The organism is Providencia sp. Marseille-Q8014 (genome assembly GCF_965112055.1).
Genome location: NZ_CBCOPT010000001.1, coordinates 807,400 through 865,070, shown reverse-complemented (window position 1 = coordinate 865,070; position 57,671 = coordinate 807,400). Strand labels below are relative to the sequence as shown.

Here is a 57,671-nt window from a genome sequence, read left to right as displayed (position 1 = left end):
GATTTAGCTTTTAATGCTTAAACAATAGTGCAATGTTTATTCATAAAAATTTGTAGCGCCCTATAAATAATGGTCGAGCTATCCCATTCGTCGCCAAAATGAATAATCCATAACTTACACTTGTATTATGAATATCATTTTTAGTTGTATATAAGACTAAAAAATAATAAGGGATAAATGGAAGAAAGATAAGTGAACGGCTTATGATTGGGTGGGAGCCCTGCCAGCGACATCCCGGCACACACATCCCCTGCCATGGCTGCTTCCTTCCGGACCTGACCTAGTTAACAAGTTAGCGTTGCGGGAGAACCAACAGAGCCCCCATTGATTGCTTCTTAAAAAGCAGGTGGCATTATGCTTGATGATGACTAAAATAGCAAGGAAAGTGCTGTTAAGTGCTGGTTTATTACACAATAGCAAATCACTATTAAGCTTGATAAAAATAGACTCAATTATTTCGTAGGCTCAAGTACTAATTGAATATTATTTGTGACGCCATCATTCATCACTATACTTTCAGCCTTTGAAACAAACCATAAATCACCATCAACAGACACCGTAGCTCTTAGCGCAAGATGTGCATTCTGACGTACTTCATCCTTTTGGTAGCTCAGTTCAAAAGGAAAGACAAATTGCTTCTCTTTTACTTGATAATATTTTTGCGCCAAAATCAAATCAGGTAACTCAGCGATAGAAATATCAGCTAAGGTCACCGTAATTAATGCATTTCCAGGCAATACCGTTTGTTGCGGGATAACCATTTGCCCCTTGATAACCTTCGCATCCACACTCTTTTTCGTTGGATGACTGTGATGACCTAACTTTGTCTCATTCGCTTTATTATTATTACCTTCACACCCCCCTAAAAAAGCCAACGCGATAAAGCTAATGATAAATAGGTTTAATTTCATAATAATTGCCTAAAAAACAATTTGTTATCAGAGGATATTTACATTATTTCATTTTAGTTGTAATTTTTAACCACCAAAGATCAGATTATAGCCAAAAATAACCATCAATAAAATACTATCTCAAAATGTAACTGCGCATATCAAGATATAAATTTCATAAAAAAGTCATATTCAGCCTAGGCAATAAGGTGTTTCAAGTCGCAAGCCGCTATCCTCATCACTTTGCGACGTAAAATCGATAACACAAAAACAGTCTACCTATTTTTATGTATTAATGGGAAAATACAATCATCTGATATTTATTAATCAATATTCAAGGTTGCTATGAGTCCAGAATTACAAAATTTAATCAGCCTATTAGAATTGGAAAAGATTGAAGAAGGTATTTTTCGTGGTCAAAGTGAAGATCTCGGACTACCTCAAGTTTTCGGTGGGCAAGTCGTTGGCCAAGCCATGTATGCGGCAGAACAAACCATTCCTGAAGATCGCTTAATTAATTCATTCCATAGCTACTTCTTACGCCCAGGTGATAGCCAGCGCCCAATTGTTTATGATGTAGAGATATTAAGAGATGGCGGCAGTTTTAGCACACGACGAGTCAGTGCAATACAACATGGTAAGCCTATCTTTTTTATGACGGCATCTTTCCAATCCCAAGAGGATGGATTTAACCATCAAAATTTAATGCCTGAAGTCCCATCACCAGAAACATTAATCTCTCAAGATGACATCATCCAGCGTTTGGCTGCTCAGTTACCCGAATCTGTTAAAAAGTATGCTTTGCGCCCAAACCCTTTTGAGTTTCGCCCAATCGAGTTTTATAGTCCTTTCGACACTCCCCCACAGGAACCGTTTCGCTATATTTGGTTTAAAGCGAAAGGGCAATTGCCTGATATTCCATCATTACATAATTATTTATTGGGCTATGCGTCTGACTATAATTTTCTCCCCGCAACGCTCCAACCACATGGCCGTGGCTTTATGGAGAGAGACTTACAGGTTGCCACAATTGACCATTCTATGTGGTACCACCGCCCCTTTAAAATTGATGACTGGCTACTCTATGCTATAGAGAGTCCTTCAGCCTCTGGAGGCCGTGGGTTTGTTAAAGGACAAATTTATAACCAAAGTGGGGAGCTAGTAGCAACAGCGGTCCAAGAAGGGGTGATCCGTAAAAGAAAGCCGCGTTAATTGACAAGTAAACCAACGCAAGTACTCACTAACTAAATAGGGTAAGATAGAAGGCTCACCTCTTATCTTATCCTTTTATATTAAAACTCTATTCGTTCATGCGTCACAGCCCTTCATTATTATTGTGAGAAGAGTATTTTCCATGTTTGAATGGCAGAATCTATTGATCTGCCATTCTTATTGGGTATATATAATGTGAGTACTAACTAACATCATATAAATACAAGTTAATTATAAGCACTCTCACCATGATAGGTAATATCGAGTCCCTCTCTTTCTTGTTCAACCTCAACACGTAAACCTGTTAGTTTATCCGCTATCAAAAATGCCAAATAAGCGACAATTGCAGTCCAAATCACACAGATTAGTATGCTAAATGCCTGAACACCAACTTGTTTAAGCATTGTCACTCCCTCGGCATAACCTAACCCTCCTAATGTTGCAGAGGTAAATACGCCTGTTAATAAGCAACCAACTACGCCACAAACACCGTGTACGCCAAAAACATCACATACATCGTCGACTTTTAACCAACGTTTTAAAACGACCACCCCCCATAATCCAGCAACCCCAGATATTAGGCCTATTACCAATGCGCCAGCAATTCCAACCGTACCGGCTGCCGGTGTGATGCCGACTAATCCAGCTAAACAGCCAGAACAAGCCCCCAATAATGACGGTTTATCTCTAAACACCCACTCCGCAAGTACCCAAGATAAAATTGCGCCGGATGCCGCTACAACGGTATTAATAAAGGCCAAAGCTGCAATAGAATTCGCACTTCCAGCAGACCCAGCATTGAAACCGAACCAACCAATAAATAAGATCGCGGTTCCCATAAATACCATCGGCAAATTATGGGGTTTTATGGCTTCTTTTCCGAAACCCGTTCTTTTTCCAAGTAAGTAAGCACCAACAAGCCCAGCGACTGCTGCATTAATATGAACAACCGTTCCCCCCGCAAAATCCAGTGCGCCATCTTGGGCAAGTAATCCCCCGCCCCATACCATATGAGCCATAGGTAAATAAGCAAAAGTTGTCCAAATAAAAGCAAATATCAGTATGGCTGAAAATTTAATCCTTTCGCCTAAAGCACCAACCACCAGCGCAACCGTTAAACTGGCAAAAGCCCCTTGGAATGCCACATGAACAAATTGTGGGATCGTTGCTGCTAAGCTTTCGACGCTAATTCCTTTAAGCATAAATTGGCTTAATCCACCGAAAAAATCATTTCCTTCACTAAAGGACAAGCTATAACCATATATCACCCAAATGACCGAAACGAGAGCAAAAATAACCATCGTTTGAGCCATAAGTGACAATACGTTTTTGCTTCTCAGTAATCCGCCATAAAATAAAGCGATACCAGGAATGATCATAAATAAGACCAATGCAGTACAAACCATCATAAATGCATTGTCGGCTTTATCTACACCGTCCTCAGCAGCAAACACATTCACAGGAAAACTCGCTATAAATAACCAACATAAAACCTGAAACAATTTACTCATCGCTGTTCTCCTATAGTGCATCGTCTTGTTTCTCACTCGTGCGGATACGTATGGCTTGCTCAAGGTCGAATACAAATATCTTCCCATCGCCAACCTGGCCTGTATTCGCCGCTTTTTCTATCGATTCAATGACCTGTTCTGAAAATTCATCTGAAACAGCGACTTCGAGTCGCACCTTAGGTAAGAAATCCACCGTATATTCTGCGCCACGATACAGCTCAGAATGCCCCTTTTGACGACCAAAACCACGGACTTCAGTAATAGTCAGACCTTGTATACCTATATCTGAAAGCGCTTCTCTTACTTCATCCAACTTAAAAGGCTTAATGATTGCGATGATATATTTCATTTTCCCTCCGGATAATATGATCCCCTGCCGATTCAGCTAAAGGTGCGCGATAGCAACATCACTGATTGCAAAAACCTTAAGGCAAATAACATGCCAAAATTAATTAGGCTTATAATTCAAACAGTAATGGCAAAAAAAAAAGCCACTCTCTCGAGTGGCTTTTTTCTTATGCATTAAAAGTGTGCAAAATAATCAGTTCAATATTGTTTCAGGCTCAACATCATCATGTAAATTGAGCGATTCACCAACCTGCTGAAGTTGATACATTTGGTAATAGCGCCCTTTTTGTTGCAGTAATTGAGTGTGCTTTCCTTTTTCAACAATTGCACCACGATGAAGCACAACAATTTGATCGGCATCGACTATCGTGGATAATCGATGGGCAATAACAACTAGCGTAGTTGTCTGACGAATAATACGCAGTGCTTTTTGGATCGACTGCTCCGTTCCTGAATCAATATTCGCTGTTGCCTCATCAAGGATCAGTATTTTCGGTGTTACCACTAATACTCGCGCCATGGCTAACAGCTGTCTTTGCCCAACTGACAGTGTATTTCCTTGTTCACCCAATAATGAATCCAAGCCATTAGGAAGTAAACGAACGTGCTCAGCTAGCTGTACAGTTTCTAATACTTGCCAAACTTTTTCTTGTGTTACATCACGCCCTAACGCAACATTATCAAAGAAGGAAGCCGCGAGTACGACCGGATCTTGTTGCACCATTGCGATGCCATTACGTAAAACTTGGTGAGATAGAGAGTGTAACGGTCTACCATCGAGTAGGATTTCACCTTGTTGCCAAGGGTAATACCCCATAATTAGGTTTGCGATGGTACTTTTACCGCTTCCTGTATGCCCAACAAGCGCAACAAAGCTATTCTCAGGCACATGAAGATTAATATCTGTTAAGACTTTTTTATCTTCGCGGTAAGCAAATGATAAATCTTGAATATCGATAGCCCCTCCCTGTAATGGCTGTACATTCTCGCCATAACCTTGTTTCGGGCTATCCATTAACTCAAATACGCGTTCCCCTGAGACCACAGCTTGCTGCAACATCGATTGCTGGGAAGTCAGCTCAATTAATGGCTCATTTAAGCGGCCAAGGTAGTTGATAAAGGCATAGAGCACCCCCACCCCAATGGTCGCTGTACCATCAAAACCGAATAAAAGTAGCAATCCGCAAAGCACTGACGCGGAAATTAAACTTAATAGGGGACGCAATAACACCCCATCGAGTTTTAATGCTTTCATTCTCGCGAGATAGTGATCTTGGCTTGCTTCAAGCATTTTCTCACCAAATCGAGCTTGTTGGCGAAATTGCTGAATAACCGTCATGCCATTAATCACTTCATTAAATCCATTATTAATATCGGCAAGATAAGAACGCACTCGACGGACAATGGGTGTACTCAATTTTTGATAGATAAGCATCACGACCACTACCGCAGGAAAGATCATAATGGCAACCAAAGCCATACGCCATTCCAGAGTAAACATAGCAACTAACATGGCACAAATTAGCGCTAAGCTACGAAACACAGTGGGTACGACGGTCACAAATAGATCTTTAATGACCTCTGTGTCATTAGTCACGCGAGAAATAATTTGTCCTACAGGCTGTTTATCAAAAGCACTCAACGGTTGTCTTAACGCCGAATTCATAACATCGGTACGTAAAGTCTGTACAACACCTACCGCTGATTTATTGAATAAGATAGTTTGATAATAATGAAGAAGTGCTGCAATAACCTGCAATAGCACAAAGCCAACTGCTAGATATATTGTGAGTGGCATAATGATTTGTTTCTTGGCAACCATGTTGTCAATGAAATAACTAATCAACAAAGGTCCACTCACTTCGGCGGCCGCAGCAACCCATAGCATGATAATAGCCAATGTCATCGTACTACGATGCGCTTTTCCATAGCTTAGTAGACGTTTTAAGGCTGGCCATAGTGGTTTTTTCTGACTCATAAATCACCATCCAAAGCCGCTTCAATTTGTTGATAATGATACATATCTTTATACCAACCCGGTTGAACAGTGAGTGTTGAGTGAATACCTTCAGACACAATACTTCCTTGGGACAAGACTAAAATATTATCAGCCTCAACTAATGCAGATAGGCGATGTGCAGTAATAATCAATGTCTTGCCTTCACGCCAACGGCTCAAGTTTTGTAAAATAGCATGTTCCGTCTGCCCATCAACAGCCGAGAGAGCATCATCTAAAATTAAAATTTCTGCATTTTGCAAAATAGCTCGTGCAATCGAGAGCCGCTGTTTTTGTCCCCCAGACAACATAACGCCTCGCTCACCAACCTGTGTTTGGTAACCTTCCGGTAACCTCAGGATATCATCATGCACGCAAGCAATACGTGCCGCTTCCTCAATTTGCTCTATTGTTGCTTGTGGGCTACCTAATGCGATATTCCCTGCCACAGTATCAGAAAATAAAAAAGGAGATTGATTCACAACAGCTAATCGACTTCGCCATTCATTTAAGCGAATCTCAGGCAGCGGCTTACCTTGGTAGTGGATTTCCCCTTCAGTCACATCGAATTGACGCTGAATTAATGCAAGTAGTGTTGATTTGCCTGAACCTGTTGGTCCGCAAATTCCCAAAAACTGACCGGGTGGGAGTGTGAAATGAATATCATGAAGCGCGACCCGTTCTGCTTCTGGATAACAAAACGCCTTAATATGCGCCTGTAATTCTCCTCTTTCGCCTAGAAGAGATTGCTGACCATCTTCAATGTCTATAGGTTCATCCAGTAAAGCACGGATACGGCTATAGGCTGCGCTACCACGTTCAACGATGTTAAACATCCATGCCAACGCTAGCATAGGCCAAATCATTAATCCCAAATACATGACAAAGCTAGTGAGTTCTCCGAGAGTCAGCGTGTCATGCAGCACCATCCAACTCCCCCCAGCGATAGCCAAGAGGTTTGCCATACCGATAGCAATAAAAATCGTCGGGTCAAAACGGGCATCAACTCTAGCGACATGCATATTGCGTCGACCCGCCTCAGTCGCGACTTGTTCGAACTGATTTGATTGATGATCCTCAAGGCCAAAAGCCTTTATCATGCGAATGCTGGTTAAGCTCTCTTGTGCATGATTATTTAATGAAGAGAATGCACCTTGAGCATGTTTAAATCGATGATGTAATTGATCACCATAACGTTTAATCACTAACGCCATAATAGGCATTGGAATCAATGCTAATAATGTTAGTTGCCAACTAATTTCCACGCTCATCATGACCAATACAGCACAGCCCATAACTAATGAGTCAACAAATGTGAGCACTCCTTCACCCGCAGCAAATACCACTCGGTCAACATCATTAGTGGTTCGAGCAATCAAATCTCCTGTTCGGTATCTTTGATAGAAAGATTGATTTTGTAGACTTAATTGACGGTAAAATTTTTGTCGTAATTGCACCGCTAGCTTATAAGACGCACCAAATAACCAAATACGCCAGACATAACGAAGACCGTATACAACAACAGCAATGAATAACATCAATGCCACATACGACACTAACTGAGTTGTAGCCATGGTTTGATTGCTAATCCCATCCACAACGATCCCCACAAGTCGCGGTGGAACAAGCTGTAAGATAGCTATAATGATTAAAAAGCAAACCGCACCAACATAGCGTCGCCATTCACTCAAAAAATACCAGCCAAGTTGTGAAAATAATCGCACTGAATTACTGCCTTGAATAAGATTTAATATTTGCCATGGTGTGGCATCCTAATGGTGCAAATGCTTAAGAAAAATAGGCGTAATACCATTAATCAGGGATAGGTAACACCGTAGTATACTTGATTTTTTCCATTGCAAAACTAGAGGTTACATCAATAAGCCCATGAACACCATTAACTAACTTTTTATAAAATAAGTCATAGGATTTCATATCTTTGACTTCAACTTGCATAAGATAGTCATACTCCCCAGCCATGCGATAAAACATAAGTACCTCTGGAAGCTGACTAACAAAAGAAACAAATTGCTCATACCACTCGCTGTTGTGATGCTGAGTTTTGATCATCACGATAACGGTTAAGCCCAAGCCTAACTTTTCGCCGTCGAGTAACGTGACTTTACTCCGAATATATCCCTCATCTTCTAAGCGTTTTAGCCTTTTCCAACAAGGTGTTGATGTTAAATTCACCGCTTCTGCAAGTGCATTCAAAGATAGACTGCTGTCATTTTGCAGCAAGCGAAGTAACTTTTTATCTATCTTATCTAACATATTTGCTCTCTTAATATTTATAAAAAAATGTCACGGTTACGGCTATATAATAGAATTATTTTACCTAAATAGACTGACAACAGCATAAATAATTTATCAATCTGTGTTAAAAGACAAAAATACCGCTATCCATCAAAGGCTAGCACCATTAACATGGCGCTATAGCAACCTGTATATTCATTTTTGTTGGAGTAAGAGGAATATTTATGAAACGCGCTGTTGTTGTCTTCAGTGGTGGTCAAGACTCGACGACTTGCCTCATCCAAGCGTTAAAAACTTATGATGAAGTCCATTGTGTCACTTTTGATTATGGGCAACGTCATCGCTTTGAGATTGAAGTGGCCCAAAAGCTCAGCCATTCACTTGGAGCAACTGCACACAAGGTGCTTGACGTTACTCTCCTCAATGAACTCGCAGTGAGCAGTCTAACTCGTGATAATATTCCAGTGCCTGACTATCAAGAAAGTGAGTCTAGCGGATTACCCAGTACATTTGTTCCGGGGCGAAATATTCTTTTTTTAACGCTAGCTGCCATCTATGCCTACCAAGTGCAAGCGGAAGCCGTTATCACCGGGGTTTGTGAAACGGACTTCTCGGGCTACCCTGACTGTCGAGATGAATTTGTCACCGCACTTAATCATGCCGTCAATCTAGGACTGGCGAAAGACATTCGTTTTGAAACACCGTTGATGTGGCTAAATAAAGCGCAAACTTGGGCTTTAGCTGATTTTTATGGTCATTTAGACACAATACGACAAGAAACTCTGACTTGCTATAACGGCATACAAGGAGACGGCTGTGGAGAGTGCGCTGCATGCCATCTTCGCAGTAAGGGCTTAAACGACTACTTGAGCGATAAAGAAACTGTGTTATCTTCACTCAAAAAAATGACTAAACTCATCTAGTTACCTGAATATAAGGGGGCTAGAAAAGAGAACTCTTTCCGGCCCCCTTGAATGCGTTAAGCGTCAACAAACGCTTCAGCGTTAGCTTGTGACAACAATTCAAGTTTTTCGAGTAACTCACCATCAATACTAATGGCTTTATTTAACGATAAATCAATAAATACAAAAGTCACCATTGCATCAGAAACAACCTCTTTCTTTCCTTGTCGTTCACGAATTATTTGTTGATAACATACCGCACTTCTAGCACCAATTTTCTCAATACGTGTAGTCACGACTAATTCATCACCAATGACTGCACCATGAAAATAGTTCACATTGATATTAACCGCAGCCATTGTCAGCTTTTTCTTCAGGGCCCATCCAATGAAATCATGTTGCTCCATCCAAGCCCAACGATCTGACTCATAGAACTCAAGATAGCGTGCATTATTAACATGCTGGAAAACATCAATGTGGTAACCTCTAACTTTAATTTGCGTTGCCATAACTACTCCGACCAGTTGTCTCTGTTTACAAAAACATAACAAATAATTATGACTCTTGCTGAAATAATCTATTTTATGTGATACGCATCAAATTATTTATTTAACAAAATATGAGTAATACAAAAAGAGCCTGTTCATAAACATGATTCATATCACCCATTTCACGGTATGAAGTGCTCACATATTAATGTGAGCACCCCACTTGTTATAAGGTCAATTTACTTCGGTTTTTTTCTAAAAATGCAGGCCCTATTCCACGCACCTCTAAAATATTTTCAATAGTATTAAATGCCCCATATGTATTTCTATACTCAACAATTGCCTTTGCCTTTTGTATACCAATACCATGAAGCTTTTTTGCTAATTCTTCTGCACTAGCCTGATTAATATTAACTTGGGCGATGTTATCGACACCCGCTGGTAATGTTTTTTCTTCTTGAAAATGTTTGTTTGTCATCGTCTTATCAGGCTCGATTTTTTTAGCTAATACGGCGTGTGAACACATCAACATCGAGGAAATGACGACGATACTCCCTAGTGACTGCTTTATAGATTTCATCCATGTCATTGGCTTTCTCCTGTTTTAAATTGAGATAGCACAATGCCAAAATCAAAAGACAAACGCTGTTTTCGCTTAACAGAAATAAGAAAGGCCACCCAAAGGTGGCCTTAAGATAGATTCAATTACAATTGTAATTGCGAACAGCGTCTCAAATTACTCGAGGTTCAATACTTCAACTTTGGCTTTCTCACGCAAGTTAAGCATCAACGCTTCATTTACCGCACTGCCCATCATACCTTGGTACTCTTTGGTCAGTTGGGCTAGCTCTTCATCAGACGCTTTACCTGGGATCACTTTATCAAGCTGAATAATGACTAAGTTATCTTGTGCATCTCGAGCCGTCGTATAAGTCACCTTACCTTCGCTTGGTTTCGCCATCGCCATTGCTGCACCAATAATTGGTGTTTGAGGCATCATACGAGAAACGGTTTCAGGAGCAGTAAACTTAACATTAGCAGCGCTCAATGCAGCCTCGCCTTTACCTTCTTTCAGTGCAGCGACTAATTTATCGCCTTCTGCTTTCAGCTCAGCATCTGCTTTTTTACGTTTAACTAATGCTTCGATTTGAGATTTAACGGTTTCGAATGATTCAGTTTGTTCCGGCTTATATTGGGTAACACGGACGACAAACGCACGGTCACCTTCAACATTAATCACATCCGAGTTAATCCCCGTTGAACCATTTTTATCCACTAAACGCTCACTAAATATTTCGTTAATGACTTTAGGGAAGTTTAAAGCGGCCGGTGGATTATTTTTATCAAACCAGTCGGTGGTTACCACTTTTAAGCCTGATACCTCTTCTACTGACGCTAAAGACTCATTGTCATTCGTCGCTGCTTCACTGACTTTTTGTTGCAAGTCATAAAACTGTTTAACATTTTTATCTTGCGTTAACGTCGTCTTAATCGAGTCTTTGACTTCATCGAAAGGTTTCGTGCTTTCAGGCTTAATATCATCTAAACGGAAGATAACAAAGTTTGAGCCAGACTTGATCGGCGCAGAAAGTTGCCCTTTCTCAGTTAATTTCGCATTCGCAATTTCAGCGGGTGTTGAGGCTTCTTCCATCCACCCGATCACACCTTTATTGCCGGCACTAAACTTATCCGTTGATTTCTCAGAGGCTAACACGTCGAATTGCGCCCCCGCTTTTAGCTGATCAAGGATTTCATTCGCTTCTTTCTCTGAAGCAACCTGAATCATACTGTAGTGGTTTTGCTGAGCCTGAGTATAATTTTTCAGATTTTGATCATAATAAGTTTTTATTTCTGCATCAGAAACGGTCAGTTCAGGTAGAGAAGCGGCATCAATCTCAACATAGCTGACCTGAACTTTTTCAGGAGAGATAAAACTGTTCTGATTCGCATTGTAGTAATCTTTTAATTCATCTTCAGTCGCAGTCTGTTTAGCTTCAATATCAGCTAATGACAGGGTCGCTGTACGAATTTCACGTTCTTGCAAAAATAATTCAGCGTAATTTTTCACTTCTGAAGGTAAAGCAAAGTCACTACCAGTAAATGCCTTAGCCAATTGAGCACGCACTAAATCAGTACGAATTTGCGCCGCGAAATTATCCGCATTGACATTGTACTGGCTTAAAATATTACGGTATTTTTCACTATCAAATTTCCCATTCGTTTGGAAAATCGACATAGCAAAAATGGCTCTTTCTATCTGAGCATCACTCGCTGACAGATTTAACTCATTAGCGTACTGATTGATTAATTCGTTATTAATCAAGTTATCCAAAGCTTGTCGGCGTAATAATTTCATGCTTTCTTCATTACCCGCAACTTCAGAAAACTTATCTCCCAAATATTCTTGTAAAGATTGACGCTCTTGTGCGAAAGCCTGTTGTAGTTGCTCCCTGCTAATTGGCTGCCCATTTACTTCAGCAGCATCATTACTTGTACCGCCAATCATGTAACCAGCAACCCCTGTCAGCACGAATGACAGGATAATGATAGCCAGTATCAGTTTGATAAAAGGACTGTTCACCTTCGTGCGTAGATTGTCCATCATAAAAAGGCTTAACTCCGCTTTGTTAAATTCAATTTCCTAATAATACGCTAATCTTAACTCAGATTGAAAAAAAAGCGCACCATTTCCATGATGCGCCTCTATATTAGCTGATTAATAATTTTCAGTCAGTGAGTGTTTTGAAAAAAAATAAAACAATCCCAAAATAAAACTGAATTAGCTATTAACTGCGTCTTTTAAACCTTTACCCGGACGGAAAGCAGGTACTTTCGCCGCAGCGATCTTAATCTCTTTACCTGTTTGTGGGTTACGTCCTGTGCGAGCGGCACGTTCACGAACGGTGAATGTACCAAAGCCAACTAAAGCAACATCATCACCTTTGCTCAGTGAACTAGTGACTGATGCAACAAACGCATCAACAACACGGCCAGCTGCAGCTTTAGAAATATTCGCTTCAGAAGCGATTTGATCAATCAGTTGAGACTTATTCACTCTTATCATCCCCATATTAGTTTTGACTATGATCTTAATTAGGCTATTAAGCTAATTAATGATGCAGCCGTTATATCAATCCTGAATGCCAATGGCAAGAGAACAGATTACATCCAAATAATTATCAGAATCATCGTTAAATTAGCGACGAAAAAAAAGGCTGACAACCCCTAAATAGGTTATCAGCCATACTTTTATGCAAACTTCTTGATTCAGCTCACTCTTTTTGACTTATTTTTTACGATTTCCACACCAAATGGCGGGTTCGCTAATGCCAAAGAGAGGACTTCCTCAATAGTTTTAACAGGGTGAATTTCCAAATCAGCAATCACATTTTCTGGAATTTCTTCCAAATCACGTTTGTTCTCAAATGGAATTAATACCGTTTTAATACCACCACGATGTGCTGCAAGTAATTTTTCTTTCAGTCCACCAATTGGTAATACAAGACCTCTTAGCGTAATTTCACCTGTCATTGCGACATCCGCTTTAACAGGATTACCTGTTAAGCAGGAAACTAAGGCCGTTGACATAGCAATACCTGCACTTGGGCCATCTTTCGGTGTCGCACCTTCAGGTACGTGAACATGAATATCGCGTTTCTCATAGAAATCGCTATTGATGCCCAGTTTTTCTGCTCGAGCTCGAACAACAGTCAACGCAGCTTGAATAGATTCTTGCATCACTTCACCTAATGAACCAGTATAAGTGAGCTTACCTTTACCAGGTACACAAGCTGTCTCAATCGTTAACAAGTCACCGCCGACCTCGGTCCACGCCAATCCGGTGACTTGACCTACACGGTTTTCCGTATCGGCTTGACCATAATCAAACTTACGAACACCTAAGAAATCCTTCAGGTTATCAGCATTAATTTCGATATGTTTCAGCTTCTTATCCATTAATAAGGACTTAACCGCTTTACGACACAGTTTCGAAATTTCACGCTCTAAACCACGGACACCTGCTTCACGAGTGTAGTAACGGATAATGCCAATGAGTGCACTATCATCAATCGTTAGCTCATTCTTTTTCAATGCGTTGCGTTGGATTTGCTTCGGCAGCAAATGCTGCTTAGCGATATTTAGTTTCTCATCTTCTGTATAGCCAGACAGACGAATAACTTCCATACGATCGAGCAATGGCGCAGGAATATTCATCGAGTTAGACGTAGCCACAAACATCACATCAGAAAGATCGTAATCAACTTCCAAATAATGATCGTTAAATGCGACGTTTTGCTCAGGATCTAACACCTCGAGTAATGCAGAAGCAGGATCACCTCGCATGTCAGAAGACATTTTATCAATCTCATCTAACAGGAACAGCGGGTTTTTCACTCCAACTTTTGCCATTTTCTGGATCAGTTTACCCGGCATAGAACCGATATAGGTACGACGGTGACCACGAATTTCCGCTTCATCACGTACACCACCTAATGCCATACGAGTGTACTGACGGCCTGTTGCTTTTGCGATAGATTGACCAAGTGAGGTTTTACCTACCCCTGGTGGTCCAACCAAACATAGGATTGGGCCTTTGATCTTACTTACACGGCTTTGTACCGCCAGATACTCTAGGATACGTTCCTTAACACGCTCTAGGCCATAATGGTCTGTATCTAGTACTTCTTGCGCCTTAACAAGGTCTTTTTTCACTTTGCTACGAGCATGCCATGGTACCTGAACCATCCAATCAATGTAGCTACGCACTACTGTGGCTTCTGCTGACATTGGAGACATCATTTTTAGCTTTTGCAATTCTGCTTCAGCTTTTTCATGAGCCTCTTTTGGCATTTTTGCTTCTTCAATTTTGCGTTTCAGCGCTTCGTATTCATCGGGCGCATCATCCATTTCACCAAGCTCTTTTTGAATCGCTTTCATTTGCTCATTCAAATAATATTCGCGTTGGCTTTTTTCCATCTGCTTTTTGACACGGTTACGGATGCGTTTCTCAACTTGCAACAGCTCAGTTTCAGATTCCATCATGGCCATCAGGAATTCAACACGCTCAGCAACATTCGCCATCTCTAACACACGTTGTTTATCGGCCAATTTAAGTGGCATATGAGACGCTATGGTATCCGCTAATTTATCGAGTTGATCTTGTTCAATCGAATGCAGCGATGTCAAAACTTCAGGTGGAATTTTTTTATTCAGTTTAATATAGCTTTCGAACTGATTGACAATAGTGCGATAAAGAACCTCTTGCTCTTTTTCATCAAGAAGTTCTGCGACTTTAGCTTGAGCGCTATCTTCATTGTAAAAATCATCTGCATCTTCAGCTTGTTTCACAGCTTCAGGCTGCAAATATTCTGCTTGTGCTAAGAAATACTCGCCATTGTCAGTTAAGCTGCTTATACGCGCTCTTCTTAAGCCTTCAACTAATACTTTAACTGTCCCATCGGGCAATTTCAGCATTTGAATAACTGAAGCTACGGTACCAACAGAAAATAAATCATTAACCCCAGGCTCATCAGTTGAGGCCTCTTTTTGGGCTACCAGCATTACTTGCTTGTCATGATCCATCGCTGCTTCCAGACTGTGAATGGATTTTTCACGTCCAACAAACAGTGGGATCACCATATGTGGGTACACCACTACATCACGCAGAGGCAATACAGGTATTTCAATGCGTTCGGAACGCTCAGGATTCATAAAGCTCTCTCTTCGTTTAGCTTGCGCTAGTTTAAGGGTTTCCAACTATTGCTTAAAAAAGTGTATTTAAAAAGCAAAGAAACCACACTCAGAATATAAACTATATGGGGATAAGATTTTAGCATTCAATGGGTACTTGAAGATAAAAATGAAATGAGGGAGGAACCCTCATTTCACTCATAACTTGTCGTTGCTAAATCCTAGGCGTTAATTATCACCGGAGGCTTGAGCATCAGGTTTGCTGTAGATCAGTAATGGTTCTGATTGTTCATTAATGACATTTTCATCAACAACGACTTTTTCTACATTATCCATAGAAGGCAGGTCATACATTGTATTTAGCAATGCCGCTTCAACAATAGAACGTAAACCACGAGCCCCCGTTTTACGAGCCATTGCTTTTTTAGCAATCGCTTTTAACGCTTCTTCACGGAACTCTAATTCTGTCCCTTCAAGGCTAAATAGCGCTTGGTACTGTTTAGTTAGCGCATTTTTGGGTTCTTGAAGGATCTGAATAAGCGCCTCTTCACTCAATTCCGTTAAAGTTGCCACCACTGGCAAACGACCGATAAACTCAGGGATCAAACCAAATTTGATCAGATCTTCAGGCTCTGTTTGTGCTAACAATTCACCTTCAGTAATTTTCTCGGATTCGCCTTTAACCTCAGCAGCAAAACCAATACCTGAACGCGTATTTAAACGCTGACCGATCACTTTATCGAGCCCCGCAAAAGCACCTCCACAGATAAATAAGATCTTAGAGGTATCAACCTGTAAGAACTCTTGCTGAGGATGCTTACGACCACCTTGAGGTGGAACGGCTGCAATTGTCCCTTCAATCAGTTTCAACAACGCTTGTTGTACCCCTTCACCTGAAACATCACGGGTAATTGAAGGGTTATCAGATTTACGTGAAATTTTGTCAATTTCATCGATATAAACAATACCGCGTTGCGCTTTTTCTACATCGTAGTCACATTTTTGCAGTAATTTTTGGATGATGTTTTCAACATCTTCACCAACATAACCCGCTTCGGTTAAGGTGGTGGCATCTGCCATCGTGAAAGGCACATCCAAGTAACGAGCAAGGGTTTCAGCCAGCAATGTTTTACCGCTGCCTGTTGGACCAATCAGCAAAATGTTGCTTTTACCAAGCTCAACACCTTCGCTGGTTGTATCACCATTCCGTAATCGCTTGTAGTGATTATAGACGGCGACAGCCAATACTTTTTTCGCCTGTTCTTGACCTATCACATAATCATCAAGATGCTCTCTGATCTCATGTGGGGTAGGTAATGCACTACGCTCACGATGAGGAGCCAGTTCTTTGATCTCTTCACGGATGATATCGAGGCATAAATCGACACATTCATCACAAATATAGACTGACGGACCGGCAATCAGCTTGCGGACTTCATGCTGACTTTTTCCGCAGAAAGAGCAGTACAACAGTTTACCTGACCCCTCTTTGCGCTTATCTGTCATCAGTTGACCTCACTTATCGTCAATTTTCCCCCGTTTATTCACTATCTTGCGCGATAAAACGGAGGAATAAATTTCTTTGATATTAATTAAGTATGTATAAACCTTAGTTAATTAACGGCTAGTATAAATATGGTCAACCAAACCATACTCTTTAGCTTCATTTGCAGACAAGAAACGATCGCGCTCTGTGTCACGATTGATTTCTTCGACAGGCTTACCTGTGTGCAATGCCATTAACTCATTCATGCGCGCTTTCACTTTCAGAATTTCCTGAGCGTGAATTTCGATATCGGTCGCTTGTCCTTGATAACCACCGAGTGGTTGGTGGATCATCACGCGAGAATTTGGTAGGCAGAAGCGTTTACCTTTAGTCCCCGCAGCTAGCAAGAATGATCCCATAGAACAAGCTTGTCCCATACAGATCGTACTAACATCAGGTTTAATAAATTGCATTGTGTCATAGATGGACATACCTGCTGTAATCACGCCACCTGGGGAGTTGATGTAAAGCTGGATATCTTTTTCTGGGTTTTCTGCTTCCAAAAATAGCATCTGTGCGACAATTAAGTTCGCCATATGATCTTCCACCTGACCTGTCAGGAAGATAATACGTTCTTTTAACAGACGTGAATAAATATCGTATGAACGTTCACCCCGAGAGGTCTGCTCAATGACCATTGGCACGAGTGCCATTTGGGATGCTAGATTTTCCTGACCGCCAAAATATGACATCGAAATCTCCTATTAAAAACTTTCTGGTGCTTGCGCCTAAATTTGCTGTTTGTTCGACTTTTACGCATTCTAAGCAGCAAACAAACAGTTTGTCTTTAAAAATTATCTATCTCACATATTTTCACTGCTATCTCATTTGATTATTTCTTTGTGTTTAGCCTAAAGACCCTCAAAGAAGTGTGCATTAATGAGATGAATTATGCTGTAGAAAACAAGACTCACTGTAAAATAGTTTAACACAAGTCTGTAAGGATTCACGGATTTGTTCTGTAAGATTCACCCAGCCTAACAGCCGATATAATTAGAATATACAGCAACATTTATAATAAAATTAGGGCGAAAATGTTATTTTCAAGACTATCTTCGCTTGTCCTCTAAAAATTAGCTCGATATTAAGGTAGATACTCAGGTGCTCGAGGAACAAAAATCACGGTATACCTTGAACATAAGCGTACCACGCTATCAACCTAATCTGAGAGATGACGCCGATATCATTGACAAAAAACCCGCAGCATACGCCACGGGTTTTTTATTTATAACGCGGATAAAACGAAATTAACCAGCTTGAACTTGGTTCATCAGTTCATTGAAGTTAGTTTCTTTTTCAGTCACTTTAGCCACTTCCAGAATTTTCTCAACCGCTTGTTCTTCAAGAGCTAAGTTACGAACGCTATTCATCAGCTCATTGTTTTTGCTGTAGTATTCGATAACTTCAGTTGGATCTTCATAAGCTGAAGCCATTTCTTCAATCAGAACTTTAACGCGATCTTCATCAGCTTTCAGTTCGTTCGAATTGATCACTTCACCTAACAGTAGGCCGATAACAACGCGACGTTTCGCTTGTTCTTCGAACAGCTCACGAGGCAGTTCCATCGCTTGTTTCTCGTTACCACCGAAACGTTGTGCAGCTTGACGACGCAGAACATCGATCTCACCATCAACCACCGCAGCTGGAACTTCGATGTCATTCGCATTAACCAAACCATCCAGAACTTGAGCTTTAATACGGTTACGTACCGCATTTTTCAGTTCGCGTTCCATGTTTTTACGCACTTCCGCGCGCAGACCGTCTAAAGTGCCGTCAGCAATACCGAAACGCTTGATGAATTCTTCAGTGAATTCTGGCAGTTCACGCTGTTCAACTTTCTTCAGAACGATAGCAAACTTCGCTGCTTTACCTTTCAGGTTTTCAGCGTGGTAATCTTCTGGGAAATTAACTTCGATATCGAATTCTTCACCCGCTTTGTGGCCAACGATGCCATCTTCAAAACCAGGGATCATACGACCTTCGCCCATAACTAGTGCGAAATCTTCTGCTTTGCCGCCTTCAAATTCTTCACCATCGATTGAACCCGTGAAGTTAATTGTGATACGCGAATCAGCCGCTGCAGCTTCAGATGTTTCTTTCCACTGAGCTTGTTGTTTACGTAGCGTTTCCAGCATGTTTTCAAGATCTTCATCTTTAACAGTAACAACTGGTTTTTCTACTTCGATAGTTTCCAGACCTTTTAGTTCGATTTCTGGATAGACTTCGAATTCAACTGAGTAAACAAAATCTTTACCATCTTCCAGCATTTCAGGCTTGTAGCTAGGTGCACCGGCTGGATTGATTTTTTGTTCAATGATTGCGTTGATGAAGTTACGTTGCATCACATCGCCCAGAACGTCTTGCATAACAGACGCGCCGTAACGCTGTTTAACGATGTTCATTGGCACTTTTCCTTTACGGAAGCCATCAACACGTACTTTCTTCGCGACGTTAACCAGCTCGCTGTTTACTGCTTTTTCAATATCGGCAGCAGGAACGGTGATTGTTACACGACGCCCAAGGCCTTGAGTCGTTTCAACAGAAACTTGCATCTTCTTACCTCAAAAAAAATCTTAGTGATCGGTCTACTCCAGAGTTAAGCCATTAAATCATAATGACCTTCTCCCTTCCAGAACCGGGGGCGTTGCTTACACAACGGTCATCCCTGATATCAGAAGCGTCCCGAAACCTTACTGAAAATTAGACGCGACATTATACCGATGCAGATGCCCCGAGTCGAGAAAAGCTGATAAAAGAAGCGATTATTCCTCTTTATTTGTGACTTTTCCGACTAAAAAAAGCACTCCCCAAGCAAATTGGGGAAAAAACATACATCGATATTAATGCCAACATTCATAAAATGACATAAATCGTCTCATCATAATAACAGTCAAACAGCGAATCAATCAGCTGTTTATTTTACCGCCACCACGACAGGCGGGAGAATTCAGTGCCGTATCCGCTAAATTATGCCACTCTGAAGGGGTATAAGTATGTAGCGCTAAAGCATGGATACTTCCCGCTAATTCATCTGCCAAAATAGCATAAATTTCACGATGACGGCCAACCATACGTTTGTTTTCAAATTTTTCACTGACCAAAACCACTTTAAAGTGGCTTTCTGAGCCCGCAGGAACATTATGTTGATAGCTTTCATTGATTACTTCAAGATAAGCGGGTTCAAAGGCTGCATGCAGCTTTTGCTGAATATGTGATTGCATATTTAGCGGTGCATCAATCCCCATAAAAATCACTCCTTTGTTCAACCACCATTGACGTTTTGTTATCTTTTTTTGTAGTGATAGAGGACAATCGCGCTACAATGATATGATAACTACCACTTTGACGAATTTTTCTCGAAATGGTTGTCTAACCTTTCAGAAAACCCGTCAGGGTGAAACTATAACCCTAGTTAAATGTATAAGGGTTCGTTAGGTTGCACCATAACGGAACAACCCCAATTAGGAAAGATGAACTGGAAAAAATTATGTTAAGAAAACTTTGTTTTCCTCTTTTTGCACTATTTCTTCTAGCTGGTTGTGCAACAAGCAGTAATACTTTATCACTCGAACCCAAGATTACTTTGCCAGCACGAAATCCGACGCTGAATGCAACCGCAATTAGTGTTAGCAGCGTAGATAGTCGGCCTTCAAAAGCACTGACAGAAATCAACCGTAATGGAAGTTTAGTGGTGCTGTCCCCTTCCCGTGATCCACGCTATTTAATGCAAGAAGCGGTTGAAAAACAAATGGCTGCTCGCGGCTTCATGGTGTCATCTCCTGCCAATGTCAACTTGGTCGTTCAACTGAACCAATTAAACGCCCAAGTCAGTGAAGGCAGTTTACGCCATAATATTACCGTGAATTCTAGCGTAACGGTTACCGCAACAGCACCGAATGGTTCCACCAAATCACGGACATTCACACGTAATTACAATAACCAAGAATTACTGGGTGCTAGCAACGATAAAATTGAAAAAGCGATCAATCTTGCACTCACTGATCTGATCAACGATATGGCTAATGATCAAGAATTGACCCAATTTATCAAACAAAACGCTCGATAATGATTCGAGACGATGTTTTGTCATACATTAAGTGCCTATCTCTATAGAATAGGCACTTAATGAAACGGTGAATAGCGCCTTCACCATTATTCAATAACGGAAAGCCTTTTATTTAGCTCATAACCAATCATAGGAAGATTATGTCCCGTGCTTTTTTACCCAATTCAGTCATTTTAATCCTATTAGGTTTTGTATCCGGCCTTCCGTTAGCACTGACTGCTGGCACGCTACAAGCTTGGTTGACGGTTGAAAATATCGATATTAAAACGATTGGTTTTTTTTCACTGGTTGGTCAAGCTTATGTATTAAAGTTTCTTTGGTCTCCAATGATGGATCGGTATACCCCGCCCTTTCTTGGCCGGCGTAGAGGATGGTTACTGACCACACAAATCCTGCTTATTTTCAGTATCGGTGCAATGGGTTTTATGAATCCATCAGACCATCTATGGTGGCTAGCAGTGCTGGCTGTTATGGTCGCTTTTTGTTCTGCCTCACAAGATATTGTCTTTGATGCCTATAAGACGGACCTGCTCAGCGCGGAAGAACGAGGCTTTGGTGCCGCAGTCTCAGTGATGGGTTATCGCATCAGTATGCTGGTGTCTGGTGGGCTAGCATTATGGATGGCAGATAAATTTCTCACATGGCAACAACTTTATATGGTGATGGCAGGGCTGATGCTCATTGGTGTTTTTGCGACTCTGCTCGCCAAAGAACCAGAAGATAGTGGTACCCCGCCAACCTCACTGAAAGATGCGATTTATAAACCGCTTGCCGAGTTTTTTAGCCGCAACAATGCCTGGCTAGTCCTCTTATTATTAGTATTCTATAAGATGGGTGATGCGTTTGTGATGGCGCTTAGTACTAACTTCTTATTGAGTGGTCTTGGCTTTACCTTAAGTGAAGTTGCTGCGGTCAATAAAACTGTCGGTATGGCAGCAACCATCTTCGGGGCATTGTTTGGCGGTTACCTAATGAAAAACATGAGCCTATTTAACGCCTTATTGGTGTTTGGTATTTTGCAAGGCGCCTCAAATATCGGCTATTGGTTCCTTGCGGTCACACCACCAAACATTATCAGTATGGGTTCAATCATTGTCATCGAAAATATTTTTTCAGGAATGGGAACCGCGGCGTTCGTGGCATTACTCATGACTCTATGTAATAAGTCATTATCTGCAACACAATTCGCTTTACTCTCTGCACTTTCGGCTATCGCTCGAGTGTATATAGGCCCTGTTGCCAGTATTGTTGTTCTTTCTTACGGCTGGCCAACCTTCTATCTGATTTCTATTGTTGTTTCAGTACCCAGTATTCTGCTCTTGCTTGCCTGTAAAACCTCGTTGAGCTATACGCAAACCACTGGGTTATTCCAACGCAGGGAGCTGTATCCACAAGCTTATAAAATTGCCGTTTATATCCTCTTAACCGCAATTGCTATATTAGCGCTATGGCTATTAACACTATTAGTTACCTCGTTTGCTACAGTCAAAATTTACTTATTCACCAATCAAATATCCCTTTGGCTTGCCCTACCTGAATATAAGAATTTCATTTTCAATACAGGCGCAAGTATTGGCGCACTCAGTTTAATCATTGGTGGCTGTCTCGACTTCTTTGCAGTACGCAAGATAGTTAAGAAATAAATTATTAACTCAATCAATCATCCCGAAGTGAAATTAATTCATTTCGGGTTTTTTCTTGACCTTTTAAATTAGATCTGACTAGCAAATATTGATATCCCTACCTTCATAGCGTGATGCATATCACCTATTTAATGAAATATATTTTTTAATTACAAATTAAAAGCCTAATATCTCACACGTTAAGGGCTAATCAGCCTTATGGCTGAATAACAAATAAATATCGTTAATACTCAAACGAAAATAATATATCATGAAAAAACAACTTCTCTGCGTCGCTGCACTTGCGTCTTTAGCTGGGACGGCAAATGCTGACGACTTTCTTGGCTATCAGAATGGTTTCGCGGACATCAATGTCAATTACTTAGACTGGTCTCACCGCACCGAAACTAAATCAGAAAACACCACTCGCAAAAAAGATTTTGCCTACATTGAGTTAGAAGGCGGAGCTAACTTTAATTGGGGTGAATTGTATGGATTTTTTGATGTCGAAAATCCATTCCACAAACGTCGTACTGAGCCTGGCCGTAACCAACGTTACACCATCAAAACGACAGGTCGTTTCTATCTAGGCGATAGTGGCTTTAACGTTTATGGTCATGTTTACGGTACTTGGTCAATGCCAGGTGCTAAATATGGTGGCAATTTCCATGAAGTCAACACATTATATGGCTTAGGCTACAACACTTCATTCGGTGATCTGTGGTTCAAACCATTCGTTGCATTACATTATGTTGACCAAACTTTCTACTCAGGCAATAACGGCTATGTGGTTGGTTGGGTTGCAGGTTATGGCTTCAAGATGTTTGAAGAAGATTTCATGATCACTAACTGGCATGAAATGGAATTTGCGCGTCATAAGCGCTACGGCAACGGTGGGCGTGACGGCGTCAATGGTGCTCTCGCCTTTTGGTGGAATGCAACACCACACTTAGCTGCGGGTGTGCAATACCGCTATGCTGACAATAAGCTAGGCGATGATTTTTATCAAGACGCAATCATTTATACATTAAAATATACATTCTAAGTGTTTATATTTAACTGTAAAAAAATTTAAAAACTCTCTTTTCTTTTCAAGAAAATAACAATTTTTCTTAGTTGTTTTAGCCGATAAGATGGCCTCAAGCCTCTTATCGGCGTTAAAAGCCGTATTTTCACCTACCATTTTATTTAACAATCAGATCAGTTGTTTTAATTTTTGCTCATTTTTGTATATATTTTTCTTTGAAAAAAGACAAAGATATTTTAGTATTAGTCCTGTTTTAGCAAAATATACCTATAATCTGCATGACTTTTAACTATTTAATCATAAGTTCTTCACATGTGATCATATTAACATAAAGAGCTAACAATCCCGTTTCTTTACCTTACAATTGTTTACACTCACATAACCTTACCGTAGAATGCCCCCACTGATGAAACGACAATTAGAATCTTTGTCATTTGGGGTCGTGGATGAGACTTATGAACTACAAAAAAAGCATTGGGGCACTCTCACTTGTTGTCGCTACCTTATTATTAGGTGGTTGCGATATGGTGTTGATGGACCCTAAAGGCGCCGTTGGCGTTAAACAAAAAGAGCTGATTCTTATTGCAATCGGCTTAATGCTGGTTGTTGTCATTCCCGTTATTTTCATGGCGTTTATTTTTGCTAGAAAATATCGTGAATCCAATAAATCAGCAACTTACCGTCCTAACTGGGCTCACTCAAATAAAATTGAGTTAGTCTGCTGGACTGTTCCTATCATCATTATCATTATTCTAGGTACAATCACTTGGAAAACGACTCATGAGCTTGATCCATATCAGCCATTAGTCAGTGATCAGGAACCTGTCACAATTGAAGTTATTTCCGCTGACTGGAAATGGATTTTCATCTATCCAGAGCAAGGTATTGCAACAGTTAACGAAATAGCATTCCCTACCGGTGTGCCAATCAACTTCAAAATCACATCTGATTCGGTGATGAACTCGTTCTTCATTCCATCTTTAGGTGGCCAAATCTATGCGATGGCAGGTATGCAAACTAAACTTCACTTAATTGCCAACGAACCTGGTACCTACAAAGGCTTCTCAGCAAGCTATAGTGGTCATGGATTCTCTGACATGAAGTTTAATGCTATTGCAACACCTGATCGTCAAGGTTTTGATGAGTGGGTACAAAAGGTAAAAGCTTCACCTAAAACTATGGATACAATGCAAGCTTTCGACGAAGTCGCTAAGCCTAGCATGAATGTTCCTGTTACCTACTTCTCTAGCGTGAAACCAAATCTGTATGAAGACATCATTCTCAAGTTTGGTCATGAGCACCATAAAGGTCACGCTCCTGCGGACAAGAAAGATGAAGCCGCAGGTCAATCTATGCATATGAGCCATAATGCTCATACAGGCGCTGAGGAATAAGGGCATGTTCGGAAAATTAACACTAGATGCTATTCCGCTCCATGAGCCAATTGTCGTCGTGACATTGATTTGTATCATTCTCGGCGGCCTTGCGCTTCTAGGTGCGATCACCTACTTCGGTAAATGGAAGTGGTTGTGGAAAGAGTGGTTAACCTCTGTTGACCACAAAAAAATTGGTGTCATGTACATCATTGTTGCAATGGTCATGTTGTTCCGTGGTTTCGCGGATGCCATCATGATGCGTGGTCAGCAGGTACTTGCTTCTGCTGGTCAAGAAGGGTTCTTGAATCCTCATCACTATGACCAAATTTTTACCGCACACGGCGTTATCATGATTTTCTTCATGGCAACACCATTTGTTGTCGGTCTGATGAACCTTGTTGTTCCTCTGCAAATTGGTGCACGTGATGTTGCGTTCCCATTCCTGAACTCACTGAGCTTCTGGTTCTTCGTTGTCGGTGTTGTGCTGATTAACATCTCTTTAGGGGTGGGTGAATTCGCACAGACAGGTTGGTTAGCTTATCCGCCTTTATCTGGCTTGGAGTACAACCCTGGTGTCGGGGTCGATTATTGGATATGGAGTCTCCAAATATCCGGTATTGGTACACTATTAACAGGGGTTAACTTTATCGCGACAATTATCCGTATGCGTGCACCGGGTATGTCGATGATGAAAATGCCAGTATTCAGCTGGGCAGCACTCTGTACTAACGTACTGATCGTTGCAGCATTCCCTATCTTAACAGTCACCATCACACTACTGACTTTAGACCGTTATCTAGGCACCCATTTCTTCACTAACGATATGGGCGGCAACATGATGATGTACATCAACCTGATTTGGGCTTGGGGTCACCCTGAGGTGTATATCCTTGTCCTACCTGTATTTGGTGTATTCTCAGAAATTGCAGCAACCTTCTCGAAAAAACGTTTGTTTGGCTATACCTCTCTGGTATGGGCAACTATCGTTATTACCGTTATGTCGTTCATTGTATGGTTGCACCACTTCTTTACGATGGGCTCGGGGGCAAACGTCAACGCCTTCTTCGGTATCGCTACGATGATTATCGCAATCCCAACTGGGGTTAAGATCTTCAACTGGCTGTTTACCATGTACCAAGGTCGTATTGAGTTCAAATCACCGATGCTATGGACTGTCGGCTTCATTATCACCTTCTCTGTTGGTGGTATGACTGGGGTTCTACTTGCTGTACCTGGTGCAAACTTCGTTCTACACAACAGCTTATTCCTGATTGCTCACTTCCATAACGTTATCATTGGTGGTGTGGTATTCGGATGTTTCGCTGGTATGACTTACTGGTTCCCGAAAGCTTACGGCTTCACGCTGAATGAGAAGTGGGGCGTTCGTGCCTTCTGGTTCTGGATTGTTGGTTTCTTCTTAGCATTTATGCCGTTGTATATCCTTGGCTTTATGGGTATGACTCGTCGTTTAAGCCAAAACATTGATCCAACGTACCACGGTATGCTGGTTGCAGCGGCTTGCGGTGCAGGTCTAATCGCAATTGGTATTGCATGCCAAGTTATCCAAATCATCGTGAGTATCCGTGATCGTCATGCTAACCGTGACTTAACCGGAGACCCATGGGGCGGACGTACTCTGGAGTGGGCAACTTCTTCTCCACCACCATTCTACAACTTCGCTATTGAACCTAACGTTCAAACGCGTGATGCTTGGTGGGATATGAAAGAAAAAGGCATCGCTCATAAGAAACCTGCTTCATATGAAGAAATTCATATGCCGAAAAATACCGGCGCTGGCGTGATTATCGCGGCATTTAGCTTGGTTTTAGGTTTCGCGATGATCTGGCACATCTGGTGGCTCGCAATCGTTGGTTTCGCTGGCATGATTGTTACTTGGATTGCAAAAAGCTTCGACGAAGATGTTGATTATTACGTACCTGTGGCTGAAATCGAAGAAATCGAGAATAAGCACTTTGAAGACTTACGTAAGGCAGGTGTGAACGATGTCAACTAATACAATGACTAATCAAAACTTAGCCCATGCAGAGCATGGGCACCATGATGCAGGTGGGACAAAGGTATTTGGTTTCTGGCTCTACATAATGAGCGACCTGATTCTATTTGCTTGCTTGTTTGCAACTTATGTTGTTCTAGCCGATGGCACCGCTGGTGGTCCTGAAGGTAAAGATATTTTCAGCCTGAAATTCGTTCTGGGTGAAACATTCTTACTTTTATTCAGTAGTATTACCTATGGCTTCGCAATGATTGCGATGCATAAAGGGAAAATCCCAGCAGTCAACTTATGGCTATTCGCAACCTTCCTGCTAGGCCTTGGGTTCGTTATCATGGAAGTGTACGAGTTCCATGAACTGATCGCTGAAGGACTGGGTCCTGACCGTAGCGGTTTCCTATCAGGTTTCTTTGCTTTAGTTGCAACACATGGTCTGCACGTAACAGCAGGTTTGATCTGGATTATCGTTATGATGATTCAAGTCACTCGTCGTGGCCTAACTGACGTGAACAAAACGCGTTTGAACTGCCTTAGCTTATTCTGGCACTTCTTAGACGTTGTTTGGATTTGTGTATTTACCGTTGTTTATCTTCTGGGGGCTATTTAAATGAGTCATGCAAAAGATGCTCACACTGGAGCAAGCCACGGTAGCGTTAAAACATACCTGATTGGCTTTATTCTATCCGTCATCCTGACAGTGATCCCATTCTGGATGGTGATGGAAGGTACTGCATCACAAGCCGCTATCCTTTGGACTGTTGTCGGTATGGCAGTTGTGCAGATCCTTGTACACTTAGTCTGTTTCCTGCACATGAATACATCATCAGATGAGCGCTGGAACCTGATTGCATTTCTGTTCACTATGCTAATCATCGGTATCGTTGTTGTTGGCTCTCTGTGGATTATGTACAACCTGAACATCAATATGATGCTCGACTAAAGAGTTGCCGATATGTTTAAGCAATACCTGCAAGTGACCAAGCCAGGAATTATTTTCGGAAATCTAATTTCTGTGATCGGCGGTTTTCTACTTGCCTCAAAAGGCACGATTGATTATCCGCTGTTTATTGCGACTTTGCTGGGTGTATCACTGGTCGTGGCTTCTGGTTGTGTTTTTAACAACTATATCGACCGTGATATCGACCGTATCATGGAAAGAACGAAGAATCGCCCTTTAGTTAAAGGGCTGATTGACCCGAAGATTAGCCTGATTTACGCCGCTGCATTAGGTATTGCTGGCATGCTGCTACTTCTTGTAGCAGCGAATGCTCTGGCAATGCTCCTTGCGGTGATTGGTTTCATCGTTTATGTAGGTATCTATAGCCTATATATGAAACGTAAATCAGTCTATGGCACGCTAATTGGCAGTTTATCTGGTGCAGCACCTCCTGTTATTGGTTACTGTGCCGTCACAAATGAGTTCGATACCGGTGCATTGATTCTGTTATTGATCTTCAGTTTGTGGCAGATGCCACATTCGTATGCTATCGCGATTTTCCGTTTTAAAGACTATAAAGCAGCCAATATTCCTGTTTTGCCTGTTATTAAGGGGATCTCTGTGGCTAAAACCCATATCTTCTTATATATCTTGGCATTTATGGTCGCCACACTGATGTTAGCTATCAGCGGATACGCTGGTTATAAATATTTAGTTGTTGGTGCGGCTGTTAGTCTTTGGTGGCTTGGCATGGCAATCTCCGGATTTAAAACCGAAAATGATGACCGTGTTTGGGCTCGCAAACTGTTTATCTTCTCCATTGTGGCTATCACATCGTTGAGTGTCATGATGTCAGTTGATCCAACAGTTTCAACCGATACTGTTATAGCTTTAGTTAGATAAATTCTAACACGCAGTTACTCTAACGGCAGGCTAGTCCTGCCGTTTCATTTAGTCACCATGTTTTCGAACGTTTTTATTTGACGAATCGACCTACCCTATCGAATAACTTTTATGTTTTAATACCCGCTTATTCATGCCTAGCATAGCGAGATAATGCCTTTCTATGCTCAAAATAATAACTAACAATATTCTAATTTGTTGTAATAAGGCAAAATGTGACTAATTCCTAGATAAATACATTCATAACTGACCAGGGTTAGTGAATGAAGCCAACACAGCTACAGCTTGAAGTATGACGAGTATTTATGAAAGATAACAAAATGACCACCTCCGAACTCCGTGCTACATGGGGGTTGGGTTCAGTTTTCTCCCTACGTATGTTAGGGATGTTTATGGTATTACCCATTTTGACCAGTTATGGTATTCATCTTAAGGACTCATCAGAATTTTTGGTAGGCCTAGCGATTGGTATTTATGGTTTAAGCCAAGCTATCTTTCAGATACCGTTTGGTTTAATGTCGGATAAAATTGGTCGTAAGCCCTTAATTATTATTGGGCTAGTTATCTTTATTATTGGTAGTGTGATTGCCGCTCTCAGTGATTCCATATGGGGCATTATTATTGGCCGAGCCTTGCAAGGTGCTGGCGCTATTTCTGCCGCCGTTATGGCATTACTTTCCGATTTAACGCGTGAGCAGAATCGAACCAAAGCAATGGCTTTTTTAGGAATTAGCTTTGGTATCACTTTCGCTATTGCCTTAGTATTAGGCCCGATCATCACTCATTGGATTGGCTTAAGCGGGCTATTTTGGGGAATCACCCTATTAGCAGGAGGCGCTATCATCGTTACCCTGTTTGTTGTACCGAATAGCCGCCAGCATATTACTAACCGAGAATCCGCTTTTGTTAAAGGAAATTTACGGGCGGTCATTACTCACCCGCAATTATTGAAACTCAACTTAGGCATCTTAAGCTTACACACCTTGCTCATGTCCAGCTTCGTCGCTTTACCTTTAATGATGAGCGATGCGGGATACCTAGCCAAAGACCATTGGAAAGCTTACCTTATCACCATGCTGGTCGCTTTTGTTTCAGTGCTTCCCTTTATCATCTACGCTGAAAAACACCGAAAAATGAAGCAAGTGTTTTTATTCTGTATTGTGATACTGGCTTTAGCTGAAATAACCTTATGGCTGTCAGGAAGCCATTTGTGGGTGATTTTCGTTGGCTTACAACTGTTTTTTGTTGCCTTTAATATTATGGAGGCGATCCTTCCTTCTTTAATCAGTAAAGAAGCTCCCGCAGGTTATAAAGGTACCGCAATGGGGGTTTACTCCACCAGCCAATTTCTAGGTGTCGCTATCGGAGGGATACTCGGCGGTTGGTTATATGATATAGATGGCGCAGCCGCGGTATTTATCGGTGGATTAGCAGTAACAGCCATTTGGTTTGTTGTTAGCTTAACCATGAAGCAACCACCTTATGTCAGCAGTATTCGCCTTGTGTTACCACCTCAATTTAAAAACACCGCTAAGTTACAAGCACTGCTCTTATCTCAACCCGGTGTACTTGAGGCCGCGATTATCCCTGATGAAATGGGCGTCTATGTGAAAGTGGATAGAAAATTGACCTCCCGAGAACAACTCGAGTCTATCATCAAAGACCAAATATAATCGCTATAGCCCACAACGATAAATGCTGTGGGCTTTTTTACGTGTTAGTCTCGGAAGTTAGTAAATTGGAATGGCTGGCCTAAATTACCAGAACGGACGAGCGCCATTACCGATTGCAAATCATCACGTGATTTACCGGTTACTCTCACTTGCTCCCCTTGGATCTGTGCCTGTACTTTCAATTTACTATCTTTAATTAGCTTCACGATTTTTTTGGCTGTGGCAGTATCAATCCCCTGCTTTAGGGTCACTTCAACACTGTATGTTTTACCACTATGCACGATGTCATCAGGGACATTCAATACAGCACCATCAATACCACGTTTTGCCATTTTTTCACGTAAAATGTCTAATAGCTGCTGAACTTGAAAGTCTGACTCACTAGTGACCTTAATTGATTCGCTTTTTTCATTAAGTTCGAAGCTCGCCGTCACATTTTTAAAATCCCAGCGAGTGGTTAATTCACGATTAGCATTTTCAACCGCATTGCGGACTTCATTCATTTCTACTTCAGATACAATATCAAATGATGGCATAGTTATGACCTCCTGATAATCAATGCGATGCATGATAGCTGCTTTCTATTGACAGCAAAAGTACTATACTGGAAATATGAGTTTACATATGTCTATATCGTTATATTCTTACAAGCTTAGAAGAAATGGTTCATAGGGGAAATATGAAAATAACGCTTATAGGTTGTGGTGCCATCGGCAAGCTGTGGGTTGCCGCATTAGCTGAACAAGGGCATGATATTCAAGGATGGTTACGTATCGCTCAATCCGATATATTTGTTGATGTTAATGAGCCTGACGGGCGTATTTTTCGTGAATTAATCCCTTGTAACAACCTTAATCACTTACATAATAGTGAACTCGTTATTGTCTGTTTAAAAGCATGGCAAGTGTCCGATGCCTTACTCCCTTTGCTTCATAATATCCCCGAATCCTGTCCAATTTTATTACTGCATAACGGCATGGGAACGCTTGAGGAATTAGGCCCTTTACGGCATCCTTTTTTATCTGGCGTGACCACCCACGCTGCGTGGCAAGAAAATAATCAGGTTTTTCATGTTGCGAACGGCATAACCCATATTGGAGCCATCAATTCACTTGCTGAAAATTACTATCCGATTGCCGATATTTTGCATGAAGCCCTACCGGATGTTGCATGGCATAACCAAATTTTAAATACGTGTTGGCGAAAACTGGCTGCAAATTGTGTTATTAACCCATTAACCATCCTTTATGATTGTAAAAATGGTGATTTACTTAATCATCCAGAACAAATCAATACGCTCATCGATGAGATTTGCCAAGTGATGGCAATTGAAGGGCTACATACCGATAAAACTCAGCTCGTTAATTATATTTATGGCATCATTCACAATACAGCCAATAACTACTCTTCAATGCTGCAAGATATCCGTAATAAACGCCGTACAGAGATTGATTACATTACTGGCTACCTGATTAAACAAGCGAGAGCTCACGGGCTTCATACTCCTGAGAACGATCGTTTATACCATTTAGTTAAACAGCGAGAAGAAAAAAATGACGGTTTCCGTGCTGATATGCATCGCCAATGGTAGTGAAGAAATAGAGACAGTCACTACAGCCGATCTATTAGTTAGAGCAGGTATTAAAGTAACTTTAGCCAGCGTGACTGATGATGGCTCTGTTAATATAACAGCGTCGAGAGGACTCAAAATCATCGCTGATACGCCTTTAATTAGGGTTGCCGATGATCCTTTCGATGCAATTGTGCTTCCGGGTGGATTAAAAGGTGCAGAGGCCTTCCAAAATAGCCCTCTCGTCATTGAAAAAGTAAGACGTATGCATCTTGATGGCAAAATTGTTGCCGCAATCTGCGCCGCACCTGCGCTGGTATTGGAATATCATCAATTATTTCCCATGGGGAATATGACATGTTTCCCAACCCTACAAGATCAGATTGCAGCCAATAAATGGGTTGATAAACGAGTGTATTTTGATGAGCGAGTGAATCTATTAACCAGTCAAGGTCCTGCAACTACCTTTGATTTCGCCTTAAAATTGATTGAGTTGCTAGTTGGCCGTGATATCGCTGGCAAGGTTGCATCTCAATTAATTTTACCTAATGGGATTAATGATTACTTAGAGCAGTAATGACAAAAAGCCGAAACAGCGTAGCGGGATCGGCTTTTATCTTATAGAACGTAGCGAGTTACGGGTGATAGACTTTCACATTACTAAAGCCTTGTTCTTGCAGATACAGCGCTTGCAAGCGGCTCATCACACCACGATCACAGTACAGTAAATAAGTCTTTTCTTTTGGTAAATCACCAAACTGCGTTCCCAGTCGATAGAATGGAATATGTTTAATTTCAATTCCCTCGATCGACAATGGATTATCTTCATGCTCATCCACAGAGCGAATATCTAAAATGATTTCATTGTCTGGTGAAAGCTCACTCACCATTTCCACTTCTGTCACTTGTTCGCGACTTTCTTGTGCAATCTGGCGGATATCAATATTTTGTGCGTGTTCAACCACATCGTCTAAAATACTGAAATCAAAATTTGCTTCTTCTGCTTCAATTCTCGCTTTAACCGCTTTAACGGTAGGACTTTTCGAAATCACGCCACAATATTCAGGCATCGTTTTAGCAAAATCCTCAGTACCGATTTGGCGAGCTAGTTTGATGATATGCTCTTTGTCATGAGAAATCAGAGGACGCAATACCAACGTATCTGAAGCATTATCAATCAAACGTAAATTGGTCAGTGTTTGGCTTGATACTTGTCCTAATGCCTCGCCAGTGACAATCGCTTGTACACCATAACGTTCGGCGACTTTAGAAGCTGCACGTACCATCATGCGCTTCAGTACCACTCCCATTTGGCCATCATCAACTTTTTCAAGGATTTCTGCCACAACAGGTTCAAAATTAACCGCAATAAAGCGAACTTTATGTGAACTGCCAAAGCGGTTCCATAAATAGTGGGCTATTTGTTTAACGCCAATTTCGTGGGCTGCACCGCCTAAGTTAAAGAAACAGTAGTGCACTCGACAACCGCGGCGCATCAACATATAACTGGAAACGCCTGAGTCAAAACCACCTGAAATCAGCGACAGTACATCTTCTTGAGTACCAATTGGGAAACCACCAATACCTTCATAACGCGCTTTCACGAGGATCAAGTTTTCGTCTTCGATCTCCAAATGCACGGTGATATCAGGATCGGTTAATTTCACTTTTGCAGATGAAATATGTTGATTTAAGCCACCACCGATGTAGCGTTCCGCTTCAATCGATGTAAATTCGTGCTTCCCTCTGCGTTTTACGCGTACACAAAAGGTTTTGTTTTCTAGTAATGCACCGTATGCTTCATGCGCCATTTCATAAATATGATGTAGGCTAGTAAACGGTTTTTCTTCAACTTCTAAAATATGGTGAATACCAGGGATTCGAGTCAGCATGTCACAAATTTCGTCGTGCTTTGTTTCCCCTTTAACACGCACTTCGATGTTATCCCAATGACGGACAACCGCGATTTCTTCGCCTAATGGTTTGAGGACATTACGGATATTGCTGGTGAGGATCTTAATAAAACGTAGCCTAACGGTTTGGCTTTTAATCGTAATTTCTGGGAATAACTTAATGATAAACTTCATAATAGCAGCATGTTAATGTTATAGGGGCCAGCGCACGTATTTTAAAAGTGACACACGTACAGGTTACCAATTGTCAATAAAGAAGCGTATTATAGCACTATCTTGTGTGTTGAATCTAAAAACACTAAGAATAAATTGTATCCGTAGCGAGACTACGCTAGTCTGCTAAATGAATATAATCCCTTGATTGAATGATTGAATATTTGTGGTTGAAGAAAGATGGCTAAAGAAAAATCTCAACAAGTACCAGTAGTTAGCTTCGAAAACTCACTCAAAGAACTTGAGGAAATTGTTTCTCGCCTTGAGTCTGGCTCACTACCACTTGAAGATGCTCTCAATGAATTTGAACGAGGCATTCAAATCGCTAAACAAGGGCAAAAAGTCCTCCAACAGGCTGAACAACGCGTTCAAATTCTCCTTAGCGATGATGAAAATAAAGCACTTGATGATTTTTCACCAGATACCGAATAAATTATGTCTGAACAACACCTTAATAGCTTCATAGTACAACAACAACAAGCGTATGAGCGAGTTAACCAATATCTATTAGATGCTTTGGATGCGCTTCCTTTCTCACATTTACCGCTTGCTGCTGCGATGAAGCATGGCGCATTGCTCGGTGGTAAGCGCCTACGCCCATTTTTAACCTATACTGTAGGAAGTATGCTTGGTGTCGCGGCCATTAATCTTGATGCACCAGCGGCGGCGGTTGAATGTATTCATGCCTATTCACTCATTCATGATGATCTCCCAGCGATGGATGATGATGATTTACGCCGTGGGCAACCGACATGCCATATAAAATTTGGTGAAGGAAATGCGATTTTAGCCGGTGATGCGCTACAAACATTAGCATTCCAATTACTTTCCTCCGCCCCCATGCCAGATGTCACTGATAAAGATCGGATTGCCATGCTGTCAGAGCTGGCTTATGCCAGTGGTTTAGCAGGCATGTGCGGTGGACAAGCCCTTGATCTTGAGGCTGAAGGTAAACGTGTCGGCCTTGCGGAACTAGAGCAAATTCATCAACATAAAACAGGTGCACTCATACGAGCGGCCATTCGCATGGGCGCCTATGCCGCTGGAGATAACGGCTATCAAATATTATCTGCTTTAGATCATTATGCTGAAGCTATCGGTCTGGCATTTCAAGTACAAGACGACATTCTAGATGTCATTGGTGACAGCGAAATCACAGGTAAGCGTCAAGGTGCAGATGCAGAGCATGAAAAGAGCACTTATCCCTCATTACTGGGGCTTGAAGCAGCTCAAGAAAAAGCGCGTGAACTTTATTTTAATGCCCTTGAAGCCTTAAAAGTCATTGAAGCACAAGGCTATAATACGCAAACCTTAATCGCATTAGCTAATTTCATTATCGAGCGTAAAAGCTGATCTTATATAAAGCCACTTTACATTCAGACGTATGATGATAAAAGTGGCATAATAGCTGAATTCGAACGCTGGGATTACCCAGCGTTATACTCTAAATAATTCGTAGTACCGCTGAGCGAACAACCAATAAGTCGCTAACAGCACCGCAAACTAGATGCCCCATAGGGTTGGGCCTAGTCAACAATGCGGCAACTGGATATATGACGAGTATATTACCTTTTAACAATTATAATAGTAGTGAGCCCCTAATGAGTATTGATATCGCTAAGTATCCAACACTAGCGCTGGCAGAAACACCGGAAGAGCTTCGTTTGCTACCGAAAGAAAGCCTGCCTAAGCTATGTGATGAACTCAGGCAATTTTTACTTAGTAGTGTTGGTCGATCTAGCGGTCATTTTGCCTCTGGTTTAGGCGCCGTTGAACTCACCGTCGCATTACATTATGTCTATAAAACCCCTTTCGATAACCTCGTTTGGGATGTCGGTCATCAAGCCTACCCACATAAAATTTTGACGGGACGCCGCGATCGTATCGATACCATTCGCCAAAAAAATGGCTTACATCCCTTTCCTTGGCGTGATGAAAGTGAATATGACGTACTCAGTGTCGGCCACTCATCAACTTCAATCAGTGCCGGCTTAGGTATGGCTATTGCCGCTGAAAAAGAAGATAGGAATCGTAAAACCGTCTGTGTGATTGGTGACGGCGCAATTACTGCCGGCATGGCTTTTGAAGCGATGAACCATGCTGGTGATGTCGCGCCGGATATGTTAGTCATTCTTAATGACAATGAAATGTCTATTTCTGAGAATGTTGGAGCACTTAATAATCACCTTGCGCATTTACTTTCTGGCAAGCTTTATACCACCTTACGTGAAGGTGGAAAAAAAGTGTTCTCGAACATGCCGCCGATTAAAGAGCTCTTAAAGAAAACTGAAGAGCATATCAAAGGTATGGTTGTTCCAGGCACCATGTTTGAAGAGCTTGGTTTTAACTACATCGGTCCAGTTGATGGTCATGATGTTGTTGCGCTCGTACAGACGCTGAAAAATATGCGCGATCTAAAAGGCCCTCAGTTCTTACATATCATGACCAAAAAAGGTCGTGGCTATGAACCAGCCGAAAAAGATCCAATTAGCTGGCATGCTGTGCCTAAATTTGACCCTAGCACTTTTACTTTACCTAAAAGTAAAGAAACGGGGCCTACATTCTCTAAAATTTTTGGCGATTGGCTGTGTGATGAAGCACAGAATGATAGCAAACTCATGGCGATCACACCTGCAATGCGTGAAGGTTCCGGTATGGTGCGTTTTTCAAAAGAGTACCCCGACCAGTACTTTGACGTTGCTATCGCCGAACAGCATGCGGTGACCTTTGCTGCTGGCTTAGCTATCGGAGGCTACAATCCTATTGTTGCAATTTACTCCACTTTCCTACAACGCGGCTACGACCAAGTGATCCACGATATCGCGATCCAAAAAGTGCCTGTTTTATTTGCTATTGATCGTGCTGGGATTGTTGGTGCAGATGGTCAGACTCATCAAGGTGCTTTTGATATCTCCTATCTCCGTTGTATCCCAACATTGGTGATCATGACGCCAAGTGATGAAAATGAATGTCGTCAAATGCTGCATACAGGCTACCACTATAAAGAAGGCCCAAGTGCTGTTCGCTATCCTCGAGGAACAGGAACAGGTGCTGATCTTCAACCTCTCGAAACCCTGCCGATTGGTAAAGGAGTCATTCGACGCCAAGGTGAGAAGGTGGCGATCCTCTGCTTTGGTACTTTGCTCAAGCATGCATTAGTTGCCGCTGAAGAACTTAATGCAACCGTGGTTGATATGCGTTTTGTGAAACCATTGGATGAAGAATTAATTTTGGAAATGGCAAATAGTCATGAAATGTTAGTGACGCTAGAAGAGAATGCCATCATGGGTGGTGCGGGTAGTGGTATTAACGAATTTCTGATGCGCGAGCGCAAGATGATCCCCGTATTAAACCTTGGATTACCTGACTTCTTTATTCCTCAAGGTAGTCAAGATGAGCTTATTGCAGATCTCGGTTTAGATAGCCAAGGCATTCTGAACGCTATCGAGCAGTATCAACAAAAACTGTAGTGTCTAAAATAGACAGGTATTGTTAGGGTAACAAGCAATACCTGTTTTTTCTTGGTACTTCATCCTATTCCCTCTGTGATTTAATGTTGAATTGCACTCATATTTTTTAATATCTCAGTATAAAAGTAGCGGGATCATTAGTTAGATCAATTTCAAGCAAATTTCTTTTAAAAAGGATCTTGCTTTTATCTCAAATAAAGTTCAGTATGGATTTAACATCTATTTACCCTCATAAGAATTTTGTCAATATTGACATAAATATCTCATATTTATATGAGATCTACGCCTCATTTTTGTTTTAGCTGCCTTTTGGCAGCTTTCTTTTATGAATAAAAAATAACTTTTTATTCATACACTTAAAGAATACTTAATCCCCCTCTTTATATGTAAGTATTTATACTAATAAGCCTGTTTATTCTTTTATATAAATTATCTCAGCATTATTTTGCCAGCAAAATATAAAATAAAATATTTTATGGATTCAAGATCCCTTTATAACGATCTGTTGCGATCAATAATAATAAAAAAGCCCGTGACAATGACTGACACGGGCTGATTTTTTTATGCGTTATTATCTAGGATTAATTATCAATATTTTCTAATACAAAATGATCAAATCCTTTTAATGCCACATCTACAATCTGATTATCACAATAATAACTGATCCCCTCAGATTGCGGTTTGATCTGCCCAATACAAGTAAAGTTGGCACCGGTATGCGCTAGTGCCATTTCGAGTGCACCACGGTTTATCTCAGGAACTGTGAAGCAAAGCTCATAATCCTCGCCGCCACTGAGAGACCAAATACGCGCTTGCTCTACGGAACAGTTTTGCTGTAATGCTTCAGAAAGCGGCAATGCATCAAGATTAATACGTGCACCACAGCCGCTAGCTTTCAAGATATGGTTTAGATCGGAAATTAATCCATCTGAAATATCAATGGCGGAAGAGGCCAGATTGCGTAATGCTTGGCCTTGCAAAATACGTGGCTGAGGACGCAAATGGCGTCCCAGTAACCATGCTTTTTGCTTTTCATCTTGGATATCTAACCTGCCCTGCAATATTGCTAGACCGGCAGCGCTATCACCCAGTGTCCCCGTCACATATATCCAGTCTCCATTACGAGCCCCTGACCGTGACAATGCTTTTCCATGTGGCACTAAGCCATGTACCGTATAAGTTAAACTCATCGGGCCACGCGTGGTGTCTCCACCAATTAACTGCATACCGTAATAATTAATCTGCTCAAACAAGCTATCACTGAATTGCTCTAACCAATGGAGGTCAACATGAGGTAATGTAATCGCCAGTGAAACCCAAGCAGGATCCGCCCCCATCGCAGCAAGATCACTTAAATTAGAGGCTAATGATTTGTAGGCTAGATCCGCAGGGGAAATTTCAGGTAGGAAATGAATACCAGAAACCAGTGTATCAGTACTGACAGCAAGCTGCTGTTTTTCTGGTATGGTCATCAACGCACAGTCATCACCAATACCGATATTCACATCCCGTCGATTGGTAGTTTGACGGTTAAAGAAACGTGCGATGAGGTCAAATTCGCCATATGACATGGTAGCTTTTCCATTTTCGCTATGCCTAGTATCATATTTATCATGGATACATACGCATAAAATATAAAGATAGGCTGGAACCCAGCCTACCTCATTACTACTGTAGTATTACAGGAGGGAACCCTGATCAATGTTTATTTTTTACGACGAACAGCTGGCGCAGCCTTATCAAGTACACCATTAACAAATTTATGGCTATCTTCTGCACCGAATACTTTAGCAAGTTCAATGCCTTCATTAATAGCAACTTTATAAGGGACATCTTCACGGTAACTAAGTTCATACATAGCAACACGTAAAATCGCTTTCTCTACCTGTCCCAGCTCTTCGAGTTGGCGAGATAAGAAAGGAGCCATGAGTTGATCCAATTTCGCAGCGTTATTCGCTACTCCAGATAACAGTTCACGAAAATAAATAACGTCAACGTCAGACATGTCCTGTTCAGCAATAAATTCATATTCCACATCGGAAACGTTATTACCGGATAATTGCCATGAATAGATGGCTTGCACAGCACACTCACGAGCGCGGCGACGAGCAGCAGGTTTCACAAGATTCCCCTTAAATAAAAACTAAATCAGCCTTTTACAGCTTTAAGTACATTAATCATTTCTAATGCTGTCAGTGCTGCTTCAGCACCTTTGTTACCAGCTTTAGTGCCAGCGCGTTCAATCGCTTGCTCAATATTCTCTGTGGTCAGAACACCAAAAGTGACAGGAATTTCACTGTTCATTGCTACATGAGATAGGCCTGAGCTACACTCTCCTGCAACAAACTCGAAATGGGCGGTTCCACCACGGATAACCGTGCCTAACGCAATGACTGCATCATATTTTTTCGTTTCAGCTAACGCCTTAACTGTTAGTGGTAGCTCATAAGCCCCCGGTACCCACACAACAGTAATGTTGTCTTGAGAAACTTGGCCGATACGCTCTAAAGCATCAACAGCACCGTCCAGCAGACTATCATTAATAAAGTTGTTAAAACGAGCGATTGCAATGGCGACACGCGCTTGTGGCGCGGCAACAACACCTTTAATTACGTTCATAGCCTTCCTTTAATATTAATTATACTCGTCATGCTTCAGGTTGCAGCGTTTTACCTTACCTACGGTAAGAACCCCATTCGCCCTAGTCATACAGCGAACTATACATCTAGCGACGCTTTCACTTATTACCGAGCTGCACCTCGAATGATGAACAGTATACAACCCGTGGGGCGCGGATTTTATCACATTCTTTCATTAATCGCGTGGTTGAATTTTAGCAAAACGATAAAAAACTTTTATTACCACACGGGACGTAGTCTAACACGTAGATCATCACCAACCTTTTGCACATCCGTAAACGCAAATTTTGGCGCATCAGACAAATGCGCAAGGGCCGGAAAATTGACTAATCCGTGCGCGGTATCGCCTAGCAGTTTAGGTGCAATATAAACAATAAGCTCATCCACTAAACCGAGCTTAAGTAACGATCCGGCCAGTGTTGGTCCTGCTTCTACCCATATACTGTTCACATTACGCTTAGCGAGCTGCATCATCAGAATCACTAAGTCAATGCCATTGTCGTCACTGGGTATCGCTAATTGTTCAACTTGCCCCTGCCATACGGCATCGACGTCAGGTTGTGGGCGTACAAGCCAACATTCACCTGCTAATTGAGTCACCTTATGCTCTGCCGTGACTTTGTTCTGCTGATCCAACACAATTCGAATAGGCTGACGTACCGTCTTTTCTGGGTAAATAGTTTGTATATTTTCCGGTAACTCATTCCATCGAACAGTCAAAGAAGGATCATCTGCTAATACGGTACTGCTGGTACTTAAGATGGCGCTTGCCTGCGCTCGCAATACTTGAACATCCTGCCGAGCAGCGGCAGAGGTAATCCATTTACTTTCGCCAGAGGCAAGCGCTGTCTTACCATCAAGAGAGGCTGCCAGTTTCAATTGAACATAAGGGAATGCTGTACGCATGCGCTTGAGAAAGCCTTGATTTAATCGCTCAGCTTGCTCCATCAAAACCCCACTGGCCGTTTCGATACCAGCTTGAGACAGCATATATAGGCCACGACCTGCAACTTGTGGGTTAGGGTCTTGCATAGCGGCCACAACACGGCTAACACCGGCTTTAATTAAAGCTTCAGCACAAGGTGGTGTACGACCATGATGGCTACACGGCTCTAATGTGACATAGGCGGTTGCACCTTTTGCGTTTTCCCCTGCCATACGCAAAGCATGAACTTCAGCGTGAGGCTCCCCAGCTTTCTGGTGGTAGCCTTCACCCACAATTTCGCCATCACGTACAATAACACAGCCAACATTTGGGTTTGGTGACGTAGTAAAACGACCTTTTTGGGCAAGCTCAAGCGCCCGCGCCATGTAGATGCGGTCTTGTTCAATCATGTTATTAATCCTGTAATTTAGCGATTTCTTCGCCAAATTCCCGCACATCTTCAAAACTGCGGTAAACCGAGGCAAAACGGATATAAGCGACTTTATCCAACTTTTTCAACTCATCCATCACTAAATTACCAATCAATTTAGAAGGGATTTCTCTTTCACCCGTTGCACGGAGTTGTGATTTGATAGAAATAATCGCCTGTTCAACCGCATCTGCACTTACAGGGCGTTTTTCCAAGGCTTTTTGCATGCCTCGGCTAAGTTTTTCTTCATCAAACGGTTCACGTATTTCATCACTTTTAATTACCCGTGGCATAACAAGTTCAGCCACTTCAAAGGTGGTGAAGCGTTCATGGCAAAGCAGACATTGACGGCGCCTGCGCACTTGAGAGCCTTCACCAACTAGACGCGAGTCAATTACTTTCGTATCTACAGCTGAGCAAAATGGGCAGTGCATAGTGTTTCCTGATTCTTATTTCGGGTAAACAGTGTAACCCAGAGCTCAATAAAAAACACCCCGCAGACTGTACATTTGCAGTCTAACGGGGTGTTTCACGTTTTTAGCTCGCTTTTCAAAACCCAAAAGATAGCGTTAATTGGCCTACTAGCATGACAGGCCTTCTGCTAAATCAGATTAAGGCAGTAAAGACTCTTGGTCTGCACCTTCTTTCTCAACTTTAGGAGGAAGTAAATGCTCACGTCTCATTCCCATCTTCAATGCTAATGCAGAAGCAACATAGATAGATGAGATAGTACCAATAGTGACACCAATCAACATTACCAATGAGAAGCCTTCTAACATTGCGCCACCAAATATATACAGCATCAAAACCACCAGTAATGTGGTTGCAGATGTCATAATGGTACGGCTTAATGTTTGGGTAAGAGAGACGTTCATGATTTCATAAGGTGTACCGCGACGGATCTTACGGAAATTTTCACGAATACGGTCAGATACTACGATACTGTCGTTCAGTGAATAACCAATAACAGACATCAATGACGCAACAATCGTCATATCGATCTCAATATGGAATAACGATAAGATACCTAATGTAATGATAACGTCATGGGCAAGTGCTAATACCGCACCCGCAGCAAGACGCCATTCAAAGCGGAAACCAACATAAATCAGAATACAGATAAGCGCGGTTAACAATGCCAGTGCGCCTGTTTGAGCCAATTCAGCGCCAACACTTGGCCCCACAAACTCAATCCGCTTAACTGTCGCCTGTTCATCAACATTTTTATTGATGATAGTGATGATCTCTTTACCAACTTCTTGACCCGCCACACCTTCGATAGGGGGTAGACGGATCATAATGTCACGGCTACTACCAAAGTTTTGGATCAGAGGGTCTTTGTGGTCCGTATTAGAAAGACTATCACGAATCTTATCCAAGTCAGCAGGCTGACTCAGGTTGATCTCGATTACCGTCCCCCCCGTGAAATCAAGTCCCCAGTTGAACCCTTTAACCCCGATGACCACAAAAGATGCGATCAGCAGTACGATAGAAATCCCAAAGGCAACGTTGTCCCAGCGCATAAAGTCATAGACTTTACGGCCATAGTTCAATTGTTCAACAGTATAATCCTGTGCCACAACGTGCTCCTTAAATTGACAGCTTGTTGATACGCTTACCACCATATAGCAGGTTCACGATAGCACGTGTACCGATAATGGCTGTAAACATAGAGGTGGCGACACCGATAGCTGTCGTAATTGCAAAGCCTTTGATTGACCCGGTTCCCACTGCATACAGAATAATGGCAGTGATAAGCGTAGTCAGGTTTGCGTCAATAATACTTGAGAATGCGCCTTTATAACCTTCATGAATAGATTGCTGGACGGAACGCCCATTACGCAATTCTTCTTTGATACGTTCGTTAATCAAAACGTTCGCATCAACGGCAACGGCAAGGGTCAACACAATCCCCGCAATACCAGGCATTGTCAGTGTTGCACCCGGTAACAGCGACATCACACCAACAATCATGATCAAGTTTGCAAATAGTGCAGTACTGGCAATCAAACCAAACTTACGATAGTAAATAATCATAAATAGAATTGATGCTAACAGGCCTGCCAAACACGCTTTCAAACCTTGTTCAATATTCTGCAAACCAAGCGTTGGACCAATGGTACGCTCTTCAACGATTTGGATTGGTGCAATTAACGCACCCGCACGTAACAGCAATGATAACTGGCGTGCTTCATTTGGATCATTGATACCGGTGATACGGAATTGACTACCGAAACGCGCTGAAATGTTCGCAGCGTTAATCACTTTCTCATCTTTCATCAAGATAGCGCGGCCTTCGGCATCTCGTTTACCACTGTCTTTATATTCAACAAACAGGGTTGCCATGAGTTTACCCTGATTATCACGAGTAAAATCAGACATGATAGAGCCACCAGCACTATCCAAACCGATGCTAACTTGAGGTGCACCGTTTTCATCACCGCCTGAAGTTGAGTCAGTGATATGGTCACCGGTCAAAATAACACGCTTATACAACACGTAAGGCACGCCATTTCGATCATACTTAACTTCGGAATCACCAGGCACACGTCCACTTTCAGCAGCCGATGGATCAACGCTTTGGTTGACTAAACGGAACTCTAGGGTTGCTGTTGCACCTAAAATTTCTTTAGCACGAGCGGTATCTTGAATACCCGGTAACTCAACAACAATACGCTCCGCACCTTGACGCTGAACTAAAGGTTCTGCAACCCCTAATTGGTTCACACGGTTACGAATGATAGTAATGTTTTGAGATACGGCATAGTTACGAGCCTCACGTAGACGCTCATCCGTCATGACAGCAGTCATGGTATTATTGCCACCATCAGAAAACACTAAGTCTTGGAATTTACGAGCCAATGTTTTCTCTGCTAGGCTACGGTCATCAGCGTTACGGAAACGGACTTCAACGCTGTAATTGTCGCCTTTACGGATAGAAGAGTACGGAATGCCTGCTTGGCGCAAGTCATTACGTATACCGTCCATGTTTTGTTCCTGCAATTTACCTAATGCAGTGTCCATATCAACTTCCATTAGGAAGTGAACCCCACCACGCAAGTCAAGGCCGAGTTTCATCGGCTCACCACCGATCATTTCAAGCCATTTCGGTGTTGCAGGTGCAAGGTTTAATGCAACAACGTATTGATCACCCAAGGCGCTAACTAAAGCTTCACGAGCGCGCAACTGAATATCTGAGTTGTTGAATCGGGCTAATACAGCCCCATTTTCCAAGGCAATAGACTTGCTTTGGATATTGTCTTTTTCTAACGTTTTTTGGACTTGGATCAGCGTTTGTTCATTGGCGGCGGTTCCCCGCACGCCAGTGATCTGAACAGCCGGATCCTCACCATATAGGTTTGGAAGCGCATAAAGCAGACCGATGAGGATCGCAGCGATCAGCATCAGATACTTCCACAAAGGATAACGGTTTAGCACGGCAGTTCCCTTCGGGAAAATCAGAAATTAAATAGCTTTCATTGTGCCTTTAGGTAAAACAGCAGCAACGAAATCACGTTTGATAGTTACTTCAGTGTTCTCACTGAGTTCAAGAACAACATAGCCTGTTTCAGAAACTTTGGTTACACGTCCGATCAAACCACCCGTTGTCAAAACTTCATCACCCTTCGTAATGGATTCCATCAGCTTACGGTGCTCTTTAGCACGTTTTTGCTGTGGACGTAGGATCATAAAATAGAAGATCAGGGCGAAAACGACGAGCATAATGACCATCGTGTACGGGCTACCCTGTGCTGGAGCGCCTGCAGATGCCGCTGCTTCAGAAATAAAAAAACTCATTCAACTTTCCTCATTGTTATTGAACGCTATTTAAAACATAAGTACAGCAAGGCTTAATATGCTACACAGATTAAGCCTATTTGGCACTTAAATTCATTCCATATTTAAAGAAGGTTGGCTTTTGTCAATCTTCTGGTAAAAATCTTGGGCAAACTGTTCAAAGTTACCCTCTTCAATCGCTTGACGAATGCCAGCCATCAAACGCTGATAATAACGTAAATTATGAATGGTATTTAGTCTTGCGCCAAGAATTTCATTACAACGGTCGAGATGATGTAAATAAGCTCGGCTATAATGGCGGCAAGTATAACAATCACATTCCGGATCGAGTGTTGAAGTATCTGATTTATACTTCGCATTACGAATTTTTACCACGCCATTAGTGACAAATAAATGTCCATTTCGTGCATTTCGAGTTGGCATCACACAATCGAACATATCGATACCACGGCGTACACCTTCGACTAAATCTTCAGGTTTACCGACACCCATAAGATAACGGGGTTTATCAACTGGAATCTGTGGACATACATGCTCTAAAATACGGTGCATATCTTCTTTTGGCTCACCCACCGCGAGGCCGCCTACAGCGTACCCATCAAAACCAATTTCTACCAGCCCCTTAACCGAAATATCACGTAAATCTTCGTAAACACTCCCTTGGATAATGCCAAACAACGCATTCTTGTTGTTTAATTCGTCAAAACGTTGACGGCTACGCGCGGCCCAACGTAAAGACATCTCCATGGATGTTTTTGCATAATCCCAATCCGCGGGATATGGCGTACACTCATCAAAAATCATGACGATGTCCGAGCCAAGATCGTACTGAATTTCCATCGATTTTTCTGGGCTTAAGAAGACTTTTTCGCCATTGATTGGATTGCGAAAATGCACACCTTCCTCTTTAATTTTACGCATAGCGCCGAGACTAAAGACTTGAAAGCCGCCTGAATCTGTCAAGATCGGCCCTTGCCACTGCATGAAATCATGTAAATCCCCATGCAATTTCATAATCTCTTGCCCTGGGCGTAACCAGAGATGAAAGGTATTCCCAAGTAGGATTTGAGCGCCCGTTTCTTGTACTTCTTCAGGCGTCATTCCCTTGACCGTACCATAGGTACCCACAGGCATAAATGCCGGCGTTTCTACGACTCCGCGTTCAAACACTAAACGACCACGACGTGCATTGCCATCCGTGGTGTGTAATTCATATTTCACGTTTATTTCTCCTAGCACCAGAAAAACAGTCCGATGCTGATATTAACTTTACAGGCTAGTGGCGTTGCCATCGCCTAAATCAAACGACTCTCCAATCTGCTCTAAACGAGCATCGGGATTACGGGTGATAAACATAGCATCACCATAACTAAAGAAACGGTACTGTTGTGCTACCGCTTCTTTGTAAGCTTGCATAGTATGTTGGTATCCTGCAAAGGCAGAAACCAACATAATTAATGTCGATTCTGGTAGATGAAAGTTAGTAATCAACGCATCAATCACTTGATATTCATAACCCGGATAAATAAAGATTTGCGTATCATCAAAAAAAGGTGCGATTAAAGTGTCTTTACTGGCTTGAGCCGCACTTTCCAATGAGCGGACGGATGTCGTTCCTACCGCAATAACGCGATTACCTCGGGCCTTACAAGCCAATACCGCATCGACAACATCTTGGGGAACTTCCGCATATTCTGAATGCATGACATGGTCTTCAATGGTATCGACTCGCACGGGCTGGAACGTACCTGCACCTACATGCAATGTGACAAACGCCATTTCCACACCTTTTTCACGCAATGCTTCCAGCAAAGGCTCATCAAAATGTAATCCCGCTGTTGGTGCCGCAACAGCACCAGGGCGCTGACTATAAACAGTTTGATATAATTCTTTATCGGCTTCTTCGTCTGGACGATCGATATAAGGAGGCAACGGCATATGACCAATTTGATTGAGGATACTCAGCACGTCACGCTCATCATCAAATTGCACTTCAAACAAGGTATCATGACGAGCGACCATGGTCGCCTTGACGCTTTCGTCTTCACCTAAAATCAGCTCAGCACCTTCTTTTGGTGCTTTAGAAGCTCTGATATGCGCAAGCACGCGGTGCTCATCTAACATTCTTTCAACGAGCATTTCGATTTTACCACCACTCGCCTTACGGCCAAATAGCCTTGCTGGAATAACACGAGTATTGTTAAAAACGAGCAAGTCACCTGGCTCCAATTTCTCAAGAATATCGGTAAAAATGCCATGCGTGAGCTGCCCCGTTGGGCCATCAAGGCTAAGCAGCCTGCATGCGCTTCGCTGCGCTTGAGGATAGTGGGCAATTAATTCTTCAGGTAACTCAAAAGTAAAATCAGAAACACGCATTGTCTTAACTTCAATCTAAAAAAACAGGCGACTAGTCTAGTGCTGAGCACTCAAAGGCGCAAGAAATAAGCGTATTTTTGCTGAAAAAACTCCCCACATTTAACAAATATTTAGCAAAGTAGCCCTATTCCCTGTTTCTCTAAAGGGGCTATTATCGTTCTCTTTTGTTCGTCAATACCTAATGACAAAGCGGCTTACCACTCATTGACACTGCAAAACAGATAACCGTAGGTAGCTCAAACAATGTTTAAACAACGAACATCACTATAATTTGTTAAGCATCAGGTATATGATAAGGATCATGAACTTTCTCGCTCATTTACACTTGGCTTATACCGCTAACTCCTCATTACTCGGCAATATCATGGCTGATTTTGTACGTGGCAACCCTGAAGGCCTGTATGCGCCAGATGTTGTTGCGGGTATCATGATGCACCGAGCTGTTGATAAGGCAACGGATTCGCACCCTTTGGTCAAAGAGGCGCGTCTGCTATTCAGAACGGATTACCGGCGAGTCGCACCAATCACGTTAGATCTCGTATGGGATCATTTTCTGTCTTTGCATTGGTCTAAGGTTGAGCCGCATATTAACCTAACTGACTTTATTCATTATGCTCGCCATCAAATAGAGCCTAACCTCTCCCATACTCCTGAAAAGTTTCAGGAGCTGAATGAGTTTCTTTGGCCGCAGCACTGGCTAACGCGCTATGCAGATAAAGCCTACATTGGTAAATCATTAAATGGTATGGCTCGCAGACGACCAAAATTACAAGCACTTAGTGGTTCATATGACGATTTTTTATTGCAATATGCGCAACTTGAAAAAATTTTTTTCCAGTTTTACCCACAAATGATGGCGCTTGTGAAAAACTCACGCTTTTCTTAGACACCCTCATGCCATGACAAGCCGTTACATGATTTCGCAAAAATAATAGCCATAAATGAATGTTCGATTAAAACGTTTCCCGAACGGATTTTGCATTCACCCAATGAGTTACCTGCCCCGTTTTACTATCAAAATCAGAATCTAAACATTGAGCCTTAGAAAGGTAATCACTGCCTCTTGAGATCCCAATACCGTGATAGCCATAGATGCGAGCTTCTGGCACGACTTTTTGGGCTTCTATTTTGGCGTGAGCAGCTAGTGAATGAGTATGATTTTTATCAATTCGCTTTTTTTGTGTTAATTGGTTAAATGAGTCAAGTCTCTCCGCATCGGCGCTTTCACAAGCAGTCAATTTAATTTTTACATTGCTGGCGATTTTATTGCCTAGTGATGCATAGATTTCCTTCATCACATCTGCAATATGTTTTTGCCGACAACCTATTTTGCTCGTTTCATAGAGATAAGGCTGCCCTGCTTCACCATGCCCAATAACATAAATTGTGTCTATTTTTTGTGATGACTTTAACTCTAACTGCAATTGGTTCAATGCCTTATATTCCCCCAATACAGTCACTGCATTCTTATTGAGCGCTATACCACCTTGTAAAATCGCATCATGTACCGTTGCAAGCCCATGCTCTGCAATTAAAGGAGTCAATTTTTGGTCATAAACAGCCCCATTCTTTAACTTTCCTTGTAGCTCACTTTTTTTAAATTCCCTCACCGATTCTTGTAGCATCGGACGCAATAATTTCGAGCTCAATAAGGGTAATGCGGCTTTATTTTTCAAAACTCTAGGTGTATTGATTCTCAATGCTTGGCAAATCATATCTTGATGACCAAATGGACTATAAATAACCGCATTCTTCGAGGGTAAACTAAACGTCTCATTATTATTTTTTAATTTAATGATATTCGGCGCGACGGATAAGGTATTACTGTCCACCATAGTATTGTGATATCCGCTGCTCCTAACGGTCGCGTTTTGACTCACCTGATTCACAGGTTTAGCCGTTGGACGATGGCTTTTTGTCTGATCGATGTGGGCGCTTTTGGGCGTCATAACAGACTCTGAGACTATTTTACCAATCATTCGTATACCTCTATGCTTCGCTAATGTATTTTTATCAATAAATTAAACTGCTAATAAATTCAGCATCAGACATAGTAGAAGCAATCAAGAACTGAATGATTTCATAAAACGCGGCTATGACGTAATTCAAGAGTAGAAAAGAGTCACAACATCAATAAATATCATCTATCAATATTAATTTAGTTATAAAGATCAATAAATTAAAAAACCTATTAATATCAATGCAAAATTTAAGCTTGCACTTCACAACAATCAAACTATCTTATTGTTATTAATCTGATAAATTGTTACAATCAATAGGTAAAAACTATCACAACGATTGGTATTTATACCTTTATTCTTTGTAGGGAATTTCATATTCTCTCTTGAGATATAGCCCAAATATTTTGAGCTGCTTGTAGGCGGAAAATAACCACGCCCCCTAACAGCACCATTGAGTGCGCAGGGAGTTTAGTGAACCCCACACCTAAGCAGTTTACATTATTATGGGTATAAAACCTTTAATTAACACTCATAGGAGTAAATTATGGTTCTGGTAACACGTCAAGCCCCTGATTTTACCGCAGCAGCTGTTCTAGGTAACGGTGAAATTGTTGATAACTTCAACCTGAAAAAACACCTAAACGGCCGCCCAGCAGTGATCTTCTTCTGGCCAATGGACTTCACTTTCGTTTGCCCTTCTGAGTTGATCGCATTCGATCATCGTTATGATGAATTCAAAAAACGCGGCGTTGAAATCGTTGGTGTTTCTTTTGACTCTGAATTCGTTCACAACGCATGGCGTAAAACACCGGTTGATAACGGTGGTATTGGTGAAGTTAAATACCCAATGGTTGCTGATATCAAACGCGAAATTATGAAAGCTTACGGCATTGAACACCCAGAAGCAGGTGTTGCTCTGCGTGGTTCTTTCTTAGTCGATAAAAATGGTGTTGTTCGCCACCAAGTCGTTAACGACCTGCCACTAGGTCGTAACATCGATGAAATGCTGCGTATGGTTGATGCGCTGCAATTCCACGAAGAGCACGGTGATGTTTGCCCAGCTCAGTGGGAAAAAGGTAAAGAAGGTATGAATGCATCTCCTAAAGGTGTTGCAGACTACCTGACTAAAAACGCAACGGGTCTGTAATTAGATCTTTTCAGTTTTTATGGGCCAGCATAATTTTATGCTGGCCTTTTAGGTATCGTTCTCATTTTCCCTGTTATTTCCTTCTGTTTTTTCTTCCTTTTTTAAATATCTCAGACCAGAAAATTCTCAATTGAAGATAAAAAACCATATATCAAATGATATATAGCGCCTCATACTTTCATGTGGTGAACATTTATAATATGGTTACATTTATCAACAAATAGTTACATTCACTATTGAATAAGCCTTATTGAATTTAATGATATTTTTGGGGTAAGTCTGTTAATCATCTATATCTCGATACGTAAATTATTTTTATATCAAATAGTTACAAAAATATCGTCATCATAGTCGTTATAATGATCTTTATAACAGCAATAAATATACGTAAGTCGATTAGGATAGGAATACAATGAAATTTAAAATGTTAGCTTCTCTTGCTATTGCAGCGACTTTCCTCGCTGGCTGCGATAATAACCAAACTGCTTCTGAAAGTAATTTCAAAAAGTCTATTCAAGATTATCTCGATACTAAACAGGCTATTTGTATTAATACAGGAGCCTTTCCTGCGGGGTTTTTAGCACAATCAAATGCGACAAAAATAGAACAATTAAACAGTTTAGTTGATGCTGGGCTATTAAATAAATCAGAAAAAGAAATTGTCATCAAGGATATGTGGGGCAAAGAAAAATCAGGTGAGGGCGTTGAATTTACACTGACTAATGAAGGTCAAAAATTCTTTGATGAAACCAAGGCTGAATTTTCAGGACGCGGGAGTTTCTGTACAGGTAAACTCGTTGTAACGGAAGTGACCAACTTTACTGAGCCAGCTGAACGTGGCGGGCAAAAAATTTCTATCGCTAACTTCAAACAAAAAATTGAAGATGTTGCGCCATGGGCTAAAAATGAAAAAGTCATCGCCGCATACCCACAAATCAAATCAGCCCAAGAACGTGCTGAAAAATCGCAGCAATCACCACTAGTGCTGACGAATAATGGTTGGATCCACATCGCATTATTCAATGCAAAATAAGTTAACTCACTTCGGTAGAGCTCTCGCCTAGGGCTCTACTCTTCCCTTCTCTAGGCTCGAGAATAAAATTTATTTCCTCTCATTTTAATCATATTCTCATACCGATCTCTCGGCCTGCTCATCTATTTTGTGCTATACATAAAATACACAATTGATTAACAAATCGACCCATTTAGTCATTTGTGTCACACAACATCATAATAACCCTATACTATTTTAATTATCGGGAGATACGAATGATAAAAACATCATGGCGCCCTTCTGCCTTATTACTTTCGCTACTTATCTCACCTCAGCTGTTTGCAGCCTCAGAGCCAGCAGTGGAAGCCAAAAAAGGAATGGTGGTATCTTCCCAGCACTTAGCCTCTCAAATTGGCGCTGATATTCTTAATTCAGGTGGGAATGCTGTCGATGCTGCCGTGGCTGTAGGTTACGCTCAAGCGGTCGTAAACCCATGCTGCGGTAATATTGGTGGAGGCGGTTTTATGACTCTCCACCTTGCTGATGGTAAAGATATTTTTATCAATTTCCGTGAAACTGCCCCTGATGCGGCTAGCGCCAATATGTACTTAGATAACAATGGCAACTTAATAGAAGGCGCAAGTCTTTACGGTTACTTAGCATCTGGCGTCCCCGGAACAGTAAAAGGGCTTGATTACGCGCTCGAAAAATACGGTTCAATGAGCCGCCAGCAAGTGATGGCACCCGCCATTAAATTAGCCCGAGAGGGCTTTGTTTTAACACGGGCGGATACCGATGTTCTCGATACAACCACTGAACGATTTAAGCAGGACCCTGAAGTCGCGCGTATCTTTTTAAAACCGGATGGTAGCCCTTTCCAACCCGGTGATTTGCTCGTTCAAACTGACCTAGCAAATACCCTCGAAAAAATTGCTAAAGAAGGCCCTAGCGCCTTTTATGAAGGAGAGATCCCGAAAATTGTTGAGGAAGCATCGAAAAAGAACGGCGGAATACTCACCGCTAAAGATTTCGCTAATTATACAATCACCGATACCACCCCTGTTAGCTGTACCTATCGCGGCTATAAGTTCATTTCAGCACCGCCACCAAGCTCAGGGGGAGTGACGATTTGCCAAACGCTCAACATCTTAGAAGGCTATGACCTCAAAGAAATGGGTTTTAACTCGGCAGAATATATCCATACACTAACTGAAGCGATGCGCCATGCCTATATGGATAGAAATACCTTCTTAGGCGACCCTGCCTTCGTTAAGAATCCAACGGATAAATTGTTAAGTAAAGCCTACGCTGACGAGCTACGCAAAGAGATCAAACCAGGTCAAGCGACACCATCAACACAAGTGCAGCCGGGTGTCGGGCCTCACGAAAAACCTGAAACCACTCACTACTCTGTGGTCGATGATAAAGGCAATGCGGTATCCACGACTTATACCATTAATGGTCGCTTCGGTTCTGTAGTCATCCCACCGGGTACGGGCTTCTTCTTAAATGATGAAATGGATGATTTCACGACTAAAGTCGGTGAAAAAAATCTGTATGGATTAGTCCAAGGGGAAAGAAATTCGATTGCTCCGGGTAAACGACCATTGTCATCAATGAGTCCAACCATCGTGACGAAAGATGGCAATGTATACCTTGTGCTTGGCTCGCCTGGCGGCTCACGGATCATATCCATCACATTACAAACTGCATTGAACATTATCGACCATGGCATGCCTCCTCAAGAAGCCGTTAATGCACCACGTATTCATCATCAATGGTTACCAGACGAGGTTTACTATGAAGAACGAGGAGTATCTAAAGATAGCTTAGCCTTACTCGATAAAATGGGCTATAAAATGGTTGAACAAACGCCATGGGGAGCTGCTGAGCTAATTATGGTGCCTGTGCCGGATGCGAAAGGCGCTAAAACAGACTCCTCAGGTAATGACGCAGCCGTCTCAGGTAAAGTTCGCCAAGGCTATATTTACGGTTCCAACGATGTTCGCCGTCCAGCAGGAAGTGCTGTTGGCGTGAATTAATCTGCCCCAAAAAAGCGGGAGCCATCCCGCTTTAGACTGCTGCCAAACCTATTATGTTTGGCAGCAAGTCGAATAGGTTATTGAAAATAAACGAGGAAAATCAATTTATTGATTTTCGGCTGATAACACAAAGTGGGAAAAACCACGCTTTTATCCCACTTTGTCAACAACCTCAAGCGGGAGCCATCCCGCTTTTTAATATTAGAGATCAGAACATCCCTTTGCGGCTATTGATTCATCTTCCAAGAGGAACGTGTCTCTTTTTTTGAAAGACGCTTATTCAGCGTTTCATATAATTACATAAATATACAATTAACAAAGGAATTATTATGATCAACACATTTCCAAAAAACGAGGCTCCTTCCGCCCTTGTTTTCACTAATCATAATACTCGCTCAACGAAAAGTTCAGCAGACTCATCCCCTCAGAGATTACAACCCAACCACGTTGACAGTATCAGCAATACAAATGAATCTTATACATTCCCATTAAATGGCCGTTTTATTCATTTTAATAAAGAAAAATTACTGACTGATTATCAACAGCATAGCAATACCGAATTAATAAAAGGTGTTAGACGTGAACTTAAGGCACAACTTAAAAGTGTCAATAAATTAGATAGACTTAAACACCCGCAAAGAACCCTTAGAATGATGGATATACTCTCACACTTAAAACAACCGAAGAGTCATCAAGAAGGAAAAATTCATTCGCGATATCAATCAAACAACCAAATCGTTCAAATCCTGATGGAAGAAGGACGTCAGCAACATGCTCAGCTGGAAAGATCACTCGCTATAGCTAGGACTATCAATACAGCAGTGTGCGCTACGATTGAAGAATGGAGAGCCAATCACCAATCTACGGCCATTACGCTGACACCCGTAGAAATCGAACAAATAAAAAGTAAAGTGTTAGATGCGGTGATAACCAAATTTGAATTAACCGATGAACATATTAATTTAAAAGATAGTTCTCCCTACACCGCATATCATGTCGCAATGAATTCATATAATAAGGCGATTAAAACCATCGATTTTAATACACAAGGGCTCACAGAAAGCCAAAAGCGTGAAAACGCACAAAGTATGACAAAAGAGATCAATACCATCATCACAACCCTTGGTAATAACATTATCAACCATGTGATGACAGAATTTGAAAACGGTAAGGTGTTCAATCTTCATGAAATTAAGCAGTGCGCTTTAGAGGTCACCCAAGAACAGCTCAATCATCTAACGCCTTGCGCCTCAACAAAATCAACAGCGAATATTCCTCAACCAACACAGCTTCAGTTCTCAACATACGGTATTCATGGGGAATATGATGAAATAACTGACGTGTAAATCAATTTTACCAATAGCTTATATTTAACAGTAAAAAGGAGCCTAATGGCTCCTTTTTACTGTGAATCCTTTCGTCATTAAACAGGTTTATGCGCCTTACTTGGCTCAATCATTCGGTCACACACTGCCGCGACAGCTAACACAATCACAGAGGGCAACAGCCACGCTAAATCTTGCTGATATAGTGGGATAGCCGTCATCCAATCAGGAATATAGGTTTTCAAATGCTCAGAAGCTTTGGCAGCCCCCACTAACCCAACAATAAAACTGGTTAACATCGTAGGAGCAATGACCACACTTGGATTACGCCACCATTTCAATGTGAAGCTGAGTAAGATCAAAACAATACATGGAGGATAAATCGCGACAAGCACAGGCACTGAAAAGGCAATCAATTTACTCAAACCAAGGTTAGAGACCACCATGGAAAACACCCCCAGTATGAGTACTAATGTGCGATAAGAAATGGGGACATATCGACTAAAGAACTCTGCGCAAGCACAAGTCAGCCCAACAGCAGTCACCATACAGGCAACAAAAATCAGTACCGCAAGGAAAAAGCTACCGTAATTACCAAATGTATACTGAACATAGGCATGCAAAATATCCGCACCATCCTGTGGGTTTGGGATAATAGAAGCGCTATTTTCGCCCAATTTAAATAGGGATAGATAAACCAGTGTCAACAATAGACCCGCAATCAAACCTGCCCACATGGTATAGCGCGTCAACAACGACGAATTCTCAATGCCGCGTGAACGGGCTGCATTAACGATAACGATACCGAACACCATTGCACCCAATGTGTCCATCGTTAGATAACCGTTAATGAAACCATTCGAAAATGCCATCTCTCGATATTCATCCGTTGATGGTATTGGTTGACCCGCTGGCCACAATACTGCCGCAACCCCTAAAATGGCCAAAGCAAGCATTTTGACCGGTGCCAATATATGCCCAACACTATCTAATAACTTGCCTGGATACAGTGAAATACCAATAACTAAAACAAAGTAAATTGCGCTGTAAATCAATAATGAGATGTCAGATTCACCACCCAATAATGGTGCAATACCCACTTTATAAGACACTGTAGCAGTACGTGGCGTGGCAAATAAAGGTCCCACAGAGAGGTAAGCGACAACCGCTAGCAATAAGCCTGCTGTTTTTCCTACTGGAGTACTCAGTGCCTCAATGCCCCCTCCAACTTTGGCTAATGCCACGACCGTTAAAACGGGGAGACCGACACCTGTAACAAGGAACCCTAATGCAGCCGTCCAAACTTGTTCACCTGCTTGTAAACCAACCATAGGCGGAAATATGATATTTCCAGCCCCCACAAAAAGCGCAAAGGTCATAAAACCTAAAGCAAGAATATCTCTGGATGTTAAACGATGAGCCATATTTTATGTTGAATCTATGTAACAATGTTAATAAATATAGAGTCACTAATAAGTAACTCTTTGAATTATAAGTGGCGGTATAGAATTCTAATTAACAAGATGATAAACAATACAATCTGTATGTTTTATCACATCAGGCAAGATTAAAAATCAAAAAACAGAAAAAATCGCCAATAACTGGCTACAAGTAAAACTTTTATAGGGAAAAAAGGCAAGAGCAAAGCGAAAAACAAGAATAAAACTCTAAAGTATTTTTTATAACTAGTGATTACTGTCAGTAAAGTAACAATATGCGCTATATGATTTGAATAAAAAACAACCAATAAACACTCAACTCTCCTTCGAGTTTAATGATATCTAATTCGAGATTGCTAGATAAAAATAGGCATTTCTGTAGTAATTGAGTATGTTTTTAATATAAATCAATGGAATATAGAAACATTGCCTCATATACCGAAAGAACGCCTAATATATAAAGACTGGCTTTCTAGAGTACAAGAACAGTAAAAGCGGCTGTATGCCGCTTCAGACGGCTGACAAACCTATGATGTTTGGCGACAAGTCGAGTAGGTTTTGAAAATAAACGAGGAAATCAATTTATTGATTTTCGGCTGATAACACAAAGCGGAAAAAACTACGTTTTTATCCCACTTTGTCAACAACCTCAAGCGGCTGTATGCCGCTTTTAGTCGGGTAATCATGACCTCTTTATGCTGTTTTATTCGCCTTTTTATCTACGACAATTAACACTGGCGGTAAGGTAAATGAGAATTCACTCCCCTTGCCTAACTGACTGGTTATCACTAACTGGCTGTTATGATGCTGCAAAGCATGCTTAACGATAGCAAGACCTAACCCCGTCCCCCCACCAGTTTGGCGAGACCTCGCTTTATCAACACGATAAAAACGTTCCGTTAAGCGAGGAATATGCTCTGCGGGGATCCCTGCACCATTATCTGTCACACTAAAGCGCGCGCCATTATGTGTTT

At 41.7% G+C, this 57,671-nt stretch carries 51 protein-coding genes and 1 other RNA gene (1 of these 52 running past the window's edge); 21 read left to right on the top strand and 31 right to left on the bottom strand.

Annotated features, from left to right (window positions below; all coding sequences use genetic code 11):
• Positions 1–218: 218 nt before the first annotated feature.
• Positions 219–315: signal recognition particle sRNA small type (gene ffs / locus ACWPW6_RS03685), an RNA gene on the bottom strand.
• Positions 316–452: 137 nt separating this feature from the next.
• Entirely contained in the window at positions 453–911 is a 459-nt protein-coding gene (locus ACWPW6_RS03680; protein ID WP_154622394.1) for a YbaY family lipoprotein, read from the bottom strand.
• A gap of 324 nt (positions 912–1,235) precedes the next feature.
• Here ACWPW6_RS03680 and tesB point away from each other — a divergent pair, with 324 nt between their 5' ends.
• The gene (tesB, locus tag ACWPW6_RS03675; protein ID WP_154622395.1) at positions 1,236–2,102 is read left to right on the top strand and encodes an acyl-CoA thioesterase II; all 867 of its coding nucleotides are present in this window, start codon (positions 1,236–1,238) and stop codon (positions 2,100–2,102) included.
• A gap of 227 nt (positions 2,103–2,329) precedes the next feature.
• On the opposite strand, the gene amtB is transcribed toward tesB, so the two are convergent.
• The 5 genes from amtB to ACWPW6_RS03650 form a co-directional block, all read right to left on the bottom strand.
• Positions 2,330–3,613, bottom strand: coding sequence for an ammonium transporter AmtB (gene amtB / locus ACWPW6_RS03670; protein WP_154622396.1), 1,284 nt, complete (start codon positions 3,611–3,613; stop codon positions 2,330–2,332).
• Between the two features lie 10 nt (positions 3,614–3,623).
• The gene (locus ACWPW6_RS03665; RefSeq protein ID WP_154622397.1) at positions 3,624–3,962 is read right to left on the bottom strand and encodes a P-II family nitrogen regulator; all 339 of its coding nucleotides are present in this window, start codon (positions 3,960–3,962) and stop codon (positions 3,624–3,626) included.
• Positions 3,963–4,154: 192 nt separating this feature from the next.
• Positions 4,155–5,939, bottom strand: coding sequence for a SmdB family multidrug efflux ABC transporter permease/ATP-binding protein (locus tag ACWPW6_RS03660; RefSeq protein ID WP_247046976.1), 1,785 nt, complete (start codon positions 5,937–5,939; stop codon positions 4,155–4,157).
• A complete protein-coding gene (locus ACWPW6_RS03655) occupies positions 5,936–7,681 on the bottom strand; it encodes a SmdA family multidrug ABC transporter permease/ATP-binding protein (protein ID WP_196713814.1) in 1,746 nt (581 codons plus the stop codon). The genes ACWPW6_RS03660 and ACWPW6_RS03655 overlap by 4 nt, the downstream gene beginning before the upstream one ends.
• A gap of 88 nt (positions 7,682–7,769) precedes the next feature.
• On the bottom strand, positions 7,770–8,231 hold the full coding sequence (locus ACWPW6_RS03650; RefSeq protein WP_163860717.1) for an Lrp/AsnC family transcriptional regulator: 462 nt from the start codon (positions 8,229–8,231) through the stop codon (positions 7,770–7,772).
• 206 nt (positions 8,232–8,437) lie between these two features.
• Here ACWPW6_RS03650 and queC point away from each other — a divergent pair, with 206 nt between their 5' ends.
• Positions 8,438–9,136, top strand: coding sequence for a 7-cyano-7-deazaguanine synthase QueC (gene queC, locus ACWPW6_RS03645; protein WP_154622400.1), 699 nt, complete (start codon positions 8,438–8,440; stop codon positions 9,134–9,136).
• 56 nt (positions 9,137–9,192) lie between these two features.
• Here queC and ACWPW6_RS03640 read toward each other — a convergent pair whose 3' ends face one another.
• The 9 genes from ACWPW6_RS03640 to bolA form a co-directional block, all read right to left on the bottom strand.
• Complete coding sequence (locus ACWPW6_RS03640; RefSeq protein ID WP_154622401.1) at positions 9,193–9,624, bottom strand: acyl-CoA thioesterase; 432 nt, start codon at positions 9,622–9,624, stop codon at positions 9,193–9,195.
• Between the two features lie 205 nt (positions 9,625–9,829).
• Positions 9,830–10,192 (bottom strand): ComEA family DNA-binding protein, encoded by a 363-nt coding sequence (locus ACWPW6_RS03635; RefSeq protein ID WP_196713811.1) that lies wholly within the window; start codon positions 10,190–10,192, stop codon positions 9,830–9,832.
• Positions 10,193–10,339: 147 nt separating this feature from the next.
• Complete coding sequence (gene ppiD, locus ACWPW6_RS03630; protein ID WP_154622403.1) at positions 10,340–12,208, bottom strand: peptidylprolyl isomerase; 1,869 nt, start codon at positions 12,206–12,208, stop codon at positions 10,340–10,342.
• 174 nt (positions 12,209–12,382) lie between these two features.
• Entirely contained in the window at positions 12,383–12,658 is a 276-nt protein-coding gene (gene hupB / locus ACWPW6_RS03625; RefSeq protein WP_196713809.1) for a nucleoid-associated protein HU-beta, read from the bottom strand.
• 212 nt (positions 12,659–12,870) lie between these two features.
• Positions 12,871–15,315 (bottom strand): endopeptidase La, encoded by a 2,445-nt coding sequence (gene lon / locus ACWPW6_RS03620; RefSeq protein WP_154622405.1) that lies wholly within the window; start codon positions 15,313–15,315, stop codon positions 12,871–12,873.
• Positions 15,316–15,522: 207 nt separating this feature from the next.
• Positions 15,523–16,800 carry an ATP-dependent protease ATP-binding subunit ClpX gene (gene clpX, locus ACWPW6_RS03615; protein ID WP_154622406.1) on the bottom strand — a complete coding sequence of 426 codons (1,278 nt, stop codon included), beginning with the start codon at positions 16,798–16,800 and terminating at the stop codon, positions 15,523–15,525.
• Positions 16,801–16,911: 111 nt separating this feature from the next.
• On the bottom strand, positions 16,912–17,532 hold the full coding sequence (gene clpP, locus ACWPW6_RS03610; RefSeq protein ID WP_154622407.1) for an ATP-dependent Clp endopeptidase proteolytic subunit ClpP: 621 nt from the start codon (positions 17,530–17,532) through the stop codon (positions 16,912–16,914).
• Positions 17,533–18,087: 555 nt separating this feature from the next.
• Positions 18,088–19,392, bottom strand: a complete 1,305-nt coding sequence (gene tig, locus ACWPW6_RS03605) for a trigger factor (RefSeq protein ID WP_154622408.1) — start codon at positions 19,390–19,392, stop codon at positions 18,088–18,090.
• A gap of 354 nt (positions 19,393–19,746) precedes the next feature.
• Complete coding sequence (gene bolA, locus ACWPW6_RS03600; RefSeq protein ID WP_196713808.1) at positions 19,747–20,085, bottom strand: transcriptional regulator BolA; 339 nt, start codon at positions 20,083–20,085, stop codon at positions 19,747–19,749.
• Positions 20,086–20,327: 242 nt separating this feature from the next.
• Between bolA and ACWPW6_RS03595 the strand changes: the two genes are divergently transcribed.
• From ACWPW6_RS03595 to ACWPW6_RS03555, 9 genes are all read left to right on the top strand, one after another.
• The gene (locus ACWPW6_RS03595) at positions 20,328–20,906 is read left to right on the top strand and encodes a YajG family lipoprotein (RefSeq protein ID WP_154622410.1); all 579 of its coding nucleotides are present in this window, start codon (positions 20,328–20,330) and stop codon (positions 20,904–20,906) included.
• A 140-nt stretch (positions 20,907–21,046) separates the two neighbouring features.
• Entirely contained in the window at positions 21,047–22,549 is a 1,503-nt protein-coding gene (locus ACWPW6_RS03590; protein WP_196713807.1) for an AmpG family muropeptide MFS transporter, read from the top strand.
• A gap of 250 nt (positions 22,550–22,799) precedes the next feature.
• Complete coding sequence (locus ACWPW6_RS03585; protein WP_196713806.1) at positions 22,800–23,573, top strand: nucleoside-specific channel-forming Tsx family protein; 774 nt, start codon at positions 22,800–22,802, stop codon at positions 23,571–23,573.
• Positions 23,574–24,001: 428 nt separating this feature from the next.
• Positions 24,002–24,949, top strand: coding sequence for a cytochrome o ubiquinol oxidase subunit II (gene cyoA / locus ACWPW6_RS03580; protein WP_154622792.1), 948 nt, complete (start codon positions 24,002–24,004; stop codon positions 24,947–24,949).
• Positions 24,950–24,953: 4 nt separating this feature from the next.
• The gene (gene cyoB / locus ACWPW6_RS03575) at positions 24,954–26,945 is read left to right on the top strand and encodes a cytochrome o ubiquinol oxidase subunit I (RefSeq protein WP_154622793.1); all 1,992 of its coding nucleotides are present in this window, start codon (positions 24,954–24,956) and stop codon (positions 26,943–26,945) included.
• Positions 26,935–27,549, top strand: a complete 615-nt coding sequence (locus tag ACWPW6_RS03570) for a cytochrome o ubiquinol oxidase subunit III (RefSeq protein WP_154622794.1) — start codon at positions 26,935–26,937, stop codon at positions 27,547–27,549. Before cyoB ends, ACWPW6_RS03570 begins: the two co-directional genes overlap by 11 nt.
• Positions 27,550–27,882: a cytochrome o ubiquinol oxidase subunit IV gene (locus ACWPW6_RS03565; RefSeq protein WP_154622795.1), complete on the top strand. Its 333-nt coding sequence runs from the start codon at positions 27,550–27,552 to the stop codon at positions 27,880–27,882.
• 12 nt (positions 27,883–27,894) lie between these two features.
• On the top strand, positions 27,895–28,782 hold the full coding sequence (cyoE, locus tag ACWPW6_RS03560) for a heme o synthase (RefSeq protein ID WP_070926781.1): 888 nt from the start codon (positions 27,895–27,897) through the stop codon (positions 28,780–28,782).
• Positions 28,783–29,087: 305 nt separating this feature from the next.
• The gene (locus tag ACWPW6_RS03555; RefSeq protein ID WP_163860712.1) at positions 29,088–30,455 is read left to right on the top strand and encodes an MFS transporter; all 1,368 of its coding nucleotides are present in this window, start codon (positions 29,088–29,090) and stop codon (positions 30,453–30,455) included.
• 44 nt (positions 30,456–30,499) lie between these two features.
• On the opposite strand, the gene ACWPW6_RS03550 is transcribed toward ACWPW6_RS03555, so the two are convergent.
• Entirely contained in the window at positions 30,500–30,991 is a 492-nt protein-coding gene (locus tag ACWPW6_RS03550; RefSeq protein WP_154622797.1) for a YajQ family cyclic di-GMP-binding protein, read from the bottom strand.
• 143 nt (positions 30,992–31,134) lie between these two features.
• On the opposite strand from ACWPW6_RS03550, the gene panE reads away from it, so the two are divergent.
• Positions 31,135–32,046 carry a 2-dehydropantoate 2-reductase gene (gene panE / locus ACWPW6_RS03545; RefSeq protein ID WP_154622798.1) on the top strand — a complete coding sequence of 304 codons (912 nt, stop codon included), beginning with the start codon at positions 31,135–31,137 and terminating at the stop codon, positions 32,044–32,046.
• Positions 32,009–32,602 carry a protein deglycase YajL gene (gene yajL, locus ACWPW6_RS03540; RefSeq protein WP_154622799.1) on the top strand — a complete coding sequence of 198 codons (594 nt, stop codon included), beginning with the start codon at positions 32,009–32,011 and terminating at the stop codon, positions 32,600–32,602. The genes panE and yajL overlap by 38 nt, the downstream gene beginning before the upstream one ends.
• A gap of 58 nt (positions 32,603–32,660) precedes the next feature.
• Here the strand turns inward: yajL and thiI are convergent, their stop codons facing one another.
• Positions 32,661–34,112, bottom strand: a complete 1,452-nt coding sequence (gene thiI / locus ACWPW6_RS03535) for a tRNA uracil 4-sulfurtransferase ThiI (RefSeq protein ID WP_249999882.1) — start codon at positions 34,110–34,112, stop codon at positions 32,661–32,663.
• A 219-nt stretch (positions 34,113–34,331) separates the two neighbouring features.
• Between thiI and xseB the strand changes: the two genes are divergently transcribed.
• From xseB to dxs, 3 genes are all read left to right on the top strand, one after another.
• The gene (gene xseB / locus ACWPW6_RS03530; protein ID WP_004926992.1) at positions 34,332–34,583 is read left to right on the top strand and encodes an exodeoxyribonuclease VII small subunit; all 252 of its coding nucleotides are present in this window, start codon (positions 34,332–34,334) and stop codon (positions 34,581–34,583) included.
• Positions 34,584–34,586: 3 nt separating this feature from the next.
• A complete protein-coding gene (gene ispA / locus ACWPW6_RS03525) occupies positions 34,587–35,504 on the top strand; it encodes a (2E,6E)-farnesyl diphosphate synthase (RefSeq protein ID WP_247046981.1) in 918 nt (305 codons plus the stop codon).
• A 248-nt stretch (positions 35,505–35,752) separates the two neighbouring features.
• Positions 35,753–37,621, top strand: a complete 1,869-nt coding sequence (gene dxs / locus ACWPW6_RS03520; RefSeq protein WP_196713803.1) for a 1-deoxy-D-xylulose-5-phosphate synthase — start codon at positions 35,753–35,755, stop codon at positions 37,619–37,621.
• A gap of 581 nt (positions 37,622–38,202) precedes the next feature.
• On the opposite strand, the gene thiL is transcribed toward dxs, so the two are convergent.
• From thiL to queA, 10 genes are all read right to left on the bottom strand, one after another.
• Positions 38,203–39,192: a thiamine-phosphate kinase gene (thiL, locus tag ACWPW6_RS03515; RefSeq protein ID WP_196713802.1), complete on the bottom strand. Its 990-nt coding sequence runs from the start codon at positions 39,190–39,192 to the stop codon at positions 38,203–38,205.
• A 134-nt stretch (positions 39,193–39,326) separates the two neighbouring features.
• Positions 39,327–39,743 (bottom strand): transcription antitermination factor NusB, encoded by a 417-nt coding sequence (gene nusB / locus ACWPW6_RS03510; RefSeq protein ID WP_163860710.1) that lies wholly within the window; start codon positions 39,741–39,743, stop codon positions 39,327–39,329.
• Positions 39,744–39,769: 26 nt separating this feature from the next.
• Positions 39,770–40,240 (bottom strand): 6,7-dimethyl-8-ribityllumazine synthase, encoded by a 471-nt coding sequence (gene ribH / locus ACWPW6_RS03505; RefSeq protein ID WP_154624256.1) that lies wholly within the window; start codon positions 40,238–40,240, stop codon positions 39,770–39,772.
• Positions 40,241–40,479: 239 nt separating this feature from the next.
• Positions 40,480–41,595 (bottom strand): bifunctional diaminohydroxyphosphoribosylaminopyrimidine deaminase/5-amino-6-(5-phosphoribosylamino)uracil reductase RibD, encoded by a 1,116-nt coding sequence (gene ribD / locus ACWPW6_RS03500; RefSeq protein ID WP_196713801.1) that lies wholly within the window; start codon positions 41,593–41,595, stop codon positions 40,480–40,482.
• 4 nt (positions 41,596–41,599) lie between these two features.
• Positions 41,600–42,049 (bottom strand): transcriptional regulator NrdR, encoded by a 450-nt coding sequence (nrdR, locus tag ACWPW6_RS03495; protein ID WP_154624258.1) that lies wholly within the window; start codon positions 42,047–42,049, stop codon positions 41,600–41,602.
• A gap of 177 nt (positions 42,050–42,226) precedes the next feature.
• The gene (gene secF / locus ACWPW6_RS03490; RefSeq protein ID WP_163860709.1) at positions 42,227–43,195 is read right to left on the bottom strand and encodes a protein translocase subunit SecF; all 969 of its coding nucleotides are present in this window, start codon (positions 43,193–43,195) and stop codon (positions 42,227–42,229) included.
• Positions 43,196–43,205: 10 nt separating this feature from the next.
• On the bottom strand, positions 43,206–45,053 hold the full coding sequence (gene secD / locus ACWPW6_RS03485) for a protein translocase subunit SecD (RefSeq protein ID WP_163860708.1): 1,848 nt from the start codon (positions 45,051–45,053) through the stop codon (positions 43,206–43,208).
• Positions 45,054–45,080: 27 nt separating this feature from the next.
• On the bottom strand, positions 45,081–45,413 hold the full coding sequence (gene yajC / locus ACWPW6_RS03480) for a preprotein translocase subunit YajC (protein WP_004905542.1): 333 nt from the start codon (positions 45,411–45,413) through the stop codon (positions 45,081–45,083).
• A 93-nt stretch (positions 45,414–45,506) separates the two neighbouring features.
• Positions 45,507–46,634 (bottom strand): tRNA guanosine(34) transglycosylase Tgt, encoded by a 1,128-nt coding sequence (gene tgt, locus ACWPW6_RS03475; protein ID WP_249999880.1) that lies wholly within the window; start codon positions 46,632–46,634, stop codon positions 45,507–45,509.
• Positions 46,635–46,682: 48 nt separating this feature from the next.
• Positions 46,683–47,789 (bottom strand): tRNA preQ1(34) S-adenosylmethionine ribosyltransferase-isomerase QueA, encoded by a 1,107-nt coding sequence (gene queA, locus ACWPW6_RS03470; protein ID WP_154624261.1) that lies wholly within the window; start codon positions 47,787–47,789, stop codon positions 46,683–46,685.
• A 301-nt stretch (positions 47,790–48,090) separates the two neighbouring features.
• Here queA and ACWPW6_RS03465 point away from each other — a divergent pair, with 301 nt between their 5' ends.
• The gene (locus ACWPW6_RS03465) at positions 48,091–48,675 is read left to right on the top strand and encodes an acyl carrier protein phosphodiesterase (RefSeq protein WP_154624262.1); all 585 of its coding nucleotides are present in this window, start codon (positions 48,091–48,093) and stop codon (positions 48,673–48,675) included.
• A gap of 67 nt (positions 48,676–48,742) precedes the next feature.
• Here ACWPW6_RS03465 and ACWPW6_RS03460 read toward each other — a convergent pair whose 3' ends face one another.
• The gene (locus tag ACWPW6_RS03460) at positions 48,743–49,768 is read right to left on the bottom strand and encodes a hypothetical protein (RefSeq protein ID WP_454209301.1); all 1,026 of its coding nucleotides are present in this window, start codon (positions 49,766–49,768) and stop codon (positions 48,743–48,745) included.
• 526 nt (positions 49,769–50,294) lie between these two features.
• Here ACWPW6_RS03460 and ACWPW6_RS03455 point away from each other — a divergent pair.
• From ACWPW6_RS03455 to ACWPW6_RS03440, 4 genes are all read left to right on the top strand, one after another.
• The gene (locus ACWPW6_RS03455) at positions 50,295–50,897 is read left to right on the top strand and encodes a peroxiredoxin C (RefSeq protein WP_154624264.1); all 603 of its coding nucleotides are present in this window, start codon (positions 50,295–50,297) and stop codon (positions 50,895–50,897) included.
• 412 nt (positions 50,898–51,309) lie between these two features.
• Positions 51,310–51,930: a hypothetical protein gene (locus tag ACWPW6_RS03450; RefSeq protein WP_249999876.1), complete on the top strand. Its 621-nt coding sequence runs from the start codon at positions 51,310–51,312 to the stop codon at positions 51,928–51,930.
• A 236-nt stretch (positions 51,931–52,166) separates the two neighbouring features.
• Positions 52,167–53,933, top strand: a complete 1,767-nt coding sequence (gene ggt / locus ACWPW6_RS03445; protein ID WP_154624266.1) for a gamma-glutamyltransferase — start codon at positions 52,167–52,169, stop codon at positions 53,931–53,933.
• A gap of 329 nt (positions 53,934–54,262) precedes the next feature.
• A complete protein-coding gene (locus tag ACWPW6_RS03440; RefSeq protein WP_257759917.1) occupies positions 54,263–55,279 on the top strand; it encodes a hypothetical protein in 1,017 nt (338 codons plus the stop codon).
• A gap of 77 nt (positions 55,280–55,356) precedes the next feature.
• On the opposite strand, the gene brnQ is transcribed toward ACWPW6_RS03440, so the two are convergent.
• Together brnQ and phoR are read right to left on the bottom strand one after the other, a co-directional pair.
• Positions 55,357–56,682, bottom strand: coding sequence for a branched-chain amino acid transport system II carrier protein (gene brnQ, locus ACWPW6_RS03435; RefSeq protein ID WP_154624268.1), 1,326 nt, complete (start codon positions 56,680–56,682; stop codon positions 55,357–55,359).
• Positions 56,683–57,390: 708 nt separating this feature from the next.
• Positions 57,391–57,671, bottom strand: partial view of a phosphate regulon sensor histidine kinase PhoR gene (phoR, locus tag ACWPW6_RS03430; protein ID WP_154624269.1) — the end only. It continues 1,033 nt past the right edge of the window; only the last 281 of its 1,314 coding nucleotides appear in the window; its start codon lies off the right edge, out of view — the gene reads right to left on this strand; the stop codon is at positions 57,391–57,393.

Coding starts and splice junctions, on each gene's coding strand:
- lon (WP_154622405.1), bottom strand. CDS start 15,315: ATGAATCCTGAGCGTTCCGAACGCATTGAAATACCTGTATTGCCTCTG.
- tesB (WP_154622395.1), top strand. CDS start 1,236: ATGAGTCCAGAATTACAAAATTTAATCAGCCTATTAGAATTGGAAAAG.
- yajC (WP_004905542.1), bottom strand. CDS start 45,413: ATGAGTTTTTTTATTTCTGAAGCAGCGGCATCTGCAGGCGCTCCAGCA.
- cyoE (WP_070926781.1), top strand. CDS start 27,895: ATGTTTAAGCAATACCTGCAAGTGACCAAGCCAGGAATTATTTTCGGA.
- ACWPW6_RS03590 (WP_196713807.1), top strand. CDS start 21,047: ATGTCCCGTGCTTTTTTACCCAATTCAGTCATTTTAATCCTATTAGGT.
- ACWPW6_RS03450 (WP_249999876.1), top strand. CDS start 51,310: ATGAAATTTAAAATGTTAGCTTCTCTTGCTATTGCAGCGACTTTCCTC.
- thiL (WP_196713802.1), bottom strand. CDS start 39,192: ATGTCATATGGCGAATTTGACCTCATCGCACGTTTCTTTAACCGTCAA.
- ACWPW6_RS03455 (WP_154624264.1), top strand. CDS start 50,295: ATGGTTCTGGTAACACGTCAAGCCCCTGATTTTACCGCAGCAGCTGTT.
- clpX (WP_154622406.1), bottom strand. CDS start 16,800: ATGACAGATAAGCGCAAAGAGGGGTCAGGTAAACTGTTGTACTGCTCT.
- ACWPW6_RS03680 (WP_154622394.1), bottom strand. CDS start 911: ATGAAATTAAACCTATTTATCATTAGCTTTATCGCGTTGGCTTTTTTA.
- ACWPW6_RS03660 (WP_247046976.1), bottom strand. CDS start 5,939: ATGAGTCAGAAAAAACCACTATGGCCAGCCTTAAAACGTCTACTAAGC.
- queA (WP_154624261.1), bottom strand. CDS start 47,789: ATGCGTGTTTCTGATTTTACTTTTGAGTTACCTGAAGAATTAATTGCC.
- ACWPW6_RS03440 (WP_257759917.1), top strand. CDS start 54,263: ATGATCAACACATTTCCAAAAAACGAGGCTCCTTCCGCCCTTGTTTTC.
- amtB (WP_154622396.1), bottom strand. CDS start 3,613: ATGAGTAAATTGTTTCAGGTTTTATGTTGGTTATTTATAGCGAGTTTT.
- brnQ (WP_154624268.1), bottom strand. CDS start 56,682: ATGGCTCATCGTTTAACATCCAGAGATATTCTTGCTTTAGGTTTTATG.
- ispA (WP_247046981.1), top strand. CDS start 34,587: ATGTCTGAACAACACCTTAATAGCTTCATAGTACAACAACAACAAGCG.
- ACWPW6_RS03635 (WP_196713811.1), bottom strand. CDS start 10,192: ATGACATGGATGAAATCTATAAAGCAGTCACTAGGGAGTATCGTCGTC.
- bolA (WP_196713808.1), bottom strand. CDS start 20,085: ATGGGGATTGATGCACCGCTAAATATGCAATCACATATTCAGCAAAAG.
- ggt (WP_154624266.1), top strand. CDS start 52,167: ATGATAAAAACATCATGGCGCCCTTCTGCCTTATTACTTTCGCTACTT.
- ACWPW6_RS03570 (WP_154622794.1), top strand. CDS start 26,935: ATGTCAACTAATACAATGACTAATCAAAACTTAGCCCATGCAGAGCAT.
- ACWPW6_RS03665 (WP_154622397.1), bottom strand. CDS start 3,962: ATGAAATATATCATCGCAATCATTAAGCCTTTTAAGTTGGATGAAGTA.
- ACWPW6_RS03650 (WP_163860717.1), bottom strand. CDS start 8,231: ATGTTAGATAAGATAGATAAAAAGTTACTTCGCTTGCTGCAAAATGAC.
- ACWPW6_RS03565 (WP_154622795.1), top strand. CDS start 27,550: ATGAGTCATGCAAAAGATGCTCACACTGGAGCAAGCCACGGTAGCGTT.
- xseB (WP_004926992.1), top strand. CDS start 34,332: ATGGCTAAAGAAAAATCTCAACAAGTACCAGTAGTTAGCTTCGAAAAC.
- ACWPW6_RS03460 (WP_454209301.1), bottom strand. CDS start 49,768: ATGATTGGTAAAATAGTCTCAGAGTCTGTTATGACGCCCAAAAGCGCC.
- ACWPW6_RS03555 (WP_163860712.1), top strand. CDS start 29,088: ATGAAAGATAACAAAATGACCACCTCCGAACTCCGTGCTACATGGGGG.
- ribH (WP_154624256.1), bottom strand. CDS start 40,240: ATGAACGTAATTAAAGGTGTTGTTGCCGCGCCACAAGCGCGTGTCGCC.
- clpP (WP_154622407.1), bottom strand. CDS start 17,532: ATGTCATATTTTGGCGGTCAGGAAAATCTAGCATCCCAAATGGCACTC.
- ACWPW6_RS03465 (WP_154624262.1), top strand. CDS start 48,091: ATGAACTTTCTCGCTCATTTACACTTGGCTTATACCGCTAACTCCTCA.
- cyoB (WP_154622793.1), top strand. CDS start 24,954: ATGTTCGGAAAATTAACACTAGATGCTATTCCGCTCCATGAGCCAATT.
- ppiD (WP_154622403.1), bottom strand. CDS start 12,208: ATGATGGACAATCTACGCACGAAGGTGAACAGTCCTTTTATCAAACTG.
- tig (WP_154622408.1), bottom strand. CDS start 19,392: ATGCAAGTTTCTGTTGAAACGACTCAAGGCCTTGGGCGTCGTGTAACA.
- cyoA (WP_154622792.1), top strand. CDS start 24,002: ATGAGACTTATGAACTACAAAAAAAGCATTGGGGCACTCTCACTTGTT.
- queC (WP_154622400.1), top strand. CDS start 8,438: ATGAAACGCGCTGTTGTTGTCTTCAGTGGTGGTCAAGACTCGACGACT.
- ACWPW6_RS03550 (WP_154622797.1), bottom strand. CDS start 30,991: ATGCCATCATTTGATATTGTATCTGAAGTAGAAATGAATGAAGTCCGC.
- ACWPW6_RS03640 (WP_154622401.1), bottom strand. CDS start 9,624: ATGGCAACGCAAATTAAAGTTAGAGGTTACCACATTGATGTTTTCCAG.
- dxs (WP_196713803.1), top strand. CDS start 35,753: ATGAGTATTGATATCGCTAAGTATCCAACACTAGCGCTGGCAGAAACA.
- ACWPW6_RS03595 (WP_154622410.1), top strand. CDS start 20,328: ATGTTAAGAAAACTTTGTTTTCCTCTTTTTGCACTATTTCTTCTAGCT.
- thiI (WP_249999882.1), bottom strand. CDS start 34,112: ATGAAGTTTATCATTAAGTTATTCCCAGAAATTACGATTAAAAGCCAA.
- ACWPW6_RS03585 (WP_196713806.1), top strand. CDS start 22,800: ATGAAAAAACAACTTCTCTGCGTCGCTGCACTTGCGTCTTTAGCTGGG.
- panE (WP_154622798.1), top strand. CDS start 31,135: ATGAAAATAACGCTTATAGGTTGTGGTGCCATCGGCAAGCTGTGGGTT.
- ribD (WP_196713801.1), bottom strand. CDS start 41,595: ATGATTGAACAAGACCGCATCTACATGGCGCGGGCGCTTGAGCTTGCC.
- yajL (WP_154622799.1), top strand. CDS start 32,009: ATGACGGTTTCCGTGCTGATATGCATCGCCAATGGTAGTGAAGAAATA.
- nrdR (WP_154624258.1), bottom strand. CDS start 42,049: ATGCACTGCCCATTTTGCTCAGCTGTAGATACGAAAGTAATTGACTCG.